The 50,305-nt window shown below is 67.7% G+C and carries 42 protein-coding genes and 1 riboswitch; of the genes, 16 read left to right on the forward strand and 26 right to left on the reverse strand.

The genetic code is table 11. The features are described from left to right. Positions 1-364 precede the first annotated feature (364 nt). From KK141_RS22170 to KK141_RS22185, 4 genes are all read right to left on the reverse strand, one after another. Positions 365-1,216 carry a sigma-70 family RNA polymerase sigma factor gene (locus tag KK141_RS22170; RefSeq protein WP_214573124.1) on the reverse strand — a complete coding sequence of 284 codons (852 nt, stop codon included), beginning with the start codon at positions 1,214-1,216 and terminating at the stop codon, positions 365-367. Then, positions 1,216-1,707, reverse strand: a complete 492-nt coding sequence (locus KK141_RS22175; RefSeq protein WP_214573125.1) for a carboxymuconolactone decarboxylase family protein — start codon at positions 1,705-1,707, stop codon at positions 1,216-1,218. Before KK141_RS22175 ends, KK141_RS22170 begins: the two co-directional genes overlap by 1 nt. Positions 1,708-1,775: 68 nt before the next feature. Continuing rightward, positions 1,776-2,201, reverse strand: a complete 426-nt coding sequence (locus KK141_RS22180; RefSeq protein WP_214573126.1) for an addiction module antidote protein — start codon at positions 2,199-2,201, stop codon at positions 1,776-1,778. Between the two features lie 17 nt (positions 2,202-2,218). Then, the gene (locus KK141_RS22185; protein WP_214573127.1) at positions 2,219-2,509 is read right to left on the reverse strand and encodes a type II toxin-antitoxin system RelE/ParE family toxin; all 291 of its coding nucleotides are present in this window, start codon (positions 2,507-2,509) and stop codon (positions 2,219-2,221) included. Positions 2,510-2,823: 314 nt separating this feature from the next. Between KK141_RS22185 and KK141_RS22190 the strand changes: the two genes are divergently transcribed. The 4 genes from KK141_RS22190 to KK141_RS22205 all read left to right on the forward strand — a co-directional run bounded on the left by KK141_RS22190 (position 2,824) and on the right by KK141_RS22205 (position 6,916). Beyond that, positions 2,824-3,114: a hypothetical protein gene (locus KK141_RS22190; protein ID WP_214573128.1), complete on the forward strand. Its 291-nt coding sequence runs from the start codon at positions 2,824-2,826 to the stop codon at positions 3,112-3,114. A 41-nt stretch (positions 3,115-3,155) separates the two neighbouring features. Next, on the forward strand, positions 3,156-4,211 hold the full coding sequence (locus tag KK141_RS22195; protein WP_214573129.1) for an alpha/beta hydrolase: 1,056 nt from the start codon (positions 3,156-3,158) through the stop codon (positions 4,209-4,211). 26 nt (positions 4,212-4,237) lie between these two features. Continuing rightward, positions 4,238-4,747: a cytochrome P460 family protein gene (locus KK141_RS22200; RefSeq protein WP_214573130.1), complete on the forward strand. Its 510-nt coding sequence runs from the start codon at positions 4,238-4,240 to the stop codon at positions 4,745-4,747. 117 nt (positions 4,748-4,864) lie between these two features. Continuing rightward, positions 4,865-6,916 carry an RICIN domain-containing protein gene (locus tag KK141_RS22205; RefSeq protein ID WP_214573131.1) on the forward strand — a complete coding sequence of 684 codons (2,052 nt, stop codon included), beginning with the start codon at positions 4,865-4,867 and terminating at the stop codon, positions 6,914-6,916. 16 nt (positions 6,917-6,932) lie between these two features. Here the strand turns inward: KK141_RS22205 and KK141_RS22210 are convergent, their stop codons facing one another. Continuing rightward, positions 6,933-7,895, reverse strand: a complete 963-nt coding sequence (locus KK141_RS22210) for an ornithine cyclodeaminase family protein (protein WP_214573132.1) — start codon at positions 7,893-7,895, stop codon at positions 6,933-6,935. Between the two features lie 416 nt (positions 7,896-8,311). Here KK141_RS22210 and KK141_RS22215 point away from each other — a divergent pair, with 416 nt between their 5' ends. The 7 genes from KK141_RS22215 (at position 8,312) to KK141_RS22245 (ending at position 20,956) form a co-directional block, all read left to right on the forward strand. Then, on the forward strand, positions 8,312-10,381 hold the full coding sequence (locus KK141_RS22215; RefSeq protein ID WP_214573133.1) for a hypothetical protein: 2,070 nt from the start codon (positions 8,312-8,314) through the stop codon (positions 10,379-10,381). 82 nt (positions 10,382-10,463) lie between these two features. Beyond that, positions 10,464-10,697: riboswitch (cobalamin riboswitch) on the forward strand. Between the two features lie 199 nt (positions 10,698-10,896). After that, a complete protein-coding gene (metE, locus tag KK141_RS22220; RefSeq protein WP_214573134.1) occupies positions 10,897-13,188 on the forward strand; it encodes a 5-methyltetrahydropteroyltriglutamate--homocysteine S-methyltransferase in 2,292 nt (763 codons plus the stop codon). Between the two features lie 391 nt (positions 13,189-13,579). Beyond that, on the forward strand, positions 13,580-14,446 hold the full coding sequence (locus tag KK141_RS22225) for a DMT family transporter (protein ID WP_214573135.1): 867 nt from the start codon (positions 13,580-13,582) through the stop codon (positions 14,444-14,446). 89 nt (positions 14,447-14,535) lie between these two features. Continuing rightward, positions 14,536-17,256, forward strand: a complete 2,721-nt coding sequence (locus KK141_RS22230) for a TonB-dependent receptor (RefSeq protein WP_214573136.1) — start codon at positions 14,536-14,538, stop codon at positions 17,254-17,256. Next, entirely contained in the window at positions 17,246-18,484 is a 1,239-nt protein-coding gene (locus KK141_RS22235; RefSeq protein ID WP_214573137.1) for a phosphodiester glycosidase family protein, read from the forward strand. Before KK141_RS22230 ends, KK141_RS22235 begins: the two co-directional genes overlap by 11 nt. A gap of 62 nt (positions 18,485-18,546) precedes the next feature. Then, positions 18,547-19,761 carry an MFS transporter gene (locus tag KK141_RS22240; RefSeq protein WP_214573138.1) on the forward strand — a complete coding sequence of 405 codons (1,215 nt, stop codon included), beginning with the start codon at positions 18,547-18,549 and terminating at the stop codon, positions 19,759-19,761. A gap of 31 nt (positions 19,762-19,792) precedes the next feature. Continuing rightward, positions 19,793-20,956, forward strand: a complete 1,164-nt coding sequence (locus KK141_RS22245) for an ROK family transcriptional regulator (protein ID WP_214573139.1) — start codon at positions 19,793-19,795, stop codon at positions 20,954-20,956. A gap of 218 nt (positions 20,957-21,174) precedes the next feature. Here KK141_RS22245 and KK141_RS22250 read toward each other — a convergent pair whose 3' ends face one another. From KK141_RS22250 to KK141_RS22295, 10 genes are all read right to left on the reverse strand, one after another. Continuing rightward, entirely contained in the window at positions 21,175-22,050 is an 876-nt protein-coding gene (locus KK141_RS22250) for a peptidylprolyl isomerase (protein WP_214573140.1), read from the reverse strand. Positions 22,051-22,127: 77 nt separating this feature from the next. Then, positions 22,128-23,372 (reverse strand): glycerophosphodiester phosphodiesterase family protein, encoded by a 1,245-nt coding sequence (locus KK141_RS22255; protein WP_214573141.1) that lies wholly within the window; start codon positions 23,370-23,372, stop codon positions 22,128-22,130. A gap of 275 nt (positions 23,373-23,647) precedes the next feature. Further along, positions 23,648-25,285 carry a glycoside hydrolase family 28 protein gene (locus tag KK141_RS22260; protein ID WP_214573142.1) on the reverse strand — a complete coding sequence of 546 codons (1,638 nt, stop codon included), beginning with the start codon at positions 25,283-25,285 and terminating at the stop codon, positions 23,648-23,650. A gap of 303 nt (positions 25,286-25,588) precedes the next feature. Continuing rightward, complete coding sequence (locus KK141_RS22265; RefSeq protein WP_214573143.1) at positions 25,589-26,026, reverse strand: hypothetical protein; 438 nt, start codon at positions 26,024-26,026, stop codon at positions 25,589-25,591. A 4-nt stretch (positions 26,027-26,030) separates the two neighbouring features. Then, entirely contained in the window at positions 26,031-28,934 is a 2,904-nt protein-coding gene (locus KK141_RS22270; protein ID WP_214587359.1) for an autotransporter outer membrane beta-barrel domain-containing protein, read from the reverse strand. Between the two features lie 443 nt (positions 28,935-29,377). Then, entirely contained in the window at positions 29,378-29,773 is a 396-nt protein-coding gene (locus KK141_RS22275; protein ID WP_214573145.1) for a hypothetical protein, read from the reverse strand. Further along, a complete protein-coding gene (locus KK141_RS22280) occupies positions 29,770-30,342 on the reverse strand; it encodes an ATP/GTP-binding protein (protein ID WP_214573146.1) in 573 nt (190 codons plus the stop codon). Before KK141_RS22280 ends, KK141_RS22275 begins: the two co-directional genes overlap by 4 nt. Positions 30,343-30,350: 8 nt before the next feature. After that, on the reverse strand, positions 30,351-31,022 hold the full coding sequence (locus KK141_RS22285; protein ID WP_214573147.1) for a hypothetical protein: 672 nt from the start codon (positions 31,020-31,022) through the stop codon (positions 30,351-30,353). Between the two features lie 21 nt (positions 31,023-31,043). Further along, entirely contained in the window at positions 31,044-31,454 is a 411-nt protein-coding gene (locus tag KK141_RS22290) for a hypothetical protein (RefSeq protein ID WP_214573148.1), read from the reverse strand. A 25-nt stretch (positions 31,455-31,479) separates the two neighbouring features. After that, positions 31,480-32,646 carry a protein-tyrosine phosphatase family protein gene (locus KK141_RS22295; RefSeq protein ID WP_214573149.1) on the reverse strand — a complete coding sequence of 389 codons (1,167 nt, stop codon included), beginning with the start codon at positions 32,644-32,646 and terminating at the stop codon, positions 31,480-31,482. A gap of 233 nt (positions 32,647-32,879) precedes the next feature. On the opposite strand from KK141_RS22295, the gene KK141_RS22300 reads away from it, so the two are divergent. Further along, positions 32,880-33,278, forward strand: a complete 399-nt coding sequence (locus KK141_RS22300) for a response regulator (protein WP_214573150.1) — start codon at positions 32,880-32,882, stop codon at positions 33,276-33,278. Positions 33,279-33,290: 12 nt separating this feature from the next. On the opposite strand, the gene KK141_RS22305 is transcribed toward KK141_RS22300, so the two are convergent. From KK141_RS22305 to KK141_RS22340, 8 genes are all read right to left on the reverse strand, one after another. Beyond that, positions 33,291-33,986: a response regulator gene (locus KK141_RS22305; RefSeq protein ID WP_214573151.1), complete on the reverse strand. Its 696-nt coding sequence runs from the start codon at positions 33,984-33,986 to the stop codon at positions 33,291-33,293. 566 nt (positions 33,987-34,552) lie between these two features. After that, positions 34,553-35,269 (reverse strand): response regulator, encoded by a 717-nt coding sequence (locus tag KK141_RS22310; RefSeq protein ID WP_214573152.1) that lies wholly within the window; start codon positions 35,267-35,269, stop codon positions 34,553-34,555. Positions 35,270-35,845: 576 nt separating this feature from the next. After that, positions 35,846-38,179, reverse strand: a complete 2,334-nt coding sequence (locus tag KK141_RS22315; protein WP_214573153.1) for a winged helix-turn-helix domain-containing protein — start codon at positions 38,177-38,179, stop codon at positions 35,846-35,848. 45 nt (positions 38,180-38,224) lie between these two features. Next, positions 38,225-40,402 (reverse strand): FapA family protein, encoded by a 2,178-nt coding sequence (locus KK141_RS22320; protein WP_214573154.1) that lies wholly within the window; start codon positions 40,400-40,402, stop codon positions 38,225-38,227. A 19-nt stretch (positions 40,403-40,421) separates the two neighbouring features. Then, complete coding sequence (locus KK141_RS22325; protein ID WP_214573155.1) at positions 40,422-41,150, reverse strand: hypothetical protein; 729 nt, start codon at positions 41,148-41,150, stop codon at positions 40,422-40,424. Beyond that, the gene (locus KK141_RS22330; RefSeq protein ID WP_214573156.1) at positions 41,147-41,734 is read right to left on the reverse strand and encodes a type II secretion system protein; all 588 of its coding nucleotides are present in this window, start codon (positions 41,732-41,734) and stop codon (positions 41,147-41,149) included. The genes KK141_RS22325 and KK141_RS22330 overlap by 4 nt, the downstream gene beginning before the upstream one ends. Continuing rightward, the gene (locus KK141_RS22335; protein WP_284733909.1) at positions 41,703-42,227 is read right to left on the reverse strand and encodes a prepilin-type N-terminal cleavage/methylation domain-containing protein; all 525 of its coding nucleotides are present in this window, start codon (positions 42,225-42,227) and stop codon (positions 41,703-41,705) included. Before KK141_RS22335 ends, KK141_RS22330 begins: the two co-directional genes overlap by 32 nt. Continuing rightward, positions 42,221-42,655, reverse strand: coding sequence for a prepilin-type N-terminal cleavage/methylation domain-containing protein (locus tag KK141_RS22340; protein WP_214573158.1), 435 nt, complete (start codon positions 42,653-42,655; stop codon positions 42,221-42,223). The genes KK141_RS22335 and KK141_RS22340 overlap by 7 nt, the downstream gene beginning before the upstream one ends. 433 nt (positions 42,656-43,088) lie before the next feature. Here KK141_RS22340 and KK141_RS22345 point away from each other — a divergent pair, with 433 nt between their 5' ends. After that, entirely contained in the window at positions 43,089-44,147 is a 1,059-nt protein-coding gene (locus KK141_RS22345) for an AraC family transcriptional regulator (protein WP_214587360.1), read from the forward strand. A 63-nt stretch (positions 44,148-44,210) separates the two neighbouring features. On the opposite strand, the gene KK141_RS22350 is transcribed toward KK141_RS22345, so the two are convergent. After that, on the reverse strand, positions 44,211-44,921 hold the full coding sequence (locus KK141_RS22350) for a hypothetical protein (protein WP_214587361.1): 711 nt from the start codon (positions 44,919-44,921) through the stop codon (positions 44,211-44,213). A gap of 868 nt (positions 44,922-45,789) precedes the next feature. Here KK141_RS22350 and KK141_RS22355 point away from each other — a divergent pair. The 3 genes from KK141_RS22355 (at position 45,790) to KK141_RS22365 (ending at position 49,300) form a co-directional block, all read left to right on the forward strand. After that, positions 45,790-46,239, forward strand: a complete 450-nt coding sequence (locus KK141_RS22355) for an AraC family transcriptional regulator (protein WP_214573160.1) — start codon at positions 45,790-45,792, stop codon at positions 46,237-46,239. 44 nt (positions 46,240-46,283) lie between these two features. Then, positions 46,284-46,694 (forward strand): VOC family protein, encoded by a 411-nt coding sequence (locus KK141_RS22360; RefSeq protein ID WP_214573161.1) that lies wholly within the window; start codon positions 46,284-46,286, stop codon positions 46,692-46,694. 200 nt (positions 46,695-46,894) lie between these two features. Continuing rightward, complete coding sequence (locus KK141_RS22365) at positions 46,895-49,300, forward strand: excinuclease ABC subunit UvrA (RefSeq protein ID WP_214573162.1); 2,406 nt, start codon at positions 46,895-46,897, stop codon at positions 49,298-49,300. Here the strand turns inward: KK141_RS22365 and KK141_RS22370 are convergent. Together KK141_RS22370 and KK141_RS22375 are read right to left on the reverse strand one after the other, a co-directional pair. Then, a complete protein-coding gene (locus KK141_RS22370) occupies positions 49,297-49,551 on the reverse strand; it encodes a hypothetical protein (RefSeq protein ID WP_214573163.1) in 255 nt (84 codons plus the stop codon). The genes KK141_RS22365 and KK141_RS22370 overlap by 4 nt on opposite strands. 29 nt (positions 49,552-49,580) lie before the next feature. Continuing rightward, positions 49,581-49,823: a hypothetical protein gene (locus tag KK141_RS22375; protein ID WP_214573164.1), complete on the reverse strand. Its 243-nt coding sequence runs from the start codon at positions 49,821-49,823 to the stop codon at positions 49,581-49,583. Positions 49,824-50,305 lie beyond the last annotated feature (482 nt).

The following is a 50,305-nucleotide window of genomic DNA, read 5'->3' on the forward strand; positions in this document are numbered from 1 at the left end:
CAGGAACGAAGAGCAGAAGCTGGCACCAGTCCTTGAACATCCTCTTCGCCACGGCACGTTGAAGCACCCGCTACGTAAACGCACCGTCGTTTCGTATAGACCCAGGTCAATCAAGTTACCGCAGCCGCCCACCGCTCCTTCTAGTCGCGTCGCGAGCCTTTGACTTGAGGCCATTTCTTTTGGGTTACTTTTTCTTTGGGCCAGCAAAGAAAAAGTGACTCGGGCGCCGGCAGGCGCACGAAATGCCCGCTGCATAAGCGGCCCAATCGCGGCACCGCGACAATCAAGCGAGACAGTCACTGGATCCCAGCTTCCGCCGGGATGACGAGCAAACCGGCCCACGCCGGAATAACAAGCGTCAGCGTCAATGAAGATGCCGCAACTTCTCCGGATTGCGCATCACATAGATCGCCGCCACGCGCCCCCCCTCCACCAACAAAGCCGTCGTCTGCAACTCCCCGTCCGCCTCCAGCGTGACAAACCCCGGCAACCCATTGACGAACCCCAGACGCAGCAAGCGCGACGGCCGCTCGTGCAGAAACGCGGCAATGCGCTCATAGATGGCGAGCACCGCCGCGCACCCAAGCGCCGGCTCCACGAACGCGGGACGCTTCCCGCCCCCATCCGCGTAAGCGCGCACATCCTCGGTCAGCAGGGCGCCCAGCGCCCGCACGTCGCCGCTGCGCGTGGCCTGGAAGAACGCCTCCGCCAGTTCCAGCGCACGCTGCCGCTCCACCTTGAAGCGAGGCCTGGCCTCGCGCACATGCACGCGCGCCCGCGTGGCCAGCTGGCGGCAGGCTGCGGCGTCACGCTGGATCGCTTCGGCGATCTCCGTGAACTCCAGGCCGAACACGTCGTGCAGCAGGAAAGCCGCGCGCTCCAGCGGCGACAGGCACTCCAGCGCCCGCATCAGTGGCAGGGTGACGTCTTCGACGGCGTCTTCTTCGACCACGGGATCGGGCAGCCATGGCCCGATATAGGTCTCGCGCTGGCGGTGCGCGGACTTCAGCAGATCCAGGCACAGGCGCGTGACGGTGCGGCAGAGGTAGGCCTCCGGCTCGCGCACGTCTTCGCGGTCGGCCTTCATCCAGCGGATGAAGGCCTCCTGCACCACGTCCTCGGCGTCCGGCACGGAGCCGAGCATGTGATAGGCCACGCGCAGCAGCTTCGGGCGCAGGGGCTCGAAGCTGCTGGAGGCTTGTGGCGCCTCGTCCATCACGCGGCGGCCGCGGCGCGTGCGGATGCCTTGACCTCGGCTGCCTCGGCGAACACGCCGAAGCCGACCGCGAGGCGGTTCCAGCCGCCGATGATGTTGATCGTCACGCTGAGCTTCACCTGTTCCTCCTCGGTGAAATGCTGCTTGAGCGATGCGTACGCCGCTTCGTGGTCGGCGCCTTCGGACAGCCGCGCCAGCGCCTCGGCCCAGCCCAGCGCCGCGCGCTCGCGCTCGGTGTAGCAAGGCGCTTCGCGCCAGGTGGAGAGCAGGAACAGGCGCTGGTCGCTCTCGCCGTGCTCGCGCGCTTCGGCCAGATGCAGGTTGAGGCAGTGCGCGCAGCCGTTGATCTGCGAGACGCGGATCTGCACGAGCTCGGACAGGCCGGGCTCCAGCCCGGCGGACGCGGCCAGCGCGATCATGGCCTTCTGGTATTCCTTCAGCAGCACCGGCGCGGCGGTGACGAGGTTGAGCCTGGGGGTCTTGCTGGACATGGGCGGGGTCTCCTGTGTTGGTCCCGATGCAAGGACGAGACAGGAACCGCCGGCGTGACATGCGGCCGCTAGCGGGTGGTCCGCTTCCTCGCTGCCTTGGCGGCCACCGGTTTGGCCGGCTTGGCGGGCTTGGCCTTGCGCGTGCGCGCGGCATCTTGCTTCGCCGCCACCTTCTGCGCCGGTGCGGCCTTCCTGGCGGCGGCCGCCTTTCTTGCCGGCACGGCCTGAAGCTTGACGCCGAGCGCGCCGAGCAGCTTCGTGACCGTGGCGAAGCCCGGACGCGCGCCGGGCTTGATGGTCTTGTAGAGACTCTCGCGGCCGAGGCCGCTGTCCTGGGACACCTGGGTCATGCTGCGCGCCTTGACCACGTCGGCGACCGCCAGCAGGAACACGTTGGGATCGCCGTCTTCCAGGGCATCCTGCAGATAGGCCGCGATCACCTCCTCGTTGTCGAGATAGTCGGCGGCGTCGAATTCTTTGACCTTGGTGTTCATGGTGCTGTCTCCCGCATTCATGTGATGGCTGCCCACAAGGCTTTGGCGCGCTCGATATCCGTGGACTGGGATGTCTTGTCTCCGCCGTGAAGCAGCAGATAGACCGTCTTCCCTGCCCTGGCGAAATAGACCCGGTAGCCCGGGCCCGTATCGATGCGCAGCTCGCCGATGCCGCCGACATACTTCACGTCGCCGAAGTGGCCGAGCCTCGCCCTGGTGATGCGGCCGAGGATCCTGGCGCGGCCGGAAAGATCCTTCAGCCCGGCGATCCATTGAGCGAACACTTCCGTCTGCTTGATTTCGCTCATGACCAATGTATCCGATAGGATACGACACCGCAAGGCGTCGATGGAATAGGACGTGGATGAATCCGGCGCCGCAGCGCGCTGCGATTCATGCATGGCCTGCAGCAAGGATAGGAAAGTTTGCGGCGGGAGTGGTCTGAATCTGCTTGCGCGCCGGAACCGGAACCCGCTTTGTATCGAAATGTATCCAGGGCGGGCCGGGACACGTTTCAACGCCATCGCGCACGGCGCAGGACACATCGCAGATACGCCGGGGACGTCTACTGCACACGTCGGCTGAGTCCCAGCCATCGCGTCCATCCTGCAGGAGTCCCGCCATGCGTTCTTCCATCCTCTCCCTCTCCTTCCGCTTCGCTGCCATCGCACTGGCCATCGGACTGGCCGGCGCAGCCCATGCCGCTGCCGTGTCGAATCCGCCAGCAACGGCCGCAGCGCAGGACGGCCAGCGCATCGCGCCGGACGACACTGCCAGCAAGGTGGACCGCAACGTCGACTATCCCTCTCAGCTGGGTCCGGAAGGCCCGCGCCCGGGCGACACCGCCAGCGCTGCGGCTGCGCAGTGGATGCCGAACGGCGCCGCCTTCACGCAGCAACCCGCAGCCCGCTGATCACCCCACCGTTTACGGCCCATCCATCCAAGGAGATTTCCATGTCCGCTTCGATCGATCAGCAACGCCGCAAGTTTCTCGGCGCAGCCGCGCTGGGCCTGGCCGCCGCACCCTTCGCCGGCTCGGCGTTCGCTGCGTTGTCCTCACCTGCCGGTGCCGCAGGCGAGCTGGCGAACAAGCATGCCGCCGCCGGCCGCACCTCCTTCGCCCGCATGAAGCGCATCCGCGCCGGCGTGCTCGACGTGGCCTACGCCGAGGACGGTCCCGCCGACGGCACGCCGGTACTGCTGCTGCACGGCTGGCCGTACGACATCTACAGCTACGCCGACGTCGCCCCCATCCTCGCCGCCGCCGGCTACCGCGTGATCGTTCCCTACCTGCGCGGCTACGGCGACACGCGCTTCATCTCCGCCGATACGCCGCGCAACGGCCAGCAGGCCGCGCTGGCCGCCGACGGGCTGGCCCTGCTCGATGCGCTGAACATCAGGCAGGCCATCGTCGCCGGCTACGACTGGGGCGCGCGCACCGCCGACATCATGGCCGCGCTGTGGCCGGAGCGCTGCAAGGCGCTGGTTTCGGTCAGCGGCTATCTGATCGGCAGCCAGGCGCTCAACCACAACCCGCTGCCGCCCAAGGCCGAGCAGCAGTGGTGGTACCAGTTCTACTTCACCACCGAACGCGGCGCCGCGGGCTATGCCAAGTACACGCACGACTTCGCCCGGCTGATCTGGGAAACCGCCTCGCCGCAGTGGGCCTTCGACGACGCCACCTTCGCGCGCTCCGCGGCTGCGCTGGACAACCCCGACCACGTGGCGATCACCCTGCACAACTACCGCTGGCGCCTGGGCCTGGCCGAAGGCGAGGCGCACTACGACGCACTGGAAAAGACGCTCGCCGAGCTGCCGCCGATCACCGTGCCCGCCATCACGCTGGAAGGCGATGCCAACGGCGCGCCGCATCCGGAACCGGCCGCCTACGCCAAGCGTTTCACCGGTAAGTACCAGCACCGCACCATCACCGGCGGCATCGGCCACAACCTGCCGCAGGAAGCACCGCAGGCGTTTGCCCAAGCCGTGCTCGACGTCGCGCGCTTCTGATCCGCCATCACGAAGGAATCGCCACCATGAACACCTTGCACGCCCTCGCCTGCATGGGCGCACTGCTGGCCGCCGGCGCCTTCGTCGCCGCGCATCCGGATACGCGCAAGCCTTCGCCCGCGGCGTCGCCGATCTACGGCGTCACCCTGCCCGAGGGTTACCGACAGTGGGAGCTGATCGCTCCCGCGCTGGAAGCGGCGCCGCTCGATGAGATTCGCGCGGTGCTGGGCAACCAGACCGCCGTCGACGCTTACCGCCGCGGTGCGCAGCCCTTCCCGGACGGCACCGTGCTGGTCAAGCTTGCCTGGAAGCAACAGCGTTCCACTGAGTTCGCGAGCGCCACCGTGCCGGGCGCGCCGACCACCGTGCAGGTGATGGTGAAGGACTCGAAGAAATACGCAGCCACCGGCGGCTGGGGCTACGGACGCTTCGTCGACGGCAAGCCGGTGGACGAGGCGCAGCACCGCACCTGTTTTGCCTGCCACGAGGCGCGGGCCAAGACGCACGACGATGTATTCACCCGCTATGCGCCTTGAGCACGGCACGGCGGGAAAAGCATGCCGCGCCATGCGGCAAAGGCCGGGCAACGGGGCAAGGCTTTCTGGCTACATGGGAATTGCCGGGTAAGCGGCCAGGACGCAGGCTGAAGGCCCATGGACGCAAGCCAGCGCCGTCCTCCGCCCACCACCTTGGGAAGCCTGCCCATGCGCGGATACCGCCTCAGCCTGATGCTCGTCGCCTGCACCTGCGGAGCGGGAGCTGCGCATGCGGGACAGATCTTCCATCCCGATCCGCAGGCAGCGGCCCGCCAGCCGCCTTCGTTGAAACCGAAGCCGCGCACGGCGGCCTTCGATCCCCTGCCGCTGAGCCCCGGCCCGGCGCTCGTGGAGCTCAGCGACATCTATGCCTTGCTCACGACCGCGCCGGCGGATGCGGTTCGCGCGCGAATGGCCAGGCGCGCGGTCGACAGCTCGCGTACCGTCCCGGCCATCGAGAGTGAGCTGGACGTCGCCCTGGTCGATGCGCGGCGGCTCGGCGATCCCAAGGTGCGCGATGAGACGCTTGCCCTGTTCGACGCCGGCATGCCCGTCGCGGTTTTCACGCCACCGGCGACAGCTGCAACGGAACGAAGCCACGCTGCCGGCTTGTTCGGCATCGCCTCGGAAGCCGATCTGGCCATTTATGCGAAGAAGCCCGAGCGTGGCATGCGGGTGTTCTCCACGCATGTCGACGCGCGCCCGGAGCTGGCTCCCAAAGCCGCCAGGATCCAGCGCTTCGAGCAGACCGTCGCCGAATACCTGGCCTCCATAGCCGATCCGCGCGCAAACGCCACACCGCTGCGGCAACTCCGCCATGCCGGCAGTCCGGGCCACCCCGACCATCTGCCGATCATCGAACTGACCGACACCACGTTCGGCGACAACGGCCAGTACCTGACCCGCGACGTCGCGGTGATCCGCGACTCGGCGGCGAGCAGGGACCAGTTCCAGGTCACCGTAAAAACCTCGGGGCTGATCCAGGGCGGCAGCGACAAGGTTTCGCAGCAGTGCCATGCGGCGGTGCGGAAATGCGCGTTCACCTCAGCCTATATGGTGCACGTGCTGCTCGACTACGGCAGCCATGCGCAGCCGGCCATGCTGCAGGCCTTCCCGGAAACCACCGGCCTGACCAGCATCAGCCATAACCAGAATCTGTCCAGGACCACCAGCTACGGATTCAACCTGGACGTCGCCGCCGAAGCCGCGCTGTCGGCCACGCCCGGCGCAACCATCAAGACCAGCTTCGGCTACAGGCATGGCAAGGAACACGCGAAGTCGACCGCGATGAGCTTCGAGGTGAAGGACTATGCCACCGTGCAAGAAGCCACGCGGCTGCCGGAGAACAACGTCCTGCAGAACACCTGGTCGTACCGGATCGAAGAGAAGGCAATCCAGGCCCTGGTCAGCGATGGCACCACCACACCCGCGATGCGGCAGTTCGCGCCGCAGTCCTACAGCCTGTGGACGCTGAGCGCGGCACGCGCGAAAGGCGAGATCCGGATTTTCGCGAAAACCTCCGTGTACCAGCGCAATCTGCACGCGTTTTCCTCGGTGCATGCCTTCAGGGTGTCGGCACCGGCCCTGCGTATCGATCTCGACTCGCCGTACCTGCACCGCGAACCGGTGGTGATCCTGCAATCCAAGGAGAACGCCGGCCGCTGCCTGGTCAACGACGGCAACGGCGCGGCACTGCCCGGCGCATGCAGCCGCGCTCCCGCCGACAAGGCCGGACAGTGGTACCTCGATGCCTTCGACCGCTATGTGAGCCGCCTCGACCAGCGCTGCCTGACGGTGCACGAACAGGGCGAGCTCCAGGTGGGACTGGCCGACTGCGGCGACGGTGAGCACCAGAAATGGTACTGGGCGGCAGACCGCATCAACTCCAAGTACAACGGCGGCGACAGCGGATGGCGGCTGTTCGTCGACGGGGACACGGTGAACGCGCGCATCGATCCGCAACGGCAGCAGGTTCTCCCCAACAACCCCAACCACGCGCTGCTCGATCCCTGGTCCACCTATCCCGGCACACCCGTCGCCGGCGCGACCATCGCAACGCTCAGCGGCGTCCAGCCGCAGGTGCCGGATGCGTGGGCCCGCTCCTATGGGGACGTCCCTTCGAACGAACGCTGGGAACCGGTGGCGTTGCGGCAATACAAAGAGCATTGATGCCCTGTGCGCAAGCTCAGGACTGGTAGTCGAACACGTACTCGTTCGCCGCGTGCTCGTACACATGCGCGGCGATGGCCAGATCGATCACCGCCAGCCCCACCGGCACCGCCAGCACGCGCTGCTTGCGGCGCCGGATGCCGCCCTGCGCGATCGCCTCGCCCAGCTCGACGCTGTCGAACAAGGACAGATCCACCGAGCTGGGCTCGCCCAACCGCTTCAGGGCCGCGCGGCGCTGGTCGTAGAGGATCAGGTCGATCTGGCCGAGGAAGCGCGTGCCCAGGTCCAGGAAACCGTTGGCGCCGACCACGCAGGCGCCTTCCTTCAGGCGCACGCCGTCGAGCAGGCCCTGGCGCGAACTGGTCGACACCAGAATGATGTCGGAGCAGGACAGCACGGCCGGACTGTCGGCCACCGGAAAGGCGATCGGCCGGTAGCGCTCCGCGAACTGGCGGGCGAAGCGCCGCGTGCGTTCGCGGCTCCTGCCGATGACGTGCACCGTGGTCAGGCGCGGCATCCTCGGCAGCAGATATTCCAGTGCATGGAAGTTGTTCTCGCCCGGACCGATCACCGTCAGCACGCGGCTGTTGCGGTCGGCGGCGTAGTACGCGCACATGCCGGTGGTGATGCCGGTGCGCCAGCTGTTGATGTAGCCGCCATCCATCACCGCCAGCGGATAGCCGTTGTCCGGATCGTTGAGCACGATCATGCCCATCGCGGCGGGCATGCCCCGGGTCGAGTTGTCCGGACTGACGCTGGCCCACTTGATGCCGACATAGCCCTTCAGCGGAAGGTAGGCCGGCATGCTGTTGATGAACTGCAGCTTGTGAGGATCCTGCCCGAGGCGCAGGGAGAATTTCGGATGATTCTCGATGCTTCCGTCAGAAATCCCCGCGTAGATTTCCTCAAGAATTTCGACCGCCATGTCATGGATCATGGCCTTGCGCACCGCGCTCCGATTGATATGTCGCGTTGCCATCACGGGTAGTACTCCTATCTCCATCTAGCCGATGGTCCGAACATACGGACAATGCAAGCCGATAGGCAGCTTGATCATTCCTAGCGGATATCTCCTAAATTCTGGCTATCCAACGCATGGAGCAGCTCTGCGCGCTCATCGCCTCGCGCGCGGAAATCCCATGCCTCATTCGATCGATCGCGATTTTTTGTCAGCCGTGCTGGAGCTCGCTGTGTGGATCATTCCGTAGGATTTCTATGGGCTGACCGGATAGCCGCTTAGTGAGAAATCCATCGCAAATCGACGCAGATGCTGTCCGAGCGGCCTCCAGAAACCCGGTGAAGAAAGCGACCTCTGGACACTTTCAGACGGATCGCAGGTGCATTGGACGATAAGCAAGTTCCATCGGGACGAATAAGCATAGAGCGACGGCAGGCATGCCGGGCAGGCTGAAAAAGCAAAGACCACGACCAACGGTCTCTGCACCAACTCAAGGAAACCAAGCCATGCTCAAACTTCGCCTGCCCGCGATGATCGCCACATGTACGCTCGGCGCCGTCTCCCTCCATGCCGGAGCGCAATCGCCGCCCGCGCACCATCCCCAAGCCATCTCCGCCGACCTGGCTCCGCTGGCCAGCCGTCCCGCCATCGTCGACCTCTCCGAGGTCTATGCCTTGCTCACGCCCGCCTCGAAGCCGATGACACGGTCGCTGCTGGCCAGGCGCTCGATCGACGGTTTCCATGCCACGCCGCCCAGCCATGGCCTGCTCGATGTCGCCCTCATCGATGCCAGAGCGCTGGAGGATGACAAGGCCTTGAATGAAACCGGCGCCCTGTTCGATGCCGGCTTGCCGGTCGCCGTCTTCATTCCCGCGGGAACCTCCGCCGCTGCGCGTGGCAAGGTCGCCAGGCTGTTCGGTGCGGCATCCGAAGCGGACCTCGCCATCTATGCCAGGAAACCGGGCGGCGTACGCGTGTTCTCCACCGACGTCGACCGGAGCCTCGCCTATGCCGACACGGCGGCGCGCGTGCGGCATTTCCAGCAGGCCGTGGCGGACCACCTCGCCGCCATCGAACGCGGCGGCAAGCTTCCCGCGCTGGAATCGCGCCAAGCCAGGCAAGCCACCGGCAGCGGCAGTAGCAGTAGCAGCCCCGATCATCTGCCTATCGTCGAGTTCACCGACACCACGTTCGGCAGCGGCGGGCAGTCGCTGACGCGCGAAATCACGGTGATCCGCGACTCCACGGCGAGCAAGGACCAGTTCAACGTGATCCTGAAAACGTCGGGGCTGATCAAAGGCGGTGCAGACGCGGCTCCGCAATGCCGCCCCGTCGCCTGCAGCGGATACACGGAGTACTACATCGTCGACGCCATGCTCGATTACGGCAAGAACGCCCAGCCCACCGTGGCGCGCACTCTTCCGGAAACCACCAGCCTGACCGATCTCACCTACAACCACACCGAATCGGAGACCACCAGTTTCGGCTTCAACCTGGGCGCTGACGCGGAGAAGGCTTTGGCGGGCAATCCGGCGGCAGCGATCAAGCCGAGCTTCGGTTTCAATTTCGGCAAGAGCTACACCAAGTCCACATCGATCACGTTCACCGTCAAGGATTACTCCACGGCGGTGGAATCCAGGCACGAGGAACCCAACTACTACCCGTGCAACAACTGCGTTCGCCCGCCCGGCGTGCGCAACACCTGGAAGTATCAGATCTCGCAGGAAATACTGAAGCGCTTCCGGGACGACCGCACGATGACGCCGGCCATGAAGCAGTTTGCGCCGCAGTCCTACAGCTCATGGACCTTCAAGGTGTCGGGCGGCAAGCATCCGATCAAGCTCGCCGCGACCTCGTCCGTGGTGCAGAGGAATGGCCTTGGCCGATCCTCCGGCCCGGTGGTCCGCGTGAAGACCAGCGCGATGACCATCGACCTCGACTCGCCCTACCTGCACCGCGAACCGGTGGTCATCCTGCAGTCCAAGGAGAACGCCGGCCGATGTCTCATCAACGATGGCCGCGGCGCGGCAACGCTCGGCACCTGCAGCAGGGACGTCAACCGCCGTGCGGGACAGTGGTACCTCGACAGCTTCGACCGCTATGTCAGCCGCCTGGACGGACGCTGTCTTGCCGTCAACGCGCGCGCCACTCGCCAGGTGGACGTGGTGGCGTGCAACGACGGCAGTGCGCAGAAATGGTATTGGGCCGCCGACCGCATCCACTCCAAGCTCAACGGCGGCGACAGCGGATGGCGGCTGTTCGTCGACGGCAATGCGGTGAAGGCGCGCATCGATCCGAAGCGGCAACAGGTGATTCCCAACAATCCCAACCAGGTGCTGCTCCATCCCTGGTCCACTTACCCGAGCGCGCCGATCGCCGGCGCCACCGTTCCCACCTTGGGCACGCCGCAGCCGCAGGTACCCGAAGCCTGGGTGCGGACCTTCAGGGACGTTCCCTCAACGGAACGCTGGGAGCCGGTCGCGCTGCGCCAGTACAAGGAAGGCTGAGTCCCATCGGAGCAGCCCGGCCCGGGCTGCTCCACTCCCGGCCTCACGCTGTGCCGCTTGACTAAACCCCTGCCCCGGCACTAATTTCCCCGCCGCTGGTGGTTTTCATCCTTTCATCGCGATGAAAGGATGCAATTAAAAGGGAAGCCGGTGCGGCCTTACGGCCAACTCCGGCGCTGCCCCGCAGCGGTGTGTGGAAACGACCCTCGTCATGAGCACTGGCCAGTGGACCGGCCGGGAAGCGGCGAGCACTAGGCGAGGCGTCCGCGCCTCTCGTCCACGAGCCCGAAGACCTGCCCCGGCCGGGAAGCGATGAGCTTTCTGTCTGACCTGGAGCTTCCGCGGGGAAGCGGCTGGGGCTGCGCGCCATCGCCATGCGATGGCCGTTCGCTCCTGCGCGACCCTGCGCCAGCCCGGTTCGCCCGCGGGGGCGAAGGTCGCGCGCATGTCCGCGGAAAGTTCGTGGCCATGCGCTTCCTTCGTTCCTCATTCACCACGAATCGAGGAAATGCAACATGACCACCGTTACCAATCTCGGCTTCCCGCGCATGGGTGCGCGGCGCGAGCTCAAGCAAGCCCTGGAAGCCTACTGGCGCGACGAAGCCTTGCGCCCGCAGCTGCTGGACACCGCCCGCCAGCTGCGCGAACGCCACTGGCAACTGCAGCGCGAGGCCGGCGCCCACGTGGTGCCGTGCAACGACTTCTCGCTGTACGACCACGTGCTCGACACGGCCTTCCTGCTCGACGCCATCCCCGAACGCTACCGCGCCCTGGCCGACGCAGACCCGCTGGCCGGCTATTTCGCCATGGCACGCGGCACGCAGCGCGCGGGCCTCGACCTGCACGCGCTGGAAATGACCAAATGGTTCGACACCAACTACCACTACATCGTCCCCGAACTGCATGCCGCGCAGACCTTCCGCCTGCGCGACGAGAAACCCGTGGTGCAGTTTCTGGAAGCAAAGGCGCTGGGCCATGAAGCGCGCCCGGTGCTGCTGGGCCCGGTGAGCTTCCTGCTGCTGTCCAAGACCGCCGACGGCAGCGACCGCCTGGCGCTGCTCGAACGCCTGCTGCCCGTCTACGCCGAACTGCTGGGCAGGCTGCGCGAAGCCGGCGCCGAATGGGTGCAGATCGACGAGCCCTGCCTGGTGCTCGATCTCGACGAAGACGATGCCGCGGCCTATCGCCAGGCCTATGCCGCACTCGCCGTAGCCGCGCGGCCGAAGCTGCTGCTGGCTACTTACTTCGGCGCCCTCGGCGACAACCTGCGGCTGGCGCAGGAACTGCCGGCCGACGGCCTGCACGTCGACCTGGTGCGCGCACCGGCCCAGCTCGACGCCGTGCTGGACACGCTGCCCGCCGAACGCGTGCTGTCGCTGGGCGTGGTCGATGGCCGCAACGTGTGGCGCGCGGACCTGGATCGCGCCATGGCCGTCACCCGCGTGGCGATCGAACGCCTGGGCAAGCAGCGCGTGTGGCTGGCGCCGTCCTGTTCGCTGCTGCACGTGCCGGTCGACGCCGCGCTGGAGAAATCGCTGCCGTCCGACGTGCATGCCTGGCTGGCCTTCGCGCGGCAGAAGCTGGAGGAACTGCGCACCGTGGCGGACATGTGCAAGGGCGTGGTCACCGCCTACCCCGCGCTGGAACGGGCGCGCGAGCTGATCGCCACGCGCCGGGCCTCGCCCAAGGTGCACCGCCTGCAGGTGGCGCAGCGCCTCGCCAACCTGGATGCCGCGGACGCGCACCGCCGCTCCACCTACGCCTTCCGCCGCGCGAAACAGCAGCAGCGCTTCGACCTGCCGCTGTTTCCCACTACCACAATCGGTTCCTTCCCGCAGACCCATGAAGTACGCGAGGCGCGCGCCCGCCACAAGTCCGGCCAGCTGTCCACCGCTGACTACGACGCGCTGATCGCCGCGCAGACAGCCGCCTGCGTGCGCTTCCAGGAGGAGATCGGCATCGACGTGCTGGTGCACGGCGAGTTCGAGCGCAACGACATGGTCGAGTACTTCGGCGAACAGCTCGACGGCTTCGTCTTCACCAAGCATGGCTGGGTGCAAAGTTATGGCTCGCGCTGCGTCAAGCCGCCGATCATCTACGGCGACGTGCAGCGGCCGGAGCCGATGACGGTGCGCTGGTCCACCTATGCGCAAACGCTGACCAAGCGGCCGATGAAGGGCATGCTGACCGGCCCCGTCACCGTGCTGCAGTGGTCCTTCGTGCGCGACGACCAGCCGCGCGCCACCACCTGCCGCCAGCTGGCGCTGGCCCTGCGCGACGAAGTGCTGGACCTGGAAGCGGCCGGCATCCGCATCATCCAGATCGACGAGCCCGCCCTGCGCGAAGGCCTGCCGCTGCGCCGCGCGGACTGGGCCGGCTACCTGGCCTGGGCGGTGGAGAGCTTTCGCCTCGCGGCGGCCGGCGTCGCCGACGACACGCAGATCCATACGCATATGTGCTACTCGGAGTTCAACGACATCATCGAGGCGGTGGCCGCGATGGATGCCGACGTGATCTCGATCGAAACCTCGCGCTCGCGCATGGAACTGCTCGATGCCTTCGTGCGCTTCCGCTATCCGAACGAGATCGGGCCCGGCGTGTACGACATCCATTCGCCGCGCGTGCCGGATGTGGCGGAGATGGTGGGGCTGCTGGAGAAGGCGAGCGAGGTGCTGAGTCCGGAGCAGTTGTGGGTGAATCCGGATTGCGGCTTGAAGACGCGTGGGTGGGATGAGACGCGCAAGGCGCTGGTGGCTTTGGTCGAAGCGGCGCGGGTGATGCGCGAGAGGGTGACCGCGGCGGTGTGACGTTCCGCTTTGCTCCCTCTCCCCTCCGGGGAGAGGGTTGGGGTGAGGGGCCGGGCGGAGCGGTGCGCTGAGGGTCGCGAAAGCCAAAAGCTTTTCTATGCTTCTTAGAGGCGCTACCGCAAGCACCCGCCCCTCATCTGCCTACCGGCATCTTCCTCGCTCCTCTACGCGAAGAGGGCACAGGGATGTGCCCGGTTTTGATGAGCGAGGAAAGCAGAGCACATCCATGTGCTCTCCCCGCGTGCTCCCCGGAGGGGAGAAGAGTTCCGTATCGCGACACTCCCCTTCAATTGCCCTCGCTTCGCCCCGATCCGCACACAGCATGGCCGCCGCCAGATCGCGCCCTGGGTTTATCGTCCCGCACTTGCACACAAGGATCGAAGGAACCCCGATGCAAACCACTTCCAAAGGCTGGGGCAGCGGCCTCCTCGGCGTCGTGATCTTCAGTGGCTCGCTACCGGCCACGCGCGTCGCGGTGATGGGCTTCTCGCCCTGGTTCCTCACCTCCGCACGCGCCGTGATCGCCGCCGCGCTCGGCCTGCTCCTGCTCGGCGCGCTGCGCGAAAAGCGCCCTTCCCGCAGCGACCTCGTCTCGCTCTCCATCGTCGCCATCGGCGTCGTGCTCGGCTTCCCGCTGCTCACCGCACTGGCCTTGCAGCACATCACCTCCGCGCAATCGATCATGTTCATCGGTCTGCTGCCGCTGTCCACCGCGGTCTTCGGCGTACTGCGCGGCGCCGAGCGGCCGCAGCCCGCGTTCTGGCTGTTCTCCGGACTGGGCAGCCTCGCCGTCGCCTCGTTCGCGCTGCTGCAGGGCGGCGCCATCTCGATCGAAGGCGCCCTGCTGATGGTGGGCGCGATCCTGCTGTGCGGCCTGGGCTATGCGGAAGGCGCCGCGCTGTCGCGCCGGCTCGGCGGCTGGCAGGTGATTTCCTGGGCCCTGGCCCTGGCCCTGGCGATGCCGGCGATGGCCGCCATCGCGGCGGCGACCTGGCCGGCCAGCTGGACGGGTATCGATGCGCCAGCCTGGATCGGCCTGGCCTACGTATCGGTCTTCAGCATGCTGGTCGGCTTCGTGTTCTGGTACCGCGGCCTGGCGCTGGGCGGCATCGCGGGCGTCGGCCAATTGCAGCTGCTGCAGCCGTTCTTCGGCCTGGCCCTGGCCGGCCTGCTGCTGCACGAACCGGTGGCATGGACGATGGTGCTGGTCACCGTGCTGGTGGTGCTCTGTGTCGCCGGCGCCAAGCGTTTCGCGTGAGCGATTTCGCCCACCGTCAAAATTAATTCACATAAAGTGACTAAATTGCCCGGCAACGCATGGACGGTCCATGCCGGGGAATCGCATTCATGGGCTTCAACGCAAGGCCCCGCCGCGCCAGCACGCGCCGCGGGCAGGTCTTCGCACTCACCGCGCTGGCGCTGGCCGTGGGCCAGGCCGGCGCACAGAGCGCGCCCACGCCGTCCAACGCGGTCGCGCTGGATGGGGTGAAAGTCACCGGCAAGGTGCTGTCCACCGAACAGGCCATGGCCGAGAAGCGCGCCGCGCCGGGCATCTCCGACGGCGTGTCCGCCGACGAGATCGGCTCGATCCCGGACTTCGGCCTGGGCGAGGCGGTGCAGCGCATCCCGGGCGTGGCGATGACCATCAACAACGGCCGCGGCGAGGCGCAGTTCCTCAATCTGCGCGGCCTCAATCCGGATTACAACGCGGTGACCGTGGACGGCGTCGCCCTGCCCTCCACCGAGACCACCTCGCGCAATGTCTCGCTGGACGTGCTGCCGTCTTCGCTGGCGCGGCAGGTCAGCATCTACAAGACGGTGACGCCCGATATGACGGGCAACGCGGTGGGCGGCATCACCAACCTGCGCACGCGCAGCGCCTTCGATGCGCCGGGGCTGTTCGCCGCCGGGCGCGCGGACCTGGCCCATTGGGACAACCAGCGCGTGGTGGCGGACTCCAAGCCCTCCGGCCAGCTCGAAGGCACCTTGAGCAACACCTTCGGTGCAGACCATCAGTTCGGCTTCGTGCTGTCGGGCAGCTACTTCCGGCGCGACTCCTCGTCGCTGGATACCGCGATGGACAGCGACGGCTACTACCGCTACACCGGCGGCACGCAGACGCTGTCCTCGCTGCGCCAGAACGCGGCCGGCACCGGCTCGACGCTCAAACCCTCGGACGATCTCGACGGCCTGGCCGCGGTGCCGGACCGCCAGCGCTGGCTCACCTACGACAACGTGCGCACGCGCCAGGCGCTGTTCGGCAAGTTCGAATACGACAACCACCAGAACCTGCAGGCGCATCTGACCGCCGGCTATTTCCAGCACGAGAACGACGAACAGCGACGCGCGCAGTTCCTCAACCGCGTCGGCCCCGCCACCTTCGATTCACCTGTCACTGGCAGCTTCGCCAAGGGCTCGGCGCAGGCGGACTACGACCATTACGACCAGGTGCGGCGCATCCAATACCTGGAACTGGGCGGCAGCTACGAACCGGCCGAGCGCAGCCAGCTCGACCTGGTGGCGAACTACGCCGCCGGCAGCTACCGGCAGTCGACCAAGGAAGACGTGTTTACCAGCGCGGCCTCGTCCAAACTGGGTTTTGCCTATCGCGCGGTACCGGGCGACGTCGCGCTGTTCTCGCCCGCCAATCCGGGCTACTTCCTTGACCCGGCCAACTACGCGCAGACCAGCTACCTGTCGCGCATGGAACGCAGCCGCTCCGGCCTGCTCACGCTCAAGGCCGACTTCACCCACAACCTGCAGGAAGACGCCAGCGGCTGGGGCTACAAGGCGGGCGTGGAACACCGCAACCTGCAGCAACGCTATGGCCTGGACGAAACCGGCTACGTGCCGACGCGCAATGTGTCGCTCGCGGCGATCGGCACCGAGGACACGCGCTTGCGTCCTTACGACGGCGCCGGCCAGAGCATGCTGCTGATCGACCCGGACAAGGTCGACGCCTATGTGGCCGCGCATCCGGATGCTTACGCGCTCGCCGCCACCAATGCGCGCAACAGCGCGATCGGCGATTTCAACATCAAGGAAGCGATCGACAGCGCCTACCTGATGGGCGGCTATCGCGACGATACCTGGACGGCGCTCGGCGGCCTGCGCTACGAGGATACGAAGCAGACCGTGCAGAACACCCTGCCCGCGCCGCTCAACAGCCTTACCCGGTTCGCCAGGCAAAGCGTCGAGCGCAGCTACGGCAAGCTGCTGCCTTCGGCCATCGCCACCTATCACCTGGCGCCGGACCTGCTGCTGCGCGCCGGCGCCAGCCAGACGCTGGGCCGCGCCACCTATGCCGCGCTGGCGCAGAACAGCACGCCCACCGTCAGCCCCGCCGCCGGCACCATCTCGCAGACGCTGGGCAACCCGCAGTTGCAGCCGCGCCAGTCGACCAATCTCGATCTGTCGCTGGAGTGGTATGCCACGCGCGATGCAATGGTGTCGCTGGCGCTGTTCCAGAAGGACATCAAGCACGAGATCGTCAACTTGAGCAGCACCACCATGCAGACCAACCCCGGCGGGCTGAGCGGCACCTGGCAGGTCACCACCACCCAGGCGCAGAACGCCAGCACCGCCAAGGTGCGCGGCCTGGAGCTGGGCCTGGCCGACCTGCATTTCGATTTCCTGCCCGCGCCGTTCGACCGCTTCGGCGCCACCTTCAATGCCACCCTGCTGGATATGGACGGCCCGGCCATCGCCATGAACGACGGCAGCCGCCGCACCCTGCCGATGCTGACCGGCGCCGCGCGCAGCCTGTTCAATGCCTCGCTGATGTACAGCGACGGCGCCTTCAGCGCGCAGCTCAGTGCCAACCGCACCGGCAAGATGCCGATCAGCTTCGCCACCGACAACTCCGCCAACGACGTGTACTACGCGCGCCTGCAGACCTACGACGCCCAGGTGCGCTACGCCGTCGACCGCCATCTGAGCTTCCTGGTGCAGGGCAAGAACCTGGCCAATGCGCGGCCCACGCGCGTGATCGGGCCGGGCCAGGCCCTGGTCAAGGAAGAGCTGGACAACGGCCGCGCCTATTTCCTGGGAGCCACCTATGCGTTCTGATGTCCGCCGCGCCTTTCTGGCTGCGTGTCTCGTAGCCGCCGCCGCGCAGGCCGACGACGCGGCGCCGCCGGCGACAGCCGTCATCCCGGTGATCGCCGACGCCACCTGCTGGAACGCACAACCGCACGACGTGCTGGCCGCCATCCGCCAATGCGCGCGCAAGGGTTTGCAATCGATGCTGCTGCCGGTGCGCCGTGGCCAGGATGGTGCGCTTCATGCGGCATCGAGCTATGCGAGCACGGCGTGCCAGCCCGGTGCCGATTGCGTGCCGCTTGCCGATGCGCTCGCGCTCAAACCGGCGCCTGCGCTGCTGCTGCAGACCTCGCCCGCGCTGCTGGACGACGTGCAGGCCGCCGTGCTGCAGGCGGATGCCGCCTCCCGCGTGCAGGTGCAGCCGATGCTGGAACGCCCCATCGGCGATGCCGCGCCCGACACCATCGCACCCGGCCTGAGCTATTGGCATGCCGCGCGCACCGCGCCGCGGCCGATGATGATCCACGTGCTGGAGATCGACCTCGCCACGCCGGGCCTGTCGTTCGTCGTCACACCGGGCGTGCCCACCAGCGGCAGCGAGTTCGTCGCCGAGAAGACCTCATCGTTCGCGCGCCGCGAACATCTCACGGCGGCCATCAACGCCACCTACTTCCTGCCCTTCGACGGCGGCCACCTGCTGGACAAACCCTATGTGCCCGCCGCCGGCCAGCCGGTGACGGTGGATGGCGTGTCCATCGCCCATGGCCATCTCGATTCCGGCTATGCCAGCGGCGACCCGCGCTCGAACGGCTCGCTGTGCATCCAGGGCCATCGCGTGTCGGTCGCGCTCGGCGCTTGTCCGTCCGGCACTACCGAAGCCGTCGGCGCCGGTCCGGTGCTGATGCTCGGCGGCAAGACCCTGCCGCTGGAACCGAAGCGCCGCGAGTACTACCTGGACACCGAACCGCGCAGCGCCATCGGCCTGGACAAGGCGCGCCGGCGCATGTGGTGGGTGGTGGTGGACGGCCGCCAGGCCGGCTACAGCGAAGGCATCACCCTGCCCGAACTCACCGCGCTGCTGCGCGAGCTGGGCGCGGATGCGGCGATGAACCTGGACGGCGGCGGCTCCGCCACCATGGTGCTGCGCCGCGACGGCGAGCCGGCCGTGGTCAACAGCCCGATCCATACCGGCATCCCCGGACGCGAACGCCCGGTGGGCAACCATCTGGGCCTGCGCATCGACGCGGCGCCATGAAGCGGCAACCGGCGGCGGGCAGGATGCTGCATTCCGTTCCCTCCGCCGGTCGCTATATCCGCATGCCGTCTTCCGTTCTCACCATGGCCGCCCGTCCCGGCCGCCCCGCCTCGCCCGCCGTGCTGATGACGGCGATCGTGCTGATGCTGGGGCTGCATCCCACCGCCATGTACCTGTACCTGCCCGCGCTGCCTGCGCTGCAGGAAGCGCTGGGGGCGAGCGCGGCGCAGGCGCAGCACACCCTGGCGGCGGCGGTGGCGAGCTTCGGCATCGGGCAATGGCTGTGGGGCATGCCCACCGACCGCTGGGGGCGCCGCCCGGTGCTGCTGGCGGGGCTGGCCTTGTTCCTCGCCGCCAGCCTCGGCTTGATGAGCACGCGCGACTACGGCCTGTTCCTCGCCTGCCGCGTCGGCCAGGGTCTTGGCGTAGCCGCCGCCGGCGTGGCCTGCCGCGCGATGCTGCGCGACCTGCATGCGCTGCACGACCGCGTGCATCGATTATCCGTGGCGTTCTCGTGGCTGGGCGTGATCTCGCTGCTGGGTCCGCCGTTGGGCGCGTGGCTGTATGCGCAGGCGGGCGTGCAGGCCACGCTTGCGGCGATTGCCGCCTTCGGCGCCGCGGCCTTGCTGCTGGTCGGCGCGAAGATCGGCGAAACGCTGCCGTCCGCCGGCCTGCGCACGGCCTGGTTGCCGGGCGAGTGGCGCGCCATGCTGCGCCACCCGTCGTTCCGCCACTACACCGGCCTCACCGCGAGCAGCTATATCGGCCACTACCTGTTCCTGGCCGGCTCCTCGTATGCCTTGATCGTGCGGCTCGGCATGTCGCCGCAGCGCTACGCCCTGGTGCTGGCCGGCGGCTCGCTGGTGCATATGGCCGGCACCTTCGTCTGCCGCCGCTGGCTGCACCGGCTTGGCTTGCGCGCCACGCTGGTGCGCGCGGCCGCGCTCACGCTCGGCGGCGGCGCGGCCATGACCTTGCTGGTGCTGCTGGGCGTGCACACGGCGTGGGCGATCATCGCGCCGCAGTGCTTCTACGTGTTCGGCCACGCCATCCATCAATCCTGCGGGCAGGCCGCGGTGAGCGAGCATTTTCCCGAACGCGCCGGCACCGCTTCCGCGCTGTCCGGCGTGCTGCTGGCGGTTCCCGCCGCCCTGGCCGGCTGGCTGCTGGCCGCCTCGATGGAGCATTCGGACCTGCCGATGGCCGCCAGCATGGGCCTGTGCGGACTGGCCACGGCGTGGATCGCGTGGCGCCCGCAAGCGCGGCCGCTAACATAAGCCTTCAACCGCAAGGACACCCCGCCACCCCATGCCCGCTCCCACGCCGTTCGCCCGCCAGCTGCATGCGGATTTCCTGCGCGATGCCGACAGCGGCCTCGCCGTCTCCGCGAACGAGCGCGACCTGCTCGACCTGGTCCGCCGCCACGGCACCACCACGCGCGCCGACCTGGTGCGCGCCACCGGCCTTACCGCGCAGTCGGTGATGCGCCTGGTCGACGAGCTGGTCGAACGCGGCCTGCTGGAGCTGGGCGAAACGCGTTCGCAAGGCCGCGGCAAGCCGGCCGCGGCGGTGACTCTGGTGCCGGGCTATGCGCATGCGATCGGCGTGTCGATCACCACCGATTCGATCGCGCTGGCGCTGATGGATTTCGCCGGCAACGTGCTCGGACAGCACCAGGAACCGATGCGCGCCACCGGCCGCGCCGCACTGCTGCGGCGGATCCGCACGCTGGCCGAGCGCCTGTTGCACAAGAGCGGCGTGGGCGAAGACAGCGTGTTCGGCGTGGGTCTTGGCATCACCGGCTTCTTCGTCGGCGACGGCTCCAAGGTCAATCCGCCCGACCCGCTCGACGGACTGGCCTTGCTGGAAGTGGACGCCCTGCTCGCCGATGCGATGGGCCATCCGGTATGGCTGGACAACGACGGCAGCGTCGCCGCCATCGGCGAAAGCCTGCACGGCGTGGGGCATCGCTATCGCGACTTCGCCTACTTTTATTTCGGCCACGGCTTCGGCGGCGGCCTGATCATGGACGGCCGCTGCGCGCGCGGCGCGCATGGCAACGCGGGCGAATTCGCCGGCATGCTGCCGGCGCTGGGGCTGGAACGCGCCGCGCTGGAAACGCTGCGCGCGATGCTGGCGAAGGACGGCGTGGAGCTGGCCGACATCCAGGCCCTGGTCGAGCACTACGACCCGAAGTGGCCGGCGATCGAGCGCTGGATCGAACGCGTGGCGCCGGGGCTTTCGGTGATTGCCTCGGCGGTGGTGGCCATCGTCGATCCGCAGGCGGTGGTGCTGGGCGGACGCATTCCGCCGGATCTCGCGCAGCGGCTGATTCCGCGCATCGCCATCGACAATGTGTCGCGGCGCGGGCATGCGCGTCCGCAGCCGGCGATCGTGGTGGCGGAGGCGCCGTTCGATGCGGTGGCGCTGGGGGCGGCGAGTTTGCCGTTCAAGGAATGCTTTTTCCATTGATATGGCGCTGCGCCATTGGCCCTCTTAAAAAAACCTACACACTGGAATCTCTTCTCCCCTCCGGGGAGAAGATGCCGGCAGGCAGATGAGGGGCGGGTGCTCGCGATATAGCTTCTACGAAGCAAACAAAAGCTTGGTGGCTTTCTCGACCTTCCGCTCACAGCTCCGCCCGGCCCCTCACCCCAACCCTCTCCCCGGCGGGGAGAGGGGGCTGATCGCTATGGCGCGGGGCTTGCCTGAAAAAACCCGGCGTCCAATTTTGCCCGCTTCGCCTGCTTCATCGCCTCGATCTGCCGATCCATCTGCTCGCTCTTCAGCAGGATCACCACATGCGGCTTCGCATCCTCGAAGCTGTTGTCGACACGCTTGATCACCTTCACCAGGTGGTAGCCATAACGCGTCTTGATCGGCTGGGATACGTCGTTCTCCTTGAGACCCGCTATCCCCTGCGCGATCTCCGGCAACAGGTTGCGCGAAGCCGTCTCCGGCAGCAGGCCGCCATCGGCCTTGGAATCGTCGTCGTCGGAATAGCGCTGGACGATGTCGGCGAAATCCGTTCCGTGCAGCACCTGCGCGCGCAGCTGGTCCGCCTCGGCCTTCGCTTCGCTCACGCTCATATCCTTCTGCCCCGCACGCGGGGCGATCCCGGAGCCCTGATAGCGGAGCACGACGTGCTGCAGCGTGTAGTCGACGAAATCGCCCTTGTGCGCCTCGTAGTAGCGCTTCGCCTCTTCATCGCTGACCTGCGCACGCCGGTACAGATCGTCCTTGGCGGCATTCGCCAGCACGCCCTCGCGCACCCAGGCGAGCTGCTGGCGCACATCGGGGTCCTGTTCGAGCTGGCGCGACTCGGCCAGTTGCGCGAGCAGGTGCATATCGGCGTAGCGCCTGGCGAACGCCGCAGGATCGGCCAGGGCGGCCTCCTTCACCTGCGGCGGCGTATCGGCGACCACGCGCTTGAACTGGGAGGCGGTCCACTGTTCGTGGCCCATGGAAAGCACGACCGGATCGTCGCCCACGGCATGCGCCGCGAATGGAGCGCCAACCAGCGGCAAGGACAGCAGCGCGGCAGCGCACAGACGATGGAGCGGCATGGATAGACCTTTGTTCATGGCGGATGTCCCGTGGCAAGGACCGGCGCGCCGCCGATGCGGCGCGCCAGCGTGGCGCCTTACTGCATCGAGCTGTTGTTCCAGCGCAGGCCCTTGGCCGCGAGATCGTCGATCATCGCGCCGGCTGCGTCGGTGGTGATGAAGTCGAAGGACTTCCAGCCGTTGCCGTACAGGAAGGACCAGTCCCAGCGCGATACGGTGCTGTCGCCGTAGGCGACCGACCACAGGCGGTAGCAGCACTGCCCGGTGTTCTGGAAGAACGCGCGGTTCTGGCCGTCGCCGCTCCATGCGCCGTCGTCGGCGATGGGATTGAAGATGCCGACCGGCTTGCGGTACTGGCCCACCACGTTATAGGCGTTCTGCAGGCGGCCGTTCTTCGCATTGATGTTCACTTCCACGCCAAGGGTGTAGTCCTTGGTCATGTAGTTCTTCTCGATGTCGATCAGATTGCGGAATTTGTCCAGCATGTTGTTAGTCAGCACCGGAATGCCGAGGAACGGCTCCTGGCTCCCGTTGTTGTGCGGATCGGCGTGCTTGTAGAGGTCCGCTTCGAGGTCGGCCGGGTTCGGATAGGTGGATACGTTGAACTTCACCGCCACCCAGTTGCGCGCCAGCGAATTATGGCTGTCGCGGTGGTCGTTCATCAGGCGCCACACTTCCTGCATGGAGGCGCGGTCCTTCACGTCCAGCACGATGATGCCGCTGGTCTCGGCCAGGCGGTATTGATCCAGGAGCTGGGCGAACGCCGGGATGTGCTGGTTGTAGACCTTGCTGCGGTCGGGCGACAGCAGATAGTGGTGTTCCAGGTCGCCGTACCAGTTGCGCTGGTTGACGTAGGGGTTGAAGCCCTGCGGCTGGTTATGGCTGGCGGCATAGGGATCGAACTTGCGCTGGCCGCTGCCCTGGTAGATGTCGGTGGTGCGGCCGAGGGTGAAGTCGTGCATCAGGATCGGCACGCCGTCGCGGGTCATCTTGATGTCCACTTCCACCGCTTCGAAACCGCCGTGCAAGGCGTCCGTCACCGCGAAGATCGAATTCTCCGGATCGCCGGAAGCGCGGTCGTTGCGCGCACCGCAGGTATTGCGCGGGCCGTTGTGATTACCCCACCAGCCGCGGTGGGCGATCACGATCGCCATGTGGCGCTCGGTGTTGAGGTGCTTCCACACGTCGAGGATCTTGTAGTTCTGGTACACACAGGGCTCGGACATGGCCGAGGCCTTGGGCGCGAGCGTAGCGCCCAGCGAGAGCAGGAGCAGGCTGGTGAGCGCGCGCGGCAGCGAGTTCTTTTTGGAACGACGTTTCATTGAGCTAGGTCTCCGGACGAAGTCTTGAGTGATGAATACGCCGCATGTCCCCAACCACCAGGCTCGTTTGCGAACACCAGCGCGGCGGGTCCGGACGCTCCCCTCGAGAGGTCCGATCCCGTTGCATCGAAATTTAATCACTCATGGTGACAAATTGATGTTTCGTGCGTGACCGAAACGCAATGCCGCACGACTCGTCATTCCGGCGCAGGCCCGAATGACCCGCAGAAAAACAGGCCGGAGATGCACTCCGGCCTGTCCTGCTTCTTCCGCAATCAGAGCGGCGCCGTCGCCAGCACGCTGCTCATCGGCACGAAGGCCGTACTGCAATCGCGCGGCGCGGTGTTCTGCGTGATGGCGCCGCCGAACGACACGCCATTGCCGTACTTCTGTTCCATGCTTTTGGCAAAACTCACCGGCCCCGGCCCGAAGCTGAAAGCGGTATTCGCCGGCAGCGTGCCCGGCCCGCCGTTATGGCCCTTCAGATACGTGGCCGGCTGCGCGCCGTCGAACTGAACGTTGTCCAGCACGATGCGCAGCGGGTAGCTGGCATAGGCCTCGAACGTCGCCTGCCCGCCGCCGTAGGCCACGCTGCCGAGGTCGTGGAAATCGTGCACCTCGATACCGGTGAAGGACGGATACGACTTCTTGGTCTTGGTCGAGCTGTAGAACGCATCGAACACCAGCGGCTGGCGCACGTTGCGCATGCACACGCCGCGATAGACCACGTCGCTGACCGCACCGCCGCGCGACACGTCGGACTTGATGCGGATGCCCACGCCGTTGGGGCTGTCGTGCCCGTCCACCACCAGGTCTTCCACCGTCATGTCGCTGACGCCGGTATTGGTCTCGCTGCCGATCGACAGGCCATGGCCGTAGTACAGGTGGTCGTGCGCGAACAGCAGGTACTGCGAACCCTTGCCCGAACCGGCCTTCACCGCCACGTGGTCGTCGCCGGTGCTGATGTACGAATACGCCAGCACCACGCGGGTCGACTCGCCCGGATCGAAACCATCGGTGTTCTTGACCGTATCCGGCGTGAAACAGGTGGCCGGCGTCTTCGCGTCCGGCGTCGTTCCCTTCGGGCAGGCGTAGCCGGGCACGGTGTAGGCCAGGCTGGGCGAGAGGATCTTGATGTTCCAGGCCAGCACGCCGTCGATGCCGTCGAGCACGGCGTGGAAGTTCGGCGAGTTCTGCAGCGTGATGCCGTACAGGGTGAAGTTGTTGCCGCCAAGAATGTTGAGCAGGCGCGGATTGTGCTGTGTCACGCTGCTGCCGGTCTTGGTCTGATAGGCCACGTCCCACCAGCTGCGCAGGCCCTTGTTGGCGCCGCCGGTCAGCAGGCTGCCGCCGCGGCCATCGATGATGCCCGCGCCGACGATGCCGGCGTTGTCCAGGTGGCTGCCGTTGAGCAGCGCATAGCAGGACACCTTGTCGGTCTTGTTGGCGATGCCGCACAGGCCGGCGCCATTGTCGTAGTCCTTGGGATTGCGCGAGGCGAACAGCGTGACGCCCTGGTCGATCCACAGCGTGATGCCGGAACGCAAGGTCAGCGGACCGGTCAGCAGACCCGTGGCGCCGTTCGCGCCGGTGACGAGTTTTACCGCCTTGCCTGGACCGCAGTGATCGAGCGCGAACTGGATATCGGCGGTATCCGGCGCGGAAGCGGACGGATCGGCATCGCTGGCGTCGAGCGAGCCGTTGACCGGCGTGCGCTTCGCCGGCAGCACCGCGCACACCGCGGAAGCGGCCGGCAGCGCGGGTTCGGCGGCGACGTCGCCCCACGGCGTGACGATGGGCTCCTGCGCCGCGCAGGCGAAGGGCGCGGCCAGCGCGGCGGTGGCGATCAGAACTTGGATGGCGTGAGACAACGACTTCGGTGACAACAAGGCATGGCTCCCCTGTGTATGCATGCACTTCTCCAGAAAGGTCGATAGGCGGAAGGACCTCCGCGGCGGCAAGCGTAGAGAGCGCGTTTCACGCGCTCCTGTCCGCGCAGGCCGGCGCATGGTCAATGCAGGCCAGGCCGCGGAATCCGTGATGCGTCGCGAATTCGGCCAGGCAAGAATTTGCGCGGCCGTCACAGTGAACCTGCTCACGCCCGCACATAAAACGTAAGCGCGGTCGCCGGATTTCTGAAAACACCTTGCCGCAGACAGGCACGGCAAAGCCGCGCCACCATCGAGGTGGACGCGGCCATCGCCGAAAACAGGTGGCTATTCGCCGGCGGTGGGCCACCGGTTGCGGTCGCCCTCGATCCTGACCTGCGCCGCGCTGCGCTCCAGCATCGCCGCCTGCGCGGCTCCCTCGGGGCTGGCCATGAAACGCGCCACGCAAGCGGACAAGGCCACGCGCGATACGCCAAGACGCGCGCTCAGGCGTCCTTCCAGGATCCAGCTGGCCACCGTGTAGACCAGCGGACAGGCGGCGAATCCCGCGACGGCGATCCAGGGCGAATTCATCAGCACCGAAGCCAGCAGGCACAGCAGCGTGGTCGCCACGGCCGCCTGCGTGGCCGCGCCCCGCGCGCGGCGCCGGTACGCCAGGGCGTAGATCGCCATGCTGTCGCCGTCATCGCGTGCCCATTCGCCGGGTTCACGCCGCAAGGCCTGCGGCAGATGGGCTACGGTCAGTTCTTCCGGATCGATCATCATCGCCTCACCACGACCAGCGCAGACCGAGACGGCCGGCCACGACACGCTGCCGCTCGCCCGCCAGGTTCCCGGTATAGCTGACGGAGGCATACAGGCTGCCTCCTGAAAGAAACGTCACGGCCACGCCGGCATCGGCCTGCCCCAGCGTCTGGCGCGTGGAGGTGGCGATGGGTGCGACGCCGCCGAACGACGTGGCGTCGTCCGTGCCCGTGGTGCGCAGCACATGCAGGCGCACGTACGGTTGCCACGTCGCCGCGCCCACCGGCCAGTTGCCGGCAAGGCGCACGCCCGCGCGGCCGGTCACGGCTTGGCCGCTGCGAAACGCCACGCTGGAAATGCCGTCGTCGAGCCGGCCCAGCGCCAGGCGTTGCCATACCACTTGCGCCTGCGGCTCGATGCGCAGGCCATGGCCGAGCGCGAGTGACCAGCCGCTTTCCAGCGATGCCGTCACCGCATGGCCGTGCGCGGTAGCCTGCACGCCGTCGCGCGAGGTGGGATCGAAGGTGTAGGCCGTGCCCATCAGCACCGCGTCGGCGTACCAGCCGCGTGGCGCGAGATGCGTCCAGTAGCCGCCCATGCTGTAGGCGTCCAGGCGCAGGCGGCCGACGGCGAGATCCTGCGTGCCGGCAGCGAAACCGCGCACGTCGCCGCTGGAGCGCGCGAAGCCGGCGAACATGCCATAGTGGTTGCGCTGTCCTTCGGCGCCTTCGTCCGCATAGATGTCCTGGCCCACCTGCGCGCCGCTCAGCGTGCCGGTGTAATGCGGATCGAGCGCGCCGCCCTGCGACATCGTGCTGTGACCACCCCACACGCGGCCCCAGCTCGCGGGCAGTTCGCCGCGCTCGCCGAGCTGGGCCTGATCGCCCTGGCGCGCATGGAAATTCTCCAGCTGCATGGCGCCGAGCTGGCGTGCGACGGAAGGTGCCGCTGCGTATAGCGCGGCTTCGGGGCGATAGAGAACGACGGGTTGGGCAGGTGTTGCTGGTGCTGGTGCTGGTGCTGGTGCCGGTGCCGGTGCCGGTGCCGGTGCCGGTGCCGGTGCCGGTGCCGGTGCAGGTGCAGGTGCAGGTGCAGGTGCAGGTGCAGGCGCAGGTGCAGGTGCAGGCGCGGGTGCCGGTGCAGGCGCCGGTGCAGGTGCAGGTGCAGGTGCAGGTGCGGGTGCGGGTGCGGGTGCAGGTGCAGGCGCGGGTGCAGGCGCCGGTGCAGGTGCAGGTGCAGGTGCAGGTGCAGGTGCGGGTGCCGGTGCCGGTGCCGGTGCCGGTGCCGGTGCAGGTGCAGGTGCAGGTGCCGGTGCCGGTGCCGGTGCCGGTGCCGGTGCCGGTGCCGGTGCAGGTGCCGGTGCCGGTGCCGGTGCAGGTGCAGGCGCCGGTGCAGGAGCAGGCGCCGGTGCAGGAGCAGGCGCCGGTGCAGGCGCCGCCTGCGTATTCCGCAGATACCAGTCATCCGCCGTTCCCGTCGACACGCCCCCCTTCACCAGCAGGTATTCGTACGCGCCGGCTTTCAGCGATCCGCCGCTCAGCGAGAACGCCCCGGCGTCGGTAGTCGCGCCGTTGATCGCCTGCACCACCAGGATGCCGTCGGATACGGTAGCCGCGCCCTGCCCGCCGAGGTTGGCGATCTTCAGCAGCGTCGAACCGGTCGCGCTGCCGCCGTCCACCACCAGCTTGTCCGCCGCCGAACCATCGCCGCCGAGCACGACGTTCATGGCGATCATGCCGTTGCGCCCGACGTAGCTGCCGACGGTCAAGGTACGGCCCACGCCCTGGGCCGCACCGATATTCACCAGTCCGGAGTTGCTCAGCTGTCCGCGCACGGCAAAGTTGCCGAGCGTACCGCCGGCAAACGGCGCCAGCGCATCCGCCACGCCCAACGTGCCCTGGTTGTCGACATTGCCCAGCACGCTGCCGTAGCCGCCCAGCGCCGCGCCCACCGGCACGGTCAGGTTGCCTTGCAGCGACGCAGCCGGTGCGGTGGCATCGCCAACCGCCAGAGTGCCGCCCGCGCGCAACTGCATGGCGCCGGTGTACGCCGAATTGTCAGCATTGAGCACCAGCGTGCCCTGCTGCACATCCACTGACGTGACGCCCATGCCGGCCAGCGGCCGCCCGACGATCCACATGCCGTCGTCCAGCTTGCGCATGGTCTGGAAGTTGACGATGGTCGGCAGCGTGTCGGTGCCGCTGCCATTGAGCGTCAGCAGGTTGCTGCCGCCACCGCCGTCGATGGTGCCGCTCACCGAGGAACCGCCGTACAGGCGCAGCGTGTCGTTGCCGCGCGCGAACACCAGGTTGCCGATCACCTTGCCCTTGTTGGTGAAATCCAGCGTGCTGTTGCCGGTGGCGCCGATCACATTGCCCGGCGCCTGGATCACGCCGGTCTCGTTGTTGATGACGACGTTGCCGCCGGACTTGGCCTGGAACCAGATCGCCGCCGCATTCATCGAACGGATGGTGCCGCTGTTGACGATGCGGTTGCCCGCGGCCTGCGGATTCACCGCCTCGCCATTGTTCTCGCTGCCCGCCGCCAGCACCGTCGCGCCCTGCTCCACCGTCAGCGTGCTGTCGCTGCGGAAATCGATGGTATTGGCGCCGGATTGATACAAGCCCACCGCGCGCACCGCATTGTTCTGCACCAGCGCGCCGGACTTGATCACGATGTTCGCGCGGTCAAACAGGGCGATCGCCGACGCATCGCCCACCACGATCTGCGCATTCGCATTCACCGTCACGCTGGAACCGGTCGGGGCGGAAGGACCCGCGCCGACGGTGCTGGTCCACGGGCTGGGCGCCGCGGTATCGCAGACGGTGGACGTGCCGGTGGTGTTGCAGGCCGCCTGCGCCTGCGGCAGCCAGCCCAGGCCGGACAGCAGCGCGGCGCACAGCACGCGCCGCGCCGGCCAGGCGCGCACGGGTACGCGCCGGATATCTTGTCGGTAAAAGCTGCACACGGTGTGGATTCCCCCTTGCGCCAGGCATCGCCGCGGATGGAATCGCGCGCGAGCGAAGCAGCGGCCGATGGCGCCGCTGTCTGAAACGTGGATGCATGAATGACGATCAGGGAAGCGGATCGCGCCACGTCGTGGCAGCGGGCAACACGCTTCCGTCCCCAGGGTTCCCGCGCTGGTCCTTCTGTGGACCGGTTCGCACTATCGAAAACGGGAGATGCAACCCTGCGAGTCCAGTGTAGGGAGGCGCAGGTTCCGGTGAAGGAGCCGCAGGACGCCAGCGGGTGGTCAGCCGAGGCCATTCGCGACCCCGCCGCCGTAGGTTGGGGTGAGCGCAAGCGAACCCCAACGTTGCGGCAACCTGCGGGGTTCGTTGGGGTTCGCTTGCGCTCACCCCAACCTACGCCCTACGTGGCCGGCTCCACTTCGCACACTTCCCGCGCACAGGTCCTGGCATACCCCAGCACCAGCCCCAGGCTCACCTCGCTCTGCGCCAGCACCGCCACGATCAAGCCCACCTTCCCGCGCGGCACCTTGCACGCCACCAGCTTGTGCGTGCGCCCCTCGATCAGCAGATAGCCCGGCGAATCGGCCGCCAGCTCCGCCATCACGCTGTTGGACAGAGCCATCAGCGAACTGCTCATCGCCGCGAACTTGCTCACCGACACGCGTGCGCGCGAACGTTCCGCGTAGCAGCGCCCGTCGCGCAGCGCGAACATGCCGGCGACGATGCCCTGGCAATGCTCCATGGCCTTGTCCAGCGCGGCCAGGCACTGGCGCTGGCTGGGCATGTCGATGCTCATGCGTTGCCCTCCGCGCGCGCCGGGTCGCCGGGCTGGTCGAAGCCGAAGCCGAATTCCAGGATCACCAGCAGCAGCTCGATCAGGTGCGCGATGTCCTCGCGCCGCCGCGCATCCACCGTCATCACTGGCGCCATCAGGCCGTGCGCGCGCACGGCGTCGCGGCAGCGCTCGGCGATCGCGTCGGCGGCCTCTTCGCTTTTGTTCAGCGCCACGATGAAGGGCATTTTGCGCAGGTCGGCGCGATGGCAGGCCAGCGTGCGCGAGAGTTCCTGCACCGCGTCCTGGCTGGTGGCGTCGACCAGCACGATGGCGCCGAGCAGGCCCTCGCGCACCACCTCGAACATGTAGCTGAAACGCTCCTGCCCCGGCAGCCCGTACAGCAGCACGCGCGATTCGCCGTCGTCCAGCTGCAGCTCGCCATAGTCCAGCGCCACCGTGGTGGTTTCCTTCAGGTCGCGCAGCTCGTCCGTGCAGGGCACGTCGGTGGAGACCGGATCGATTTCGCTCAGCGCGCGGATGCAGGTGGTCTTGCCCGAGCCCGGAGCCCCCATGAAAACGATCTTGTGCACTTCGCCCATTATTTCCCCAATCCGAATCGTTGCAGGATGCGGCCGGCCAGCCCTGACCAGCGCCGGCGCTCGCCCTGTTCTTGCACGGCGGCCTGCGCCGCCTCTCGCACGCGCGGTGTGCGTTCGACCAGGCCGGCCGCGCGCAGGCGCTCGATGCACAGCTCCACGTAGCGCGAAGGCAGCTCGGTGCGTTCGGCGATGCGCGGCAGCGGCAGCGCTTCGGCGGAAATGCTCGCCATCACGCGCCACCACGATTTCGGCCACTCGCCCAGGTCGCGCGGCCAGGCCACCAGCCGGTACGACCACTCCAGCGACGGCGTGGCATCGGCGTACTGGCGCTCGCCCAGCACACGGCTGCCCGCTTCGCTGAGCAGGGCCAGGATCTCCGGCGGGCGCAGCGGCCGGTGCAGCGTGCCGCGCGGATGGTTGCGCGGCCGCGACGAGCAGCCGATCACCCGCGCATGGCCCGGCGGCACCCTGGGCGCGCCGGGGTGATCCATGTTGATCAGGCACAGGTCGGTGGGCGCCACGGCTTCCATCACCGCGGCGTCCACCACCCAGGCATGCTTCAGGTAGGGCTTGAGCAGGCCGAGGATCGAACGCAGCGCACCGAGCTCCTCCGCGCTGAAGTTGGGGCATGCGATCCGCAACGCGCGGCCGCTGTCGTCTTGTCGGCGCATGGCCAGTACCGCCGTGCTGCTTTAGATCGAAGCCTCCAGCGCCACCATGCTCAGCCGCGAACGCGTCAGCACCATGCCGATGTTGGCGGCGATGCGCGCGACGAACACGGCCACGTTGCTGGGGTTCTTCTTCGAGCGGATGAACACGTGGATCAGGTTGGTGCTGAACACCACGATCTCGTTGAAGTAGTGCGCGCCGGCCGCGCGATTGGTGATGCCGCGCGACTGGTCGAACAGGCGCTCGATCTCGGTCACGTTCTTGCCCTGGAACAGATCGCCGGTGGCCGCCGCCACCAGGTCGAGGATCTCGCCCGGATGCGAATCGACCGTCTTCACGCCGAGCAGGAAGCCGCTGGTCATGTCCACGTAGCCGACCGCCACGCATTCGGGAACGTCGGTCTGCGCCGCCGACAGTGCTTTATCCAGGGACATCGGTTTTCTCTCGTGGGTGGGAAATCTAGGGGGTACCGCTGGGTTGCAGCTGCCGCGCCGCGTGCGCGAAGCCGCGCACGAAGTCGGCCTGCGCCTTGGTCTGGATCGCCATCGGGCGCGCCGCGCGCACTTTCACGATGGCCTCTTCCGCGCCGTCGCCCAGCCACACCAGCACGGCGGCGAGCACGGTGCCGGTGCGGCCCAGGCCGCCGCGGCAATGCACGGCCACGCCGTCGCCCGCGCGCATGGCGCGTTCGACCAGGCGGCAGATGCGCACGGCCTGGTCCAGGCTGGGCGGCGCCAGGTCGCGGATGGCGAAGTGGTGCAGTTCCAGTGCGTGCTCGCGCAGGCTTTCCAGCGAGTACACGCAGCGTTCTTCCGCGCACACCAGCAGGCGCACGCCTTCGCTCGCCAGATAGCGGAACTGCGCTTGGATATTCGAGGTGATGCCCGGGCGGCTCATGCCGCACAGCAGGCCGGGGATCAACCACCACACGCCGACGTCCGGCCGCAGCTGGCGCGAGGATGCCGGCAGGTTGCAGTTGCCGGTGTCGACGTAGATGCGGCCGGCCGGCGTGCGCGGCTCGCGGAAAAACTGGCGCGTCGGCGCGCATTCCTGCAGCGTGCCGCCGGCCAGCAGCGCGGTGGCGCCACCGACGTGCAGGCAGTCCAGCCGGTTGTGCGTGGCGATCACCACGCAGGCACGCGCGGCGACCACCCTCAAGCGTTCGCGCACGGCCTGGGCCATGGCTTCATCGAGGCCGGCCGTGGGTTCGTCGAGCAGATAGAGATCGGCCGGTGCGGCCAGCGCGGCCATCACCGCCAGGTAGCGGCGCAGCGCGCGCGGCCATGCGGAAACTTGGGTTTCCGCATCGGCTTCCTTCTCGCGCCGGATTTCGCGCAGCCATGCATGCAGCGCATGGCTTCCGGGCGGGACTCCCCCTTCCAACAGATCGCGCTGGCCCAGCCAGGCGATGGACGGCAGCGCCGCCGCCAGCGGCTGCCCGCACCACGTGGCCATGCCCAGCAGCGCAAGCTCGCCGCGCGCGGCGAGCGCGCCGAGCAGCGAAGATTTGCCGCTGCTGCCGCCGCCCACCAGGAACAGCGCGCCGGGCCGCGGTACCTCCAGCGACACCTGCCGCAGCACGCACTGCACGCCGCGCATGATTTCGATGTCGTGTAGCGCCAGCATGCCTTACCCCCTGCGCTACCGAACATGGGGCGTCGGCGCGGCGTGGCATATGGTGTGAGCGGGGGCTGCGCGCGGACATGTCAGCGCGGGACAGCCGGGCTGTCAGTTGGGGCCGGCGCTTGCAACGCGAGGATTGGCCCTGCCTGCGTCGCGCCTGGCCCGTCCGCACATGGCAGGCCTTCGTGCGCGCCGATAAGTTCGGCGCTCCCCGCCGCCGCCATCGTGTCGCCTGCATGTCCGCCAGTCTTACCCGCGCCGCGAGTTCCCCGCACACCACCATGCTCGTGGTCGAAGACCGCGCCGAACTGCGCGACTCGCTGCGTTTCCTGCTCGAACGCCACGGCCACGAAGTGCTGCTCGCCGCCTCCGCCGAAGAAGGCCTCGCCGTGCTGCGCGCACGCTCCGACGTCGGCCTGCTGCTTACCGATATCGGCCTGCCCGGCCTCGACGGCTGGGACCTGGCCCGCCAGGCGCGCGTGCTGTACCGGCAGCTGCCGGTGATCTACATGTCCGGGCACGCCAGCGCCGAGTGGCAGACGCAGGGCGTGCCGGACAGCGCGTTCCTGGCCAAGCCGTTCGCCATGGACGATCTGTTCGGCTGGATGAAAACACTGCTCGGCGCCACGCGCTGACGCCCCGCGCCATCAGAGCTTCGATGCCTGGCGCGGCGCGGCCTTGTCCAGATCCAGCAGATAGCCGATGCCGCGCATATAGGTGAGCGGCAGTTCGAAACCGGTACGCTGTTCCACCTTGCGCCGCAGGCGGTGGACCAGCAGGTCCAGGCGCGCGGTGCGCGGCTCGTGCGCGGCGGTTTCCAGCACGCGCAGCAGATGCTCCCTGCTGACCGGCACATCCGGCGAGGCGGCCAGCTGGCGCAGCACCAGCCGCTCGACGAAGGACAGCGGCGCGACGCGGCCATTGGGTGCCCACAGCTGCCAGTCGTCGGCGCCGAACTGCCAGGATTGCGCCAGCGGTGCCGGTTCCGGATCCAGCCGTTCGCCCAGCCGGGTCAGCGCAGCGGCGAGCAGTTCGCCGTCGACCGGCTTGGGCAGGCACATGTCGGCGCCCGCATGCAGGCCATCCAGCGGCCCCTCCTTCGCGCCGGCGCCGGTCAGCAGCACGATGCCGGCGCGCGACATGCTGCGCAGATGCCGCACCACCGACACGCCGTGTTCGTCGGGCAGCGTCACATCCACCACCACCATGTCGAACAGCCGGCCGACCCAGGCGCGATACAGATCCGTCGCCGACGCCATCGGCGTGGCGGCAAAGCCCGCCTCCTGCAGCTGCACGAGCGCCGGCCCGGTGTACAGGCCGGCATCTCCCGTGACGATAGCCACCTGGCGTTTCACAGCGGTACCGCGTGCGGAAGCATCAGCGCATCGGCACCGGGACGGCACGCCCTCGATGCGCCGCCATCGACACGGCGGCGGCGGCGTCGATGCTCGCTGCAACGGTATGGCGGGTCTTGCTTGCGAATAGATTCATGAGTGGTGTCCGCCGATGCGCATGGAAAAGCCAGCGCCGGGCGGGCTCCTCCGTTGGGACATGGAGGAGCGGCACGGAACGCAACGCGCCCCTGCCATTCCCCCGGTAACACCCCTTGCCGCCACGCTCCATCCAGGAGCGCGCGCGCCTATTCGTCGAAAACCCCCTTAGGTCACACGACGACAGACAGGTTGCATGGATGCGGGCCGCTTTCGCGTATCCGGCATCCGTGCGAGGCAAGCTAACGGAAGGAAAATATTTGGACAATTCCACCAAATATCGCTTTATTTCCCCGCCTCTCGTTCTGTCGCCCTCGCGCCCATGCCTGCACGGCACATGCTGCGCAAGCTGTGCTCGGCATCACGCGCGATGCGTGCGGCGCGTAGTGAACATGCCGTGATCGCGCCGATGCGCTGCGCTAATCCGCCTCCTCCAGCACCAGCATGTAGCCGATGCCGCGGATCACTTCGAGCGGCAGCGGCAAGCCGGTCCGCTGCAGCACGCGCCGGCGCAGGCGGTGCACCACGCGCTCCAGGCTGGTCGGATCGAACTCATCCAGCGTGGCGATCAGGTCGGCCAGCAGCGCGGCGCGCGGCACCGGCGCCTGGCGCGTGCCGAACAGGCGCTTGAGGATGATCCGTTCCGGCATCGACAAAGCCAGCGCGCGCTGCCCCGGCGCCGCCAGTTGCCAGCCGTCGGCCTTCAGCGACCAGTCGATCTCGCTGCGCGCACGCCCCGGCACGCCGCCCACGCGCGCGGCGAGATTGCGCAGGGAGATGGCCAGGGTTTCGGTTTCCACCGGCTTGGCGAAGCACACGTCGGCGCCGGCCTGCAGCGCTTCCTTGTGGCCGCGCGGCAGCGGCAGCTCCAGCAGCATGGCGATGCCCAGCGAAGAGTGGCGGCGCAGATGGCGGGCCACGGCCAGGCCGTTTTCGTCGGGCAGGTTCGCGCCCAGCACGACCAGGTCGTAGCGGTCGCCGACCAGCGAGCGGTACAGCGCGGCCGCGGATCCGACGCCGACCGGCTCGAAGCCATGGGCGGCCAGGCCGGGCAGCAGTTCTTCTTCACGCAAGCGTGCGTCGTGGTCGGCGACGACCACGCCGATGGGCGTCTTGCCGCCCTTGTCTTCGATCAACCGCGCTACCCCCAGGCATGGCTGCATCCATGCCGCATCGATGTCGTCGGGAGCCGCCGGTATCCGGCCCTGGCTGCGCCCGGCGCGAGACTAGTGAGGGGACAAGATGCCCTTCAATCGATCCAGGGAAAAACATAAGTGCCGCTGGGCGATTTCGCAAACAGCGATGCGTCCAACGGCTGCTGCGGCAAGCAGGCGCGACGGTGCGCGGCGCAAAAAAAACCGGCGATGGTAGGTCGCCGGTTCGAACGGTACAGCCAATGAGTCGGAGGTTTCATTGCACTGCCCACAGCCTAGGGAGGCTCCGTCATTACCCGCAACCAGAGCGTCATCGAAGTCCCCGGGGGCGAGGGCTAAGCGGCGGTCCGGACCGGGGCATCCTCCCCGGGCGGATAGAACGGTTTATGGAAAACGCGGCGCCGGCAGACCGTTGCGCGCCCTGTTGGCGCCGCTTCCTCCACGGCTGTCTCCGGTGGGAGTGGATACCCGGAGGTGGGGCCAGTGCGAGGTGGGTACAGGCTAGTGCCGGGGTATCGGCCCGGCCATGTCAGCACGGGCCAATTGCCGGTCAGCGTTTCAATGCGATGGCAGCGGACGCTCGCCGGCCAGCAGCTTGGCGCGCTGCAGCGCCTTGTCGCGCGCATCGTCGTGGCCCAGCGCCTGGTAGATGCGCGCTTCCAGCGCCACCACGCGCACGTCGTCCTGCGCCCAGGCCGACAGCGTGCCGCTGACGGTCAGCGCCTGGTCCGCCTGCCCGGCCTGCAGCAAGGCGCTGGCGTAGGAGCTGCCGACATTGACGATCAGCGCCGGCACGCCTTCCTTGCGCGCGCGCGCCAGCAGGCCTTCCAGCAGAACCAGGCCGCGCGGTACGTCTTTCGCGGCCACCAGTTCCGCCTGCGCCAGGTCCGCGTACAGCGGCGGCCAGTCGCCGTCGCCCGGCGGCTGTTCCTTCGCCCAGGCATCGAAGCGCTCGGCTTCCTTGGCGGCCTCGTCGGCATGGCCGCCGCGCGCCAGCGCGCGCACCAGCACCAGCCAGGCGGTGGAGCGGTCCTGCTGGTCCAGCCCGTCCTGCTGCGCCATCGCCTGATGCGCGTTGCGTGCGGCCTCGGCGTCGTCGCCCATCTCGTAGGCCATCTGCGCCAGCAGGGCCGGCACTTCGGCGGCGAGCATGGCGTCTTCGCGCGGATCGATCTCGCGCAGCAGCTGATGCGCCAGCGAGGAGGCCTCCAGCATGCGGCCGTTGTCGGCCAGCGCGATGGCGCGCACGAAGGTGAGTTCGCGGCGCATGTGCACGTCGACCAGGTCGGCGCTCAGCGGCCAGAAGCGGTCGGTGATGGCCAGCTCGTCGCGGTACTTCAGTTGCTGCTTGGCCACGCTGGCCATGCCGTCCAGTTCGGCCGGCAGCATGGTGCGCGCGCCGTAGCGCGCGTCCTGGTCGTAGGCGCGCTGCAGAAAGCTCATGGCGCTGTCGAGCTGGCCCTGCTTGGCGGCGATCAGGCCCATGTCGAAATCCGCGCGCGACATGCCGAACACATTGCCGGTGAGCGTGTACGTCGCGCGGCCCTTGCCCAGGTAGGTCATGGCCAGGTCGAGCTTGTCCTGCGTCTGCGCCAGCCAGGCGCGGTTGAGGTACGCATTGGCCAGTTCGTCGCTGGCCTTGGCCTGTTCCAGCAGGCGGATCGCTTCGTCCAGCATCGCCGCGCCGCGGTCCATCTGCCGTGCCGAGGCATAGCGCAGGCCCAGGGTGAACAACACGCGTCCGCGCAGCACCAGGTCCTTGCTCTGTTCCTTGTCCAGCCGCGCCAGCAAGTCGCGCAGGCGCTTCTCGCAGGCGTCGCGTTCGCCGCGGTCGCATTCGAGAATGGCGCGGGTGTATTCGATCTTCGGATCGTTGCGCCAGGATTCGGGCACACCGTCGATCACTTTCTGCGCCACGTCGATCTGGTTTTCCATGCGCGCGGCGGCCACCTTGGCCAGCCAGTCGTCGAGCTGCGAGGGCGACTGCACGGTGCCGGAGCCGGGCACGCCGAGGTGCCGCACCAGCGCATCGGAAGCCTGCTTGGCGGCGGCGAGCACGTCGTTGGCGATGACGTCCACGCCGTCGACATGCCCTTCCGCCGAACGCAAACCGAGATGGATGCGCCAATGGCCTTCGAGGAATTTCACTTCCGGCGTTACCTGCCAGGTGGCATCGAAGGGGCGCTTGCTGTCGTCCTCGTCGCCGAAGGCGCCGTCCCGGTACAAGGCCACCACCGTTTCGCTGGGCACGGTGCGCAGGCCTGCCGCGCGCAGATGGTTGGCGACGATGTCCATCACGCCGTAGCGCAGCCAGCCCCATTCGCCTTCCGCCTGCACCTTGGCCGGCAGCACCACCACGAGTGCTGCCGGTGCCATGGTGGACGAAGCCGGCACAGCCTTGCGCGCGTGCCACCACCAGCCGGCGGCGAGCACGGCGCAGGCGGCGATGGCGAGGCCTGCGATCCACAGATATCTGCGCCGATGCGATGGCGGCGGCAGTTCCGCCGCGGCTTCGTCGTCCACCGCAACCGCCACCGGTTCGGCGGCACTGCGTTCGTAGGCGACGGCTTCCGGCGCCACGGTATCGACGGACGTCTCGGCCACCCAGTGGTAGCCCACCCGCGGCACGGTGCGGATGCACGAGGTGTCGCCTTCCCACAGGCGGCGCAGCCGCACGATGTGCTGCGCCAGCAGGTTGTCGCTGACTTCGGTGCGGCCCCAGACCGCGGCGATCAGCTCGTCCTTGCCGACCGGACGCTGGCGGTGCTCGACCAGGTAGACCAGGCAATCGAAGGCGCTGGCCGGCAGGGTGACCAGCTCACCGTCCCCCCGCAGTTCGCGGGCCAGGGGATCCAGGCGGTACCGGCCGAAGACATAAACGGGTTTTTCCATGGACGAGCATGATACGGCCCCGCCCTTTCCGTGGGCTGTGGGCCATTAGAGATAGCGCGTCCAGGTGATCGTGCTGAGGTTGTCGTTGGTGGCCTGGGTGGCGTTGTTGCAGTTCTTCATGCAGGGCACGCTGCCCGGCTGGTAGGTGTCGGGCAGCTTGCTGTAGTCCAGCAAGGTGGCGCCGCTCAGCGATACCGGCGTGGTGTCGCTCTTGTTCTGCGCGGCGGCGGTGATATAGCCGTTGATATTGGTGCTGCCGCCGGTGCTGATGGTGTTGCCGGCCAGCACGGAACCGTTGATCACCGACGACGCGCCCACGGTGATGTTGCCGCCGGAGAACGTATCGCCCACATAGCCGCCGGCCAGCAGCGCCACATTGCCGATCGGATTGGCGATCAGCTGCTTGTTGGCGATGTCGCAGAAGTTGCTCGGGTAGACGCCGGCGAAATCCGCCACCTGCTGGTCGGTCAGCCCGGAACCGGAACTTGCCAACCCGGCCGGCGTGGCGTTCGTGCAGATCTGGTCGTAGCCGGCGTAGTTCGGCGCGTCGGTGCGGTGCGCGCCGCTGGTGCTGATATTGCCGGTGGCGATGAGCGTATCCAGGTAATAGCCGGTGCTGGGATTGAGGTCGCCGTGGAACCACAGCACGCCGCGCGCGAAGCTCTTGCCGTTGAGCGACCAGGTGCCGTTGTTGTAGCCGAGGCAATCGTTCTGGTTCGAAAACGCCTGGCAGATCGTGCGGTACGGCGTGGCCGGCTTGCTGCACTGGCCCTTGCCGCTGCTGTTGAGCGTGCCGGGCACCAGCTTGGCGCACAGGAAATCCTGGTAGCCGCGGCCGTTGGCCTGCGGGTAGTAGCCGAGGAAATAGGTACCGCTGTCGATGCCGTTGACGTTGGACACGGTCACCTGGATCGCGCCATTGACGAAGTCGAACACGTAGTTGGCGGCATCCTTCAGCGCATAGGCGTCGATGGCCGGCTTGTCCACCGTCACCGGCGGCAGCTTGGCCAGCGCCACCGGCGTGATGTCCACCTTCAGGCCCGGCTGCACGGTGATGTTGGCGCCCATGTACGGCGAGCTCTTGGTGAGCGTGCCGCCGATGGTGCCGGACACGCCGGTCCAGGTGTTCACCGTCAGATCGCCCTGCCCGGTCAGCTGGCCGACCGCGCCGGAGTTGTCCAGCGTGGTGTTGCCCTGGGTAATGATGGTCTGCGCGCCGCCGCCCGGCAGGCGCACGTCGCCGATGGCGCGGATGGTGGTGCCGTTGTTGCCGCCGGCATAGGTCACCGAACCGTTGGCGGTGATCGAACCGGCGCTGCCGCCGCTGCCGGTCCAGTACACCTTGCCCATGGTGCGGATGCTGGAGATCACGATGCCGCCGGCCGGCACGATCACGTCGCCGATCGCATCGACCGAGGACGCGCTGCCGCCGTTGAAGGTGACGGTGCCGTTGGACTGGATCGCAAAGGGCTTGGCGCCGCCGTTGATGGTGACGTTGCCCAGCGCATTGATCAGGTCCGCGCTGGCCGCGCCGGTCACCGTGACGTCGCCGTTGGAATAGATGCTGTTGACGTGGATGCCGCTGCCCACCGTCACGTTGCCGGTGGCACGGATGGTGTTGATGCCGTCCACCGTGGCGTTGTCCAGGGTGACGTTGCCCTGCACGTTGAGATTGGCGTTGTTGCCGCCCAGCACCTTGATGCCGCCGGTGAGGTTGAGGTCCTTGTAGATATTGATCGTGTTGATCAGGGTCGGCTGGTTGGGCAGGCCCGAATTGGAATTGCCGGAACCGGGCTGCGGGGTGACGTCGTACACCGCCTGCAGCACCGACTTGCTCGCCGCCGTGGTGCCGTCGGCCGCGCTGCCGACCAGGTCGACGGTGATGCGGTAGGTGTTGCGCCCCTTGCTGTCCTTGCCCTTGACCACGCTGACCACATTCGCGGCGAGCGTGCTGCCGTCGATCTTCAGCGCGCCGGAAAGCGTCGCGAGCGTGTTCTCGTCGGCCTTCTGCAGATAGCGCCGCACCGCTTCGGCGCCGTCCCAGGCGCCGTCCTGCGCGGGCGTGACGGCATGCAGGCTGAGCTGGCTTTCCTGCGTGCCGCGCACGGCATGCGCCACGCCGAACGCGGTGGCGGTCATGGCCAGGCCGACCAGGATCACCAGCAGCAAGGTGGCCATGCCGCGCTGATGGCGGCCGGAACGCTGGGAAGAATGCTTGGGCATGGTGTCGCGCTCGCTCAAGTCAGTGGCGGAAGTTGGGCAGGCACACGGAGAACGCCGCGTGGTCGGCCATGGTCGCCCCGGTGCCGCGGCCGAAACTGCTGGAGGCGCTGGCCGGCTCCGGGTAGTAGTTCAGCTGCATGGCGGTGGCGGCGTCGGAATGCGCGTAAGGCCAGCAGCTGCTGGCCAGCGCTTCGAACAGGCCGGTGTCCTGCATGCTGTCGGGCGAGGTCAGCGCCACGCGCTGCCAGCTCAGCTGGTTCCACGACGCCGCGCTGTCGCAGGCCACCGGCTGCAGCGCATAGAGCTGCGCGCCCGGCACGTCCGCGGCGTGATTGGCATCGACCACCAGCAGCAGGCCGGCGCAGCGATAGGCGGCCGGATCCGGCGCGGCGCCGTTGCCGCTGGGGTTGTAGCCCCACACCACGGCATTGCCGCGCACGGCGTTGTCATAGCTGGCGGCGGCGGTGCCGCTGAGTTTCTTGTTGTCGAACGTGGCGTTGGCAATGACGATGAGGTCCTTGCCCGCGGTGGCGCCGAGGCCGAAGCCGGCTTCCTGCAACTGCACCTGCGCGCCGAGCACGCTGGCCACCACTTCACCGTCCTGGACGGCCTGGGCTTTCACGTCGCGCGCCACCACCACCAGCGACTTGTAGAGCATCAGCATGCCGCCGACGGTGATGACGCCGATCAGCAGGCCGACGAGCATGCTGATCAGGGTGTAGCCGTGCTGGATGCGTGCGCTGTTCACGACTGGCTGTCTCCGTATCCCTTGCCCTTGCCGTTGCCATTGCCGCCGCTGTTGCCGTTGCCGTTGCCACCACCGTTGCCGTTGCCATTGCCGCTGTTGCCATTGCCATTGCCGTTTCCACTGCCGCTGCCGCTGCTGCTCTTCGTGCTCGCGCAGGCGGTGACGTCGCCGGTGCCGACGGCGATCGATGGCGCGCTGCTGCTGCCGGCCGGATCGGCGCTGGTGCACAACAGCACCTGGGTGGTGCCCTGCACGCTGATGCCGTTGACGGTGCGCGCGGCGCCGTCGGCGCAGATCACCTGCAGGTCGGTGAGTTCGCCGTCGTGGCTGCGCAGCTTGGCCAGGCCCTGGTTGGCGCCGCCGGTGCACAGCGAGGCGCCGTAGCGCTGCAGCAGTTCGCGCATCTGCTGCGCGGCGATGCCTTCCAGGCGCTGGTCCTTGGCGCTGATGGTCAGGCGCGTGGTCATGTAGGCGGTGCCGGCGCCGATAATGGCGGTGATCAGCACGGCGATCAGCGATTCGAGCAGCACGTCGCCGCGCTGCCGGCGGCGCTCAGGGAATGGACACGGCGAGTGCATCTTCATTGCCTGCATGAGCCTCGATGGTGGTGGCCGGGGTCGGGGGCGAGGACGGAACCGTGCATGGGGTGGCGGACGCTGCCACCTTCACGGCCAGCGCCGCGCCGCGCGCGCTATAGGCGACGCAGTAAAAGGCGGTCTTGTCGCCGAGCGCGATCGAGCTGCCGGTCGGCAGGGTGGTGCTCCAGGCCAGGGTGCCCTTGCCGCAGGCGGTGCTCTGGTCCGGCCGCGCCACCGCGACGGTGTTGCCGGTCAGGCAGACGAACGCGCCTGGCTGAGCGGGGTCGGCGATGCCGCCGGGGTTGCGCATGGCCAGCGCCTTGGCGCGGCCCAGGCCCTCGGCCAGCATGCCGGCGGCTTCGCGCTGGTGGGCCGAATCGACCCAGGCCTTGGTCAGCGGCACGCCGGCCAGGGCGATGATGCACATCAGGGTGACGGTCACCATCAGCTCGATCAGCGACATGCCCCGCTGCCGGTGGGATGGGGCCAAGCTCACCATGAGGTGATCGAACCGCAGGGCCCCGGCACCTGGCGCTTGCCGGTGGCGTCCAGGGTCAGCTTGCAGGTGGCCAGGCTGCCGCGGATGCCGGCGGCGGTCAGGGTGTAGCCGAGCTTGGTCGACACCACCGTATAGGTGAAGTCATTGATCTGGGCCGGATGCCAGCCGGTGAACTGCTGCACCGTGTCGTCGGTGCTGGTGGTGGTCACCTGCGGGTACTGCAGCTGCCGCTGCAGCATGTTCTCCAGGTTCAGCGACAGCGCCACCAGGTCGCCCTGGGCCGTGCGCACCTTGCTGCGCAGCACATAGGACAGATACGAGGAGACCGCGATGGCGGTGAGGATGGCCACGATGGCCAGCACCACCATCAGCTCGATCAGCGAAAAACCGCGGACGCGCAGACGCGCCGCCGGACGGACGGATGACATGGATGGATCGCCCCCTGTGGCGAATGAGCGTCCGCGCCCCTGCCCGGACAGGCGCCGCGGAGTGGCAGCCGGGCCGGGAAGGGGTTCGGACGATGGGCAAAGTGTGCATGCCCTGCGCCGGCGCATGGAGTTCCGGAGGGCGCCAGGGTGGGGTCAGTTGAGGCCAGGGTGGGGACGGTGTGGGCGCAGCCCCTCAGGTTGGGGTGAGCCGCAGGCGAACCCCAACATCGCCCCCCGGGTGTGCGTCGCGGTGTTGGGGTTCGCCTGCGGCTCACCCCAACCTACGCCGGTTTTTCGGGCGCCACTCCATATATAGAAGCCGCCGCACATCGAAAACGCATGCTTCGTTCATCCCTCACGAATGCCAATCCGGCGTAAAAACCGAGACTTGCGTCTCATCAGCTCCGCAGCCCGCGGAGAGCTGGAGACCGCGATGTCACCCATGCCGCCCGACCGCCTGGTCATACCCGCCGCCCATACCTTCACCCTGCGCCGCCTGCTGGTCGCCCACGGCGGACCGGTGACGCATGCCTTCGACGAGCTCGACCGCCCGCTGGCCCAGGCTGGCAGCGAGGGCAGCGTCGCCCTGCGCCTGGATGACCAATGGTGCACCCGGGTAGAAAGCCTGGGCGTGCCCGAGCTCGGCCACCTGGCCGGCCGCGCCTGCCGGGTCGCCGAACACGGCGTGCTGGGTTTCGCCCTGCTGAGCTGCCCGACCCTGGGCGAGGCGCTGAAGCTGTGGGCGCGCTTCGCCCCCACCCTGGCCGGCGGTTTCGAACTGCGCCAGGCGGTGGTGCCGGGCGGCGTCGAATTCACCATCCGCGACCTCTACCCCCTGCTGCCCGGCCGCTCGTTCGCGCTGGACCGCTTCGTCGGCTTCACCCTGGGCCTGTGCGAGCAGCTGGCCGGCCTGCCGCCGCAGGCGATGGCGCTGTACCTGCCGGCGCGCGCGCTGAGCCGGGCGGTGGCCGCTTCGCGCCACCATCCCATGCCGGCCCTGGCCGGCGATCCGGGCCAGGTGCGCCTGATCGTGTCCGGCACCAGCCTGGCCACCCCGGTCGCCAGCGCGCATGCCGGCGTGCTGGGCGTGCTGCTGCAGCAGTGCGAGCAGGAACACGCGCGCGTGCGCCGCCCCGGCGACTGGGCCGGCCGCGTCGAGCACCTGCTGGAACGCCGCCTGGACATGACCTTCCCGATCGAAGCGGCCGCCAAGGCGCTGTGCGTCTCCACCCGCACGCTGAAGCGCCGGCTGCAGGAAGAAGGCTGGAGCTACCGCACCCTGGTCGACGAAGTGCGCAAGCGCGAAGCCCTGCGCGCGATGAGCAACCCCTCGCTGCGCCTGGAAGACATCGCCAGCCTGGTCGGCTACACCGACCAGGCCAACTTCGCCCGCGCCTTCCGCCGCTGGACCGGCCAGGCCCCCGGCACCTACCGCGCGGAACGGGCGGCGAAGGTGACGCCGCTGCGCCAGGCCTTCCGCGCGGCGGCATGAAAAAACGCCGCGCTGCGCACCGCCGGTGGCGGTGCGCAGCGCGGCGCCGAAAACTTCAGTGCATCAACCGAAGAAGCGCGTATCGCCCTTGAGCGGCGAAGCCAGCACGGTACGGTCCAGCCACGACTCGTTGAACCAGGCCGCGAAGTCGTTGCGCATCTGCGGCGTCAACTCATGCTTGGCCAGATAGCGCCGCTGCCGGCACCCGGCACCATGCCGCCCCAGCTGCACCACGGTGTGTTCCGCATGCTCCAGCGGCATCTGCTCGTCCAGCACGCCATGCCCGACGAACGCATGCAGATGCCCCTGCCCCGCCCCCATCGCCAGCAGCTCGCCCGGCGCCGGCAGGCGCCCGCCGAGCAGGCCCAGCCCATGCGCAGGCCGGCTCGCATCCAGCGCCATCGACGCCGCCAGCAGCCCGCCCTGCCCGAAACCCGCGACCGCCGTACGCGACGCATCCACACCCAGCCACGCCTGCAGCATGCCGACGAAACCGAGCATGCCTTCGAGACTGGAACGGAACGCCGGACTCATCGCCTGCTCACCCGCATCGAGCGCCGCCAGATCCCACGCAAACGCCCCCCGCCGCAACGGCACACAAGCCCGCGGCATCACCACCGCCACACCTTCGGCGATACGCTCCGCCACCCCCGCAAACTGCGTTTCACTGCCACCGCCCTCATGCAGCAGCACGAGCAGCGAAGCGACATACCCATAACCGCCCTTGCGCAGCAGAAACGGAAACGCAAAACGCGGATCGTCGATCCATTCCAATCCCTGGTCACGAAGCGGCGGGATCCGTTCCCGTGCAAGCAGAGAGGTATGACGTGACATGGCGGCCAGCAGAACGAGCGAAGAGACAACAGCACGCCTCGTATCCCGGCAACAGCATCACAGGGAGGCGCATGGGTAGCGATGATCGCAGCAGCAAGCCCGAAAGCCCGACAACCAAAGCGTGCGAGACATCGCATCGAACCGTGCGGACACACGCAGTGCATGCGTGCGCCCGATCACGGATTGAGCTCAGTATCCGTATTGGCGAATGAGGTGGAAGGTTGTTTGGGGCCGTGGCTGCGTCAGGGTGGGCCAGCGGTGTTGCTTGCGCACGTTGGTACTGGCATGGCGGTTGGCACGTGCCGAGTAGAGCGAATGGGCAAATAGATATGCCCTCGCGAGCCCCGGCCCCTCACCCTGCCCTCTCCCCGGAGGGGAGAGGGGTGATGGCGTGAGGCAGGCAGGAACGAAGAGCCAAAGCTGGCCTCGGTCCTTGAACATCCTCTCGGCAACGGCACGTTGAAGCGAGCGTTACGTAAACGCACCTTCGCTTCGTGTAGACCCAGGTTAATCCGTTTACCGCAGCCGCCACTGCTCCTTCTAGTCGCGTCGCGAGCCTTTGCTTTAAGGCCATTTCTCTTTGGTTACTTTCTCTTTGGGCCAGCAAAGAGAAAGTGACCCGGGCGCCGGCAGGCGTCCGGAATGCCCGCTGCATAAGCGGCCCGTTCGCGTCACCGCGAAAACCAAGCGATACCGTTACTGGATCCCGGCCTACGCCGGCATGACGAGTAGGGAGGCCCAAGGCGACATGAAGAGCCACAGCGCCCCACACTTGAGCACCCAAGTAACGCGTGACACGATCCCCGCGATGAGCGACAAGCCCCCCTCCTCCACGCACCTGCGCGACCTGGCGCGCCTCCGCCGCGTCCGCGACCGCATCGACCGCGAATACGCCCAACCACTCAACGTCGAAGCACTAGCCACCGACATCGGCATGTCCGCCGGCCACCTCAGCCGCCAATTCCGCCTCGCCTACGGCGAATCCCCCTACTCCTACCTGATGACGCGCCGCATCGAGCGAGCGATGTCCCTCCTGCGCCGCGGCGACCTCGCCGTGACCGAAGTCTGCCTCGAAGTCGGCTGCGCCTCGCTGGGCACCTTCAGCACGCGCTTCACCGAACTGGTCGGCATGTCCCCCGGCGCCTACCGCAAGCAGCAGGCGGAGATCACCAGCGGCCTGCCCTCCTGCGTGGCCAGGCAGGTCACGCGACCGATCAGGAATCGAGAAGCGCCGGAAACCGAGCCGCCGGTAGATTGAACGCCGTGGACAGACCCCACGCCAACCCAACTGAGACCGTCGCCATGGACATCGCCATCCACTCCAGCTTCCTGCCCCAGAACGACCCCGATGCCGCGCTTGCCTTCTACCGCGACACGCTCGGCTTCGAAGTGCGCAACGACGTCGGCTACGGCGGCAAGCGCTGGATCACCGTCGGCCCCGCCGGCCAGCCCGCCGTCAATATCGTGCTGTACCCGCCGGAGGCCAGCCCCGGCATCACCGACGACGAGCGCCGCACCATCGCCGAGATGATGGCCAAGGGCACCTTCGGCATCCTCCTGCTGGCCACGCACGACCTGGCCGGCGCGTTCGAGAAGCTGCAGGCGCGCGAGGCGGACATCGTGCAGGAACCGACCGACCAGCCCTACGGTGTGCGCGATTGCGCGGTGCGCGATCCGGCCGGGAACATGCTGCGTATCCAGCAGCTGCGCTGAACAACAAGCTACGGCGTAGGTTGGGGTGAGCGCAGCGAACCCCAACGTGGCGGCGCGGTGCAGGGCCTGTTGGGGTTACGGGCTGCATCAGCAGCCCGCCCTTCGGGCCATCCGCTATGCGGATGTTCGCTACGGCATCCTGCCTTCGCAGTCGCCTGCGGCTCACCCCAACCTACGCCTCGATACATAGAGGACAAACGATGAGCAAGGCCAAGCCACCCGCCTCCCCCCACGACCTCATCCGCGTCCACGGCGCCCGCGTCAACAACCTCAAGGACGTCAGCGTCGCCATCCCCAAGCGCCGCCTTACCGTCTTCACCGGCGTCTCCGGCTCCGGCAAGAGCTCGCTGGTATTCGGCACCATCGCCGCCGAATCGCAGCGGCTGATCAACGAAACCTACAGCGCCTTCGTGCAGGGCTTCATGCCCACGCTGGCGCGCCCGGACGTGGACGTGCTCGAAGGCCTGACCACGGCCATCGTGATCGACCAGGAACGCATGGGCGCGGACCCGCGCTCCACCGTCGGCACCGCCACCGATGCCAACGCCATGCTGCGCATTCTGTTCAGCCGCCTGGGCAAGCCGCATATCGGCCCGCCCAGCGCGTTCGCCTTCAACGTGCCCACGGTGAAGGCAGCCGGTGCGATCACCGTCGAGCGCGGCGCGAAGACCAAAACGGTGAAGGAAACCTTCAACCGCACCGGCGGCATGTGCCCGCGCTGCGAAGGCCGCGGCGCGGTGACCGACTTCGACCTGGCGCAGATGTACGACGACGCCAAGTCGCTCAGCGAAGGTGCGCTGAAGATCCCCGGCTACAGCATGGACGGCTGGTTCGGCCGCATCTTCAGCGGCTGCGGCTTCTTCGACCCGGACAAGCCGATCCGCAAGTTCAGCAAGAAGGAATTGCACGACCTGCTCTACAAAGAGCCGACCAAGATCAAGGTCGACGGCATCAACCTCACCTACGAGGGGCTGATCCCGAAGCTGCAGAAATCCATGCTGGCCAAGGACGTCGACGCCATGCAGCCGCACGTGCGCGCCTTCGTAGAGCGCGTGGTCACCTTCAGCACCTGTCCGGATTGCAACGGCACGCGGCTGAGCGAAGGCGCGCGTTCCTCGAAGATCGGCAAGCTCAATATCGCCGACGCCTGCGCCATGCAGATCAGCGATCTGGCCGTGTGGGTGCGCGGCCTGAAGGAGCCTTCGGTGGCGCCGCTGCTGGCCAAGCTGCTGCATACGCTGGATTCCTTCGTGGAGATCGGCCTGGGCTATCTGTCGCTGGAGCGCCCGGCCGGCACGCTCTCGGGCGGCGAGGCGCAGCGCACCAAGATGATCCGGCACCTGGGTTCGGCGCTGACCGACGTCACCTACGTGTTCGACGAGCCGACCATCGGCCTGCACCCGCACGACATCCAGCGCATGAACGAGCTGCTGCTGCAGCTGCGCGACAAGGGCAATACGGTGTTGGTGGTGGAACACAAGCCGGAGGTGATCGCCATCGCCGACCACGTGGTCGACCTGGGTCCCGGCGCCGGTTCGGCCGGCGGCAAGGTGGTATTCGAAGGCAGCGTCGAACAGCTGCGCGCCAGCGGCACGCTTACCGGCAGGCATCTGGACGACCGCGCGGTGTTGAAGCCGTCGGTGCGCAAGCCTACGGGTGCGCTGAAGGTGCGCGGCGCGAAGATGCATAACTTGAAGAACGTCAGCGTCGACATTCCGCTCGGCGTGCTGGCGGTGCTGACCGGCGTGGCCGGTTCCGGCAAGAGCTCGCTGATCCACGGCTCGGTGGCGAACCAGGACGGCGTGGTGGCGATCGACCAGGCGCCGGTGCGCGGCTCGCGGCGCAGCAATCCGGCCACCTATACCGGCATGCTCGACGCCATCCGCAACGCGTTCGCCAAGGCCAATAAGGTCAAGCCCGCCCTGTTCAGCGCCAACTCCGAAGGCGCCTGCCCCACCTGCAACGGTGCCGGCGTGGTGTATGCGGATCTGGCGATGATGGCGGGCGTGGCCAGCGTCTGCGAGGAATGCGAAGGCAAGCGCTTCCAGGCCGAGGTGCTGAAGTACAAGTTCGGCGGCAAGGACATCAGCCAGGTCTTGGCAATGCCGGTGGACGAAGCGCTGGCCTTCTTCGGCGCCGGCAAGACCAGCGTGCCCGCAGCGCATGCGGTGCTCGAACGACTCGCGGACGTGGGCCTGGGTTATCTGGGCCTGGGCCAGCTGCTCACCACGCTTTCGGGCGGCGAGCGGCAGCGGCTGAAGCTCGCCACGCATCTGGGCGAGAAAGGCGGCATCTACGTGCTGGACGAACCGACCAGTGGCCTGCACCTGGCCGACGTGGATCAGTTGCTCGCGCTATTGGACCGGCTGGTCGCGTCCGGCAAGTCGGTGCTGGTGATCGAACACCACCAGGCGGTGATGGCGCATGCGGACTGGATCATCGACTTAGGCCCCGGCGCAGGCCACGACGGCGGACGCGTGGTGTTCGAGGGCACACCCGCACAACTGGTGGCGGATCGCTCCACCCTCACCGGCCAGCATCTGGCCGAGTACGTCGGCGCATCCACGCCGCGCAAGGCCGGCAAGCCGAAGGCGCGCGCAACTTAAGCGCGCGGCCGCTGCTCCGGCGGCGGTACCGGATCGGTCACCGGCGCTGGAATGTCCGGATCGGTGACCGGCGGCGTATGCGGCTCGGGCAAAGGTGGAATCTCGGGCTTGTCCGGCAAGGGCGGCGCCGGGTCCGGCGGCGGACCCGGCGGCTTCACCGGATCGGGCGCGGGTGCCGGCACCTCGCCCGGTGCCGCGGCGCGGCGGGAAACATGGATGTCTCCCGCGAAAACAACGGAAAAACCTTTCATGCCATGCATCCCGCCGCACCTGTTTCAGATCAATGCGCGGCCGTGCTGGCCGGCATCGGCGCCGGCGACGAAGCATTGGAAGCCGGCGGCAGCGTGGAAGCAGCCGGCGACACCGGCGGAGGCGGCGTAGCCGCCGGCGTACTCGGCGTACTGGCCGGCGCAGCCGCACCCGGCTGCGCATTCTGATCGCTGTCGTTGTGGCCGGTGCAGCCGGCTACGGCCAGCAGGGCGATGCTGAGGGCGGTGGTCGCGTATGCGCTGATGCGTTTCATGGGGTGCCTCTTGTCGTCGTGGAACGGAACGGGTTGTGCGCTGGCGCTGTGCAGATGGCGCGTCTGCTTGGCGCGGAATCTCCGGTTGATGTTACATACGCCTGCATGGTGCGTACCGCGAATTGAAAGCGATGCGTGCAGAGGGTCAACGGGCTCTTCCACAGGGGAGTGTTGTGTTCATGTTTTCGCAAAGGTGTTTGCGTGAACTGAGGTTGCGCTGGCGCGCTCTTTGCTCGGCATCGTTGCTTGTCATTCCGGCGTAGGCCGGGATCCAGTAACGGTATCGTTTGATTTTCGCGTGGCCGCGATTGGGCCGCTTATGCAGCGGGCATTTCGTGCGCCTGCCGGCGCCCGAGTCACTTTCTCTTTGCTGGCTCAAAGAGAAAGTAACCAAAGAGAAATAGCCTTCAGAGCAAAGGCTCGCGACGCGACTAGAAGGAGCGGTGGACGGCTGCGGTAGCCTGATTAACCTGGGTCTACAC

The sequence above is a fragment of the Dyella sp. LX-66 genome (genome assembly GCF_018599165.1).
Lineage (GTDB): Bacteria > Pseudomonadota > Gammaproteobacteria > Xanthomonadales > Rhodanobacteraceae > Dyella_D > Dyella_D marensis.

Excerpts from the sequence above, each read along its gene's own strand:
- KK141_RS22330 (WP_214573156.1), bottom strand. The coding sequence starts at position 41,734 with ATGAAGATGCACTCGCCGTGTCCATTCCCTGAGCGCCGCCGGCAGCGC.
- KK141_RS22375 (WP_214573164.1), bottom strand. The coding sequence starts at position 49,823 with ATGAAACGCATCAGCGCATACGCGACCACCGCCCTCAGCATCGCCCTG.
- KK141_RS22290 (WP_214573148.1), bottom strand. The coding sequence starts at position 31,454 with ATGTCCCTGGATAAAGCACTGTCGGCGGCGCAGACCGACGTTCCCGAA.
- KK141_RS22370 (WP_214573163.1), bottom strand. The coding sequence starts at position 49,551 with ATGAAAGGTTTTTCCGTTGTTTTCGCGGGAGACATCCATGTTTCCCGC.
- KK141_RS22295 (WP_214573149.1), bottom strand. The coding sequence starts at position 32,646 with ATGCTGGCGCTACACGACATCGAAATCATGCGCGGCGTGCAGTGCGTG.
- KK141_RS22230 (WP_214573136.1), top strand. The coding sequence starts at position 14,536 with ATGGGCTTCAACGCAAGGCCCCGCCGCGCCAGCACGCGCCGCGGGCAG.
- KK141_RS22170 (WP_214573124.1), bottom strand. The coding sequence starts at position 1,216 with ATGGACGAGGCGCCACAAGCCTCCAGCAGCTTCGAGCCCCTGCGCCCG.
- KK141_RS22365 (WP_214573162.1), top strand. The coding sequence starts at position 46,895 with ATGAGCAAGGCCAAGCCACCCGCCTCCCCCCACGACCTCATCCGCGTC.
- KK141_RS22215 (WP_214573133.1), top strand. The coding sequence starts at position 8,312 with ATGCCGGGCAGGCTGAAAAAGCAAAGACCACGACCAACGGTCTCTGCA.
- KK141_RS22200 (WP_214573130.1), top strand. The coding sequence starts at position 4,238 with ATGAACACCTTGCACGCCCTCGCCTGCATGGGCGCACTGCTGGCCGCC.
- KK141_RS22320 (WP_214573154.1), bottom strand. The coding sequence starts at position 40,402 with ATGCCCAAGCATTCTTCCCAGCGTTCCGGCCGCCATCAGCGCGGCATG.
- KK141_RS22275 (WP_214573145.1), bottom strand. The coding sequence starts at position 29,773 with ATGAGCATCGACATGCCCAGCCAGCGCCAGTGCCTGGCCGCGCTGGAC.
- KK141_RS22225 (WP_214573135.1), top strand. The coding sequence starts at position 13,580 with ATGCAAACCACTTCCAAAGGCTGGGGCAGCGGCCTCCTCGGCGTCGTG.
- KK141_RS22355 (WP_214573160.1), top strand. The coding sequence starts at position 45,790 with ATGAGCGACAAGCCCCCCTCCTCCACGCACCTGCGCGACCTGGCGCGC.
- KK141_RS22360 (WP_214573161.1), top strand. The coding sequence starts at position 46,284 with ATGGACATCGCCATCCACTCCAGCTTCCTGCCCCAGAACGACCCCGAT.
- KK141_RS22285 (WP_214573147.1), bottom strand. The coding sequence starts at position 31,022 with ATGCGCCGACAAGACGACAGCGGCCGCGCGTTGCGGATCGCATGCCCC.
- KK141_RS22195 (WP_214573129.1), top strand. The coding sequence starts at position 3,156 with ATGTCCGCTTCGATCGATCAGCAACGCCGCAAGTTTCTCGGCGCAGCC.
- KK141_RS22205 (WP_214573131.1), top strand. The coding sequence starts at position 4,865 with ATGGACGCAAGCCAGCGCCGTCCTCCGCCCACCACCTTGGGAAGCCTG.
- KK141_RS22185 (WP_214573127.1), bottom strand. The coding sequence starts at position 2,509 with ATGAGCGAAATCAAGCAGACGGAAGTGTTCGCTCAATGGATCGCCGGG.
- KK141_RS22250 (WP_214573140.1), bottom strand. The coding sequence starts at position 22,050 with ATGCCGCTCCATCGTCTGTGCGCTGCCGCGCTGCTGTCCTTGCCGCTG.
- KK141_RS22255 (WP_214573141.1), bottom strand. The coding sequence starts at position 23,372 with ATGAAACGTCGTTCCAAAAAGAACTCGCTGCCGCGCGCGCTCACCAGC.
- KK141_RS22260 (WP_214573142.1), bottom strand. The coding sequence starts at position 25,285 with ATGCATACACAGGGGAGCCATGCCTTGTTGTCACCGAAGTCGTTGTCT.
- KK141_RS22190 (WP_214573128.1), top strand. The coding sequence starts at position 2,824 with ATGCGTTCTTCCATCCTCTCCCTCTCCTTCCGCTTCGCTGCCATCGCA.
- KK141_RS22235 (WP_214573137.1), top strand. The coding sequence starts at position 17,246 with ATGCGTTCTGATGTCCGCCGCGCCTTTCTGGCTGCGTGTCTCGTAGCC.
- KK141_RS22180 (WP_214573126.1), bottom strand. The coding sequence starts at position 2,201 with ATGAACACCAAGGTCAAAGAATTCGACGCCGCCGACTATCTCGACAAC.
- KK141_RS22210 (WP_214573132.1), bottom strand. The coding sequence starts at position 7,895 with ATGGCAACGCGACATATCAATCGGAGCGCGGTGCGCAAGGCCATGATC.
- KK141_RS22345 (WP_214587360.1), top strand. The coding sequence starts at position 43,089 with ATGTCACCCATGCCGCCCGACCGCCTGGTCATACCCGCCGCCCATACC.
- KK141_RS22315 (WP_214573153.1), bottom strand. The coding sequence starts at position 38,179 with ATGGAAAAACCCGTTTATGTCTTCGGCCGGTACCGCCTGGATCCCCTG.
- KK141_RS22300 (WP_214573150.1), top strand. The coding sequence starts at position 32,880 with ATGTCCGCCAGTCTTACCCGCGCCGCGAGTTCCCCGCACACCACCATG.
- KK141_RS22265 (WP_214573143.1), bottom strand. The coding sequence starts at position 26,026 with ATGATGATCGATCCGGAAGAACTGACCGTAGCCCATCTGCCGCAGGCC.
- metE (WP_214573134.1), top strand. The coding sequence starts at position 10,897 with ATGACCACCGTTACCAATCTCGGCTTCCCGCGCATGGGTGCGCGGCGC.
- KK141_RS22240 (WP_214573138.1), top strand. The coding sequence starts at position 18,547 with ATGCCGTCTTCCGTTCTCACCATGGCCGCCCGTCCCGGCCGCCCCGCC.
- KK141_RS22245 (WP_214573139.1), top strand. The coding sequence starts at position 19,793 with ATGCCCGCTCCCACGCCGTTCGCCCGCCAGCTGCATGCGGATTTCCTG.
- KK141_RS22335 (WP_284733909.1), bottom strand. The coding sequence starts at position 42,227 with ATGGTGAGCTTGGCCCCATCCCACCGGCAGCGGGGCATGTCGCTGATC.
- KK141_RS22340 (WP_214573158.1), bottom strand. The coding sequence starts at position 42,655 with ATGTCATCCGTCCGTCCGGCGGCGCGTCTGCGCGTCCGCGGTTTTTCG.
- KK141_RS22175 (WP_214573125.1), bottom strand. The coding sequence starts at position 1,707 with ATGTCCAGCAAGACCCCCAGGCTCAACCTCGTCACCGCCGCGCCGGTG.